The organism is Pseudomonas sp. Soil_N_39, assembly GCF_057655955.1.
The window spans coordinates 226,680-268,780 of the sequence record NZ_JBDGLI010000009.1 but is presented as its reverse complement, the minus strand read 5'-3'; the positions used below and the strand labels follow the sequence as shown (position 1 = coordinate 268,780).

37 protein-coding genes, 3 tRNA genes and 1 pseudogene (1 of these 41 only partly in view) are annotated in these 42,101 nt (G+C 59.8%); 12 read left to right on the top strand and 29 right to left on the bottom strand.

Annotated elements, in window-relative coordinates:
* Positions 1–110 precede the first annotated feature (110 nt).
* Positions 111–236 carry a hypothetical protein gene (locus AC3A5O_RS15870; protein ID WP_487753428.1) on the top strand — a complete coding sequence of 42 codons (126 nt, stop codon included), beginning with the start codon at positions 111–113 and terminating at the stop codon, positions 234–236.
* Positions 237–787: 551 nt separating this feature from the next.
* Here the strand turns inward: AC3A5O_RS15870 and AC3A5O_RS15865 are convergent.
* From AC3A5O_RS15865 to AC3A5O_RS15825, 9 genes are all read right to left on the bottom strand, one after another.
* Positions 788–2,659 carry a SurA N-terminal domain-containing protein gene (locus AC3A5O_RS15865; protein ID WP_305470404.1) on the bottom strand — a complete coding sequence of 624 codons (1,872 nt, stop codon included), beginning with the start codon at positions 2,657–2,659 and terminating at the stop codon, positions 788–790.
* 224 nt (positions 2,660–2,883) lie between these two features.
* The gene (locus tag AC3A5O_RS15860) at positions 2,884–3,156 is read right to left on the bottom strand and encodes an HU family DNA-binding protein (protein WP_002552737.1); all 273 of its coding nucleotides are present in this window, start codon (positions 3,154–3,156) and stop codon (positions 2,884–2,886) included.
* Between the two features lie 149 nt (positions 3,157–3,305).
* A complete protein-coding gene (lon, locus tag AC3A5O_RS15855; protein ID WP_122568034.1) occupies positions 3,306–5,702 on the bottom strand; it encodes an endopeptidase La in 2,397 nt (798 codons plus the stop codon).
* A gap of 161 nt (positions 5,703–5,863) precedes the next feature.
* On the bottom strand, positions 5,864–7,147 hold the full coding sequence (gene clpX, locus AC3A5O_RS15850; RefSeq protein ID WP_024778305.1) for an ATP-dependent Clp protease ATP-binding subunit ClpX: 1,284 nt from the start codon (positions 7,145–7,147) through the stop codon (positions 5,864–5,866).
* 107 nt (positions 7,148–7,254) lie between these two features.
* Positions 7,255–7,896, bottom strand: a complete 642-nt coding sequence (gene clpP, locus AC3A5O_RS15845) for an ATP-dependent Clp endopeptidase proteolytic subunit ClpP (RefSeq protein WP_003183177.1) — start codon at positions 7,894–7,896, stop codon at positions 7,255–7,257.
* A 93-nt stretch (positions 7,897–7,989) separates the two neighbouring features.
* Positions 7,990–9,300 carry a trigger factor gene (tig, locus tag AC3A5O_RS15840; protein WP_122568033.1) on the bottom strand — a complete coding sequence of 437 codons (1,311 nt, stop codon included), beginning with the start codon at positions 9,298–9,300 and terminating at the stop codon, positions 7,990–7,992.
* Between the two features lie 422 nt (positions 9,301–9,722).
* A tRNA-Leu gene (locus AC3A5O_RS15835) sits at positions 9,723–9,807 on the bottom strand.
* Between the two features lie 58 nt (positions 9,808–9,865).
* Positions 9,866–9,941 (bottom strand) — tRNA-His (locus AC3A5O_RS15830).
* A 41-nt stretch (positions 9,942–9,982) separates the two neighbouring features.
* Positions 9,983–10,059: transfer RNA gene (locus tag AC3A5O_RS15825), tRNA-Arg, on the bottom strand.
* A gap of 281 nt (positions 10,060–10,340) precedes the next feature.
* On the opposite strand from AC3A5O_RS15825, the gene folD reads away from it, so the two are divergent.
* Together folD and pbpG are read left to right on the top strand one after the other, a co-directional pair.
* Positions 10,341–11,195 (top strand): bifunctional methylenetetrahydrofolate dehydrogenase/methenyltetrahydrofolate cyclohydrolase FolD, encoded by an 855-nt coding sequence (folD, locus tag AC3A5O_RS15820; protein WP_053120836.1) that lies wholly within the window; start codon positions 10,341–10,343, stop codon positions 11,193–11,195.
* A 343-nt stretch (positions 11,196–11,538) separates the two neighbouring features.
* Positions 11,539–12,477, top strand: coding sequence for a D-alanyl-D-alanine endopeptidase (gene pbpG, locus AC3A5O_RS15815; protein WP_122568404.1), 939 nt, complete (start codon positions 11,539–11,541; stop codon positions 12,475–12,477).
* Between the two features lie 253 nt (positions 12,478–12,730).
* Here the strand turns inward: pbpG and AC3A5O_RS15810 are convergent, their stop codons facing one another.
* Both AC3A5O_RS15810 and AC3A5O_RS15805 read right to left on the bottom strand, forming a co-directional pair.
* Positions 12,731–12,928 carry a DUF6021 family protein gene (locus AC3A5O_RS15810; protein ID WP_122568032.1) on the bottom strand — a complete coding sequence of 66 codons (198 nt, stop codon included), beginning with the start codon at positions 12,926–12,928 and terminating at the stop codon, positions 12,731–12,733.
* Between the two features lie 101 nt (positions 12,929–13,029).
* Positions 13,030–13,707, bottom strand: coding sequence for a peptidase C39 family protein (locus AC3A5O_RS15805; RefSeq protein WP_487753426.1), 678 nt, complete (start codon positions 13,705–13,707; stop codon positions 13,030–13,032).
* A 222-nt stretch (positions 13,708–13,929) separates the two neighbouring features.
* On the opposite strand from AC3A5O_RS15805, the gene AC3A5O_RS15800 reads away from it, so the two are divergent.
* On the top strand, positions 13,930–14,094 hold the full coding sequence (locus tag AC3A5O_RS15800) for a hypothetical protein (RefSeq protein WP_163006831.1): 165 nt from the start codon (positions 13,930–13,932) through the stop codon (positions 14,092–14,094).
* Between the two features lie 83 nt (positions 14,095–14,177).
* Here AC3A5O_RS15800 and AC3A5O_RS15795 read toward each other — a convergent pair whose 3' ends face one another.
* Together AC3A5O_RS15795 and AC3A5O_RS15790 are read right to left on the bottom strand one after the other, a co-directional pair.
* A complete protein-coding gene (locus AC3A5O_RS15795) occupies positions 14,178–14,927 on the bottom strand; it encodes a TerC family protein (RefSeq protein ID WP_122568030.1) in 750 nt (249 codons plus the stop codon).
* Positions 14,928–14,953: 26 nt separating this feature from the next.
* Entirely contained in the window at positions 14,954–15,205 is a 252-nt protein-coding gene (locus AC3A5O_RS15790; RefSeq protein ID WP_305470400.1) for a hypothetical protein, read from the bottom strand.
* 138 nt (positions 15,206–15,343) lie between these two features.
* Here AC3A5O_RS15790 and nhaR point away from each other — a divergent pair, with 138 nt between their 5' ends.
* Positions 15,344–16,240, top strand: a complete 897-nt coding sequence (gene nhaR / locus AC3A5O_RS15785) for a transcriptional activator NhaR (RefSeq protein WP_063322135.1) — start codon at positions 15,344–15,346, stop codon at positions 16,238–16,240.
* On the opposite strand, the gene AC3A5O_RS15780 is transcribed toward nhaR, so the two are convergent.
* Positions 16,237–17,397, bottom strand: coding sequence for an MFS transporter (locus AC3A5O_RS15780; RefSeq protein ID WP_122568027.1), 1,161 nt, complete (start codon positions 17,395–17,397; stop codon positions 16,237–16,239). The genes nhaR and AC3A5O_RS15780 overlap by 4 nt on opposite strands.
* Before the next feature lie 282 nt (positions 17,398–17,679).
* On the opposite strand from AC3A5O_RS15780, the gene sstT reads away from it, so the two are divergent.
* Entirely contained in the window at positions 17,680–18,912 is a 1,233-nt protein-coding gene (sstT, locus tag AC3A5O_RS15775; RefSeq protein WP_122568026.1) for a serine/threonine transporter SstT, read from the top strand.
* A gap of 209 nt (positions 18,913–19,121) precedes the next feature.
* On the opposite strand, the gene AC3A5O_RS15770 is transcribed toward sstT, so the two are convergent.
* Positions 19,122–19,631, bottom strand: a complete 510-nt coding sequence (locus AC3A5O_RS15770; RefSeq protein ID WP_122568025.1) for a DUF1993 domain-containing protein — start codon at positions 19,629–19,631, stop codon at positions 19,122–19,124.
* A 130-nt stretch (positions 19,632–19,761) separates the two neighbouring features.
* On the opposite strand from AC3A5O_RS15770, the gene AC3A5O_RS15765 reads away from it, so the two are divergent.
* Positions 19,762–20,409, top strand: coding sequence for a YceH family protein (locus tag AC3A5O_RS15765; RefSeq protein ID WP_122568024.1), 648 nt, complete (start codon positions 19,762–19,764; stop codon positions 20,407–20,409).
* Positions 20,410–20,415: 6 nt separating this feature from the next.
* Here the strand turns inward: AC3A5O_RS15765 and AC3A5O_RS15760 are convergent, their stop codons facing one another.
* The gene (locus AC3A5O_RS15760) at positions 20,416–21,237 is read right to left on the bottom strand and encodes a shikimate 5-dehydrogenase (protein ID WP_122568023.1); all 822 of its coding nucleotides are present in this window, start codon (positions 21,235–21,237) and stop codon (positions 20,416–20,418) included.
* A 259-nt stretch (positions 21,238–21,496) separates the two neighbouring features.
* On the opposite strand from AC3A5O_RS15760, the gene AC3A5O_RS15755 reads away from it, so the two are divergent.
* On the top strand, positions 21,497–21,847 hold the full coding sequence (locus AC3A5O_RS15755; protein ID WP_063322141.1) for a hypothetical protein: 351 nt from the start codon (positions 21,497–21,499) through the stop codon (positions 21,845–21,847).
* A 79-nt stretch (positions 21,848–21,926) separates the two neighbouring features.
* Here the strand turns inward: AC3A5O_RS15755 and AC3A5O_RS15750 are convergent, their stop codons facing one another.
* The 5 genes and pseudogenes from AC3A5O_RS15750 to AC3A5O_RS15730 all read right to left on the bottom strand — a co-directional run bounded on the left by AC3A5O_RS15750 (position 21,927) and on the right by AC3A5O_RS15730 (position 29,722).
* The gene (locus AC3A5O_RS15750) at positions 21,927–23,447 is read right to left on the bottom strand and encodes a nucleobase:cation symporter-2 family protein (protein WP_122568022.1); all 1,521 of its coding nucleotides are present in this window, start codon (positions 23,445–23,447) and stop codon (positions 21,927–21,929) included.
* Positions 23,448–23,569: 122 nt separating this feature from the next.
* Positions 23,570–24,394, bottom strand: coding sequence for an arylamine N-acetyltransferase family protein (locus AC3A5O_RS15745; RefSeq protein ID WP_305483143.1), 825 nt, complete (start codon positions 24,392–24,394; stop codon positions 23,570–23,572).
* 112 nt (positions 24,395–24,506) lie between these two features.
* A complete protein-coding gene (gene xth / locus AC3A5O_RS15740) occupies positions 24,507–25,301 on the bottom strand; it encodes an exodeoxyribonuclease III (protein WP_460079285.1) in 795 nt (264 codons plus the stop codon).
* Positions 25,302–25,370: 69 nt separating this feature from the next.
* Positions 25,371–27,946, bottom strand: a pseudogene (locus AC3A5O_RS15735) (bifunctional diguanylate cyclase/phosphodiesterase).
* Positions 27,947–28,150: 204 nt separating this feature from the next.
* A complete protein-coding gene (locus AC3A5O_RS15730) occupies positions 28,151–29,722 on the bottom strand; it encodes a GGDEF domain-containing protein (RefSeq protein WP_122568018.1) in 1,572 nt (523 codons plus the stop codon).
* A gap of 324 nt (positions 29,723–30,046) precedes the next feature.
* On the opposite strand from AC3A5O_RS15730, the gene chrA reads away from it, so the two are divergent.
* The gene (chrA, locus tag AC3A5O_RS15725; protein ID WP_487753425.1) at positions 30,047–31,405 is read left to right on the top strand and encodes a chromate efflux transporter; all 1,359 of its coding nucleotides are present in this window, start codon (positions 30,047–30,049) and stop codon (positions 31,403–31,405) included.
* On the opposite strand, the gene arsN2 is transcribed toward chrA, so the two are convergent.
* Positions 31,402–31,833 (bottom strand): arsenic resistance N-acetyltransferase ArsN2, encoded by a 432-nt coding sequence (gene arsN2 / locus AC3A5O_RS15720; protein WP_487753424.1) that lies wholly within the window; start codon positions 31,831–31,833, stop codon positions 31,402–31,404. The two genes, chrA and arsN2, sit on opposite strands and share 4 nt — an antisense overlap.
* Positions 31,834–32,216: 383 nt before the next feature.
* On the opposite strand from arsN2, the gene AC3A5O_RS15715 reads away from it, so the two are divergent.
* Positions 32,217–32,705 carry a hypothetical protein gene (locus tag AC3A5O_RS15715; RefSeq protein WP_122568015.1) on the top strand — a complete coding sequence of 163 codons (489 nt, stop codon included), beginning with the start codon at positions 32,217–32,219 and terminating at the stop codon, positions 32,703–32,705.
* Between the two features lie 45 nt (positions 32,706–32,750).
* On the opposite strand, the gene AC3A5O_RS15710 is transcribed toward AC3A5O_RS15715, so the two are convergent.
* The 3 genes from AC3A5O_RS15710 to AC3A5O_RS15700 form a co-directional block, all read right to left on the bottom strand.
* A complete protein-coding gene (locus AC3A5O_RS15710) occupies positions 32,751–32,987 on the bottom strand; it encodes a hypothetical protein (protein ID WP_205929649.1) in 237 nt (78 codons plus the stop codon).
* Between the two features lie 145 nt (positions 32,988–33,132).
* Positions 33,133–34,350: an MFS transporter gene (locus AC3A5O_RS15705; protein ID WP_487753423.1), complete on the bottom strand. Its 1,218-nt coding sequence runs from the start codon at positions 34,348–34,350 to the stop codon at positions 33,133–33,135.
* A 259-nt stretch (positions 34,351–34,609) separates the two neighbouring features.
* Complete coding sequence (locus tag AC3A5O_RS15700; protein ID WP_487753422.1) at positions 34,610–35,659, bottom strand: NAD(P)-dependent alcohol dehydrogenase; 1,050 nt, start codon at positions 35,657–35,659, stop codon at positions 34,610–34,612.
* A gap of 185 nt (positions 35,660–35,844) precedes the next feature.
* On the opposite strand from AC3A5O_RS15700, the gene AC3A5O_RS15695 reads away from it, so the two are divergent.
* Positions 35,845–36,753, top strand: coding sequence for an AraC family transcriptional regulator (locus AC3A5O_RS15695; protein ID WP_305483135.1), 909 nt, complete (start codon positions 35,845–35,847; stop codon positions 36,751–36,753).
* A gap of 47 nt (positions 36,754–36,800) precedes the next feature.
* Here the strand turns inward: AC3A5O_RS15695 and cuyB are convergent, their stop codons facing one another.
* Together cuyB and AC3A5O_RS15685 are read right to left on the bottom strand one after the other, a co-directional pair.
* Positions 36,801–38,315 carry a cysteate racemase gene (gene cuyB / locus AC3A5O_RS15690; protein WP_122568011.1) on the bottom strand — a complete coding sequence of 505 codons (1,515 nt, stop codon included), beginning with the start codon at positions 38,313–38,315 and terminating at the stop codon, positions 36,801–36,803.
* 10 nt (positions 38,316–38,325) lie between these two features.
* Positions 38,326–39,621, bottom strand: a complete 1,296-nt coding sequence (locus tag AC3A5O_RS15685) for a dicarboxylate/amino acid:cation symporter (RefSeq protein ID WP_305483134.1) — start codon at positions 39,619–39,621, stop codon at positions 38,326–38,328.
* 183 nt (positions 39,622–39,804) lie between these two features.
* Between AC3A5O_RS15685 and AC3A5O_RS15680 the strand changes: the two genes are divergently transcribed.
* Entirely contained in the window at positions 39,805–40,752 is a 948-nt protein-coding gene (locus AC3A5O_RS15680) for a LysR substrate-binding domain-containing protein (protein ID WP_305483133.1), read from the top strand.
* A 457-nt stretch (positions 40,753–41,209) separates the two neighbouring features.
* Here the strand turns inward: AC3A5O_RS15680 and AC3A5O_RS15675 are convergent, their stop codons facing one another.
* Positions 41,210–41,485, bottom strand: coding sequence for a hypothetical protein (locus tag AC3A5O_RS15675; RefSeq protein WP_103308880.1), 276 nt, complete (start codon positions 41,483–41,485; stop codon positions 41,210–41,212).
* Positions 41,486–42,006: 521 nt separating this feature from the next.
* Positions 42,007–42,101 carry the 3' portion of a TIGR03915 family putative DNA repair protein gene (locus AC3A5O_RS15670; RefSeq protein WP_305470387.1) on the bottom strand. It continues 751 nt past the right edge of the window, so the window shows 95 of its 846 coding nt (coding positions 752–846); its start codon lies beyond the right edge, outside the window; the stop codon is at positions 42,007–42,009.

The window sequence follows — 42,101 nt, the reverse complement described above, 5'->3', positions numbered from 1 at the left end:
CTTCAGGTAAGTGAGAGCCCCGGTCAGTTTAGATTTACCGGGACTCCCACACGGGCTGACCATCTCATTAACGCTTTGCCCCACCACTCGGCACCTCGCCTAGGCTCGGTGTGCCCGAACGCAAGCATTGCTCCGTGGGCCGCCGCGAAGGGCCATCCATGGCCCAGCGCGGCTATCCCGGCATCCATGCCGGGATACCCACTGCGCAATGCCTGCGTTCGGCCAGCGTGGTTTAACGGGGCGTCGAGATCAAAAAGCCAAAGCAAGAGCAAGAGCGGGACACATGCCAGTCTATGTGGCTGAGCCACCGCAATCGCGAGCAAGCTCGCTCCCACATTGGATATTCAGCAGACACAAAATCCATGTGCATCCCGCCCCCCCTGTGGGAGCGAGCTTGCTCGCGATGAGGCCGGCCCATCCAACATCACCGCAAACTGACCCACCGCCTTCGCGAGCAAGCCCGCTCCCACAGGAGAAATACGGTCTCACCAAGAACCAGATCGGCTGTCAGGCCGCCTCGTGGTGGACGTTGATCTCGGCGCCCCGTTAACCACGCTGGCTGAACGAAGGTGTTGCGCAGTGGCAACCCGGCTTCGCTTACTTTTGCGCTCTTCAAAAGTGAGCCGCTGTAAGAGCGAAACCCTAAGTGACCGTTACCGAAGAAATGGATATACCACCATCTCCGAAAAAACGAAGCCCCAAAAAAACGGCGCTTCCCATTTCTGAAGAAGCGCCGTTTTTTCTAACTGAACAGCATCACAACCAAGTTTGAAAAAGCATCAAGCAATTAGAAACGCTTGATATCCGCCTGACTCTCCAACTGCTTGCGATAGGCCGCAAAGTCCTGCTGACCCACACGGGACGCAAGGTAGCGACGATATTCTGCTTTCTCTTCGTCAGTCGGTGCCGCTGCTTCGTTCACGCCATTCAGACGCACGACCACCAGGCTGCCGTCAGGCAAAGTCACACTACTGAACGTCGGCTTGTCCTTGGACTCAGGCTTGGGCATGCGGAACAGCGCTTGCAGCACCGCCGGGTCGATGCCTTCCTGGTTGCGGGTGGCCGCCTCGGTGGCTTTCCAGCCCTGGCCGTCGACCGGTTTGTCCAGTGCCGTCTTGCCGTCGCGCAGGCTGGCGATCAGCTCGTCGGCGCGAGTCTTGGCCGCTGCGCTGGCGTGTTCCTTGGCCAATTGAGCGCGAATGGGCCCGGACACCTTGTCCAGCGGCAGTTGCTCAGGCTTGCGGTGCTCCTTGGCACGCAGCACCACGACGGTTTCCGGGTCCAGCTCGATGGCAGTGCTGTTGGCACCTTCATCCAGCACTTCCGGACTGAACGCCGCTGTGACCACGGCACGATTGGCCGCAATTCCTTCGCCGCCTTCCCGACCGAACGGGGCCGATGTGTGGACGGTCAGCTTCAGGTCCTGAGCCGGTTGCGCCAGGTCGGACGCTTCGAACGAGGCATCCTCCAGTTGCTTGCTCGCCTCCACGAAACGCTGCTCCACCTGCTGAGTCTTCAGCTCGCGAGTCAGCTTGTCCTTGAGACTGGCAAAGGTCGGCACTTCAGGCGCTTCAACACCCAGCAGCTTGATCAGGTGCAGACCGAAGTCGGTGCGGACCGGTGCCGAGACCTGATCCTTGCTCAAGGCGTACAAGGCCTTTTCGAATTCCGGATCGTAGACGCCCGGGCCGGCATAACCGAGATCACCACCGTTGTTCGCCGAACCCGGATCCTGGGAAAACTCCTTCGCCAGGGCCTCAAACGACTCGCCTTTGGCCAGGCGAGCCTGGATCTCTTCAATCTTCGCCTTGGCCTGGGCTTCGGTCACCTTGTCGTTCACTTCGATCAAGATGTGCGCAGCGCGACGCTGTTCGGACAGGTTGGCGATTTCTTTCTGATAGGCCGCTTGCAGGTCTTCGTCCTTGACGCTGACCTGATCAAAGAAAGAGGCTTTCTTCAGCTCGAGGTAATCGATGACCACCTGGTCAGGCGTCATGAATTCCTTGGCGTGTTGGTCGTAGTAAGCCTTGACCTCGTCATCGGTCAGCTTCACCGACGCAGGATCGGCCTTGATGTTCAAGGTGGCGAAATCACGGGTCTGCTTTTCCAGGCGGGCGAATGCCAACACTTGGGCATCGGTGACAAAACCGCTGCCCGCCAGGCCTGCGCGCAACTGACCGATCAGCATTTCCTGAGCCAGCATCTGGCGGAATTGCATACGGCTGTAACCCAGCTGGCGGATCACTTGATCGAAACGCTCAGCGCTGAATTTGCCATCGACCTGGAACTCAGGCGTTTGCAGGATTACTTGATCGAGCGCAGCTTCGGAGAAAGCGAATTTCGCATCGTGTGCACCTTGCAGCAACAACTTGCGGTCGATCAGGCCCTTGAGCGCCGAATCGCGCAGCATTTTTTCGTCCAGCAGGGAGGCGTCGAAATCCTTGCCCAACTGTTGCATGAGCTGACGGCGTTGCATGTCGACCGCCTGGCTCAGCTCGTTCTGGCTGATTTTTTCGCCGTTGACCTTGGCCGCGTCATTGCTATTGGTGGTGGCTTGAAAAATGGCATCGAAACCGGTCAACGCCATCAATGCGACGATGACCCCGATGATGGTCTTGGCAATCCAGCCTTGTGAATTGTCCCTGATATTCTGCAGCATGCGTCCCCCAGAAACGGTTGAACTTCAAATTTAGGCAACCGTGGAGCGTGGGTAGAATCCGGATAGAAGAAAGGCGCATCCGAGGATGCGCCTTCTCGTAACTGGCGGAGCGGACCGGGCTCGAACCTGCAAGCCCTGGCGTGCCAGACCGGTTGCAACCGGCCGTATTACCGCTCCGCTGCCAAGCCAGGCATGACCCCGACCCGGATAAACTCAACGAAACCTTAGTTAACGGCTTCTTTCAGTGCTTTACCAGCTTTGAAGCCTGGCTTTTTGGCAGCAGCGATTTCCAGCGTCTTACCGGTCTGCGGGTTGCGACCGATACGAGCAGGACGATCGGTCACGGAGAAGGTGCCGAAACCAACCAGAACAACGGAGTCGCCAGCCTTGAGAGCGCCAGTGACGGATTCGATTACAGCGTCCAGCGCACGGCCAGCAGCAGCTTTCGGGATATCAGCGGATGCAGCGATAGCATCAATCAGTTCCGACTTGTTCACTCTAAGTCCCCTTATATCTATTTGAGATGATTCTAAGTTTTTTTGGTGAAAGCAAAAACGAGTGCTGAATGGCCTGCAGACACTTAAGAGCCGCTTTATAACAAGGGCTCTAAAAAACTGTCAAGGAAGGCCCCCCAGGCAAATGCGTATTAATGCGTGCTAATTCTTTCCTTAGAGTCAGACTCTCGCTTTTCTTCCTTCGCGACAATCTCCGGAGCCACATCCGGCAAGGGCTCCGGCGCGTATTGCAGCGCAATTTGCAGGACCTCGTCAATCCATTTAACCGGTTTGATCTGAAGATCTTGCTTGATGTTGTCAGGAATTTCCTTCAGATCGCGGACATTCTCTTCGGGAATGATCACGATCTTGATCCCGCCACGGTGTGCCGCCAGCAGTTTTTCCTTCAAGCCGCCGATCGCCAGGACCTGGCCGCGCAGCGTGATTTCACCCGTCATGGCGACGTCGGCGCGCACTGGGATACTGGTCAACGCCGAGACCAGGGCCGTGCACATGCCTACACCGGCGCTTGGGCCGTCCTTGGGCGTAGCCCCTTCGGGCATGTGGATATGCGTGTCACGCTTCTCATGGAAGTCCAGGGGAATGCCCAGGCTCCGGGCGCGGCTGCGCACCACCGTCAGCGCCGCGGTGATCGATTCGACCATCACGTCGCCCAGGGAACCGGTCTTGATCAGTTGACCCTTACCCGGTACCACGGCCGCTTCGATGGTGAGCAACTCACCACCGACCTGAGTCCACGCCAGGCCAGTCACCTGGCCGATCTGGTCCTGCTGCTCGGCCAGGCCGTAGCGGAACTTGCGCACGCCCAGAAAGTGCTCCAGCAGGTCCGCAGTGACCTTGACCGCGAAGCGTTTTTCCAGCGCATGTTCCTTGACCGCCTTGCGGCAGACCTTGGCAATCTGCCGCTCCAGGCCCCGCACACCAGCTTCGCGGGTGTAGTAGCGGATGATGTCGCGAATCGCTTCCTCGTCGAATTCCAGTTCGCCTTTTTTCAGGCCGTTGGCCTGGATCTGCTTGGGCGAAAGGTACTTCACGGCGATGTTGATCTTCTCGTCTTCGGTGTAGCCCGGCAGACGAATCACCTCCATCCGATCCAGCAATGCCGGCGGAATGTTCATGGAGTTGGAGGTGCAGAGGAACATCACGTCCGACAGGTCGTAGTCGACCTCCAGGTAGTGATCGTTGAAGTTGTGATTCTGCTCAGGATCGAGCACTTCGAGCAACGCAGAGGCGGGATCGCCGCGCATGTCGCTGCCCATCTTGTCGATTTCGTCCAAAAGGAACAGCGGATTGCGCACGCCGACTTTTGTCATCTTTTGAATCAATCTTCCCGGCATCGAACCGATATAGGTCCGGCGATGACCACGAATTTCCGCTTCGTCGCGCACACCACCCAAGGCCATGCGTACGAATTTGCGGTTGGTCGCGTGGGCAATCGACTCCGCAAGGGAGGTTTTACCAACCCCGGGAGGACCGACCAGGCAAAGGACCGGACCGCGAATCTTTTTCACACGCTTCTGCACGGCGAGGTACTCAAGGATGCGTTCCTTGACCTCTTCCAGACCGTAATGGTCGGCGTCGAGGATGTCTTCGGCGCGTGCCAGGTCCAGACGCACCTTGCTCTGGGCCTTCCACGGCACCTGGACCAGCCAGTCGATGTAGGAGCGCACAACGGTGGCTTCGGCAGACATCGGCGACATTTGCTTGAGCTTGTTCAACTCAGCCTGGGCCTTGGCCAAGGCGTCCTTGGGCAAGCCGGCGGCATCGATGCGCTTTTTCAGCTCCTCGATTTCGTTGTGGCCCTCGTCGCCATCGCCCAACTCTTTCTGAATGGCCTTCATCTGCTCATTCAGGTAGTACTCGCGCTGGCTGCGCTCCATCTGCTTCTTGACGCGACCGCGAATGCGTTTTTCGACCTGCAACAGGTCGATTTCGCCGTCGAGCAACGCCAGCACGTGCTCGACACGGGCCGACAGATCGATGATCTCGAGAATTTCCTGCTTCTGCTCGATCTTGAGGGCCATGTGGGCCGCCATCGTATCGACCAGCCGCCCAGGCTCGTCGATGCTGTTAAGCGACGACAGGACCTCTGCAGGCACCTTCTTGCCCAACTGCACGTATTGTTCGAACTGTGACAGCAGGCTGCGGACAAACACCTCTGATTCACGCTCGGGCGCATCGACTTCTTCGATCAGCGACACTTCGGCCCGGCAATGGCCGTCCACTTCGCTGAAACGTTCAACAGTACCGCGCTGCTCGCCTTCGACCAGGACCTTGACGGTACCGTCGGGCAACTTGAGCAATTGCAGAACCGTTGCAATCGTACCTACGCGATACAGTGCGTCTTCGCCGGGATCATCGTCGGCTGGATTTCTCTGAGCCAGCAGAAGAATCTGCTTGTCACCCGTCATCGCAGCCTCGAGGGCTTCGATGGACTTCTCGCGCCCCACGAACAGCGGGATAACCATGTGCGGATACACCACGACATCGCGCAATGGCAGGAGAGGCAATTCGATGGTTGTCTTCATGATTTCGCCTCTACGGCGGCCCTAGGGCCGGAAACAGATGGAAGTAAGCTTGAAACCAAGATGGGGGCAGCCTTGAAAAAAAACAAGCGCTAAGACACGTCTAAAACACGCTAAAAGCAAAGGGGCCCGAAGGCCCCTTCTTTGTTCCGGCAGCAGGACGCTTATGCGTCCGGAGCGGCCTTGGCAGCCGGCTCACTGTTTTCATAGATATACAGTGGCTTGGACTTGCCTTCTATAACGCTTTCATCGATCACGACTTTACTCACCTCGGACTGCGAGGGGATTTCATACATCGTGTCGAGCAATACGCCTTCGAGAATCGAGCGCAAACCACGGGCACCGGTCTTACGCTCCAGGGCACGTTTAGCGACAGATTTCAGCGCGTCGGAACGGAATTCCAGGTCTACACCTTCCATTTCGAACAGCTTGGCATACTGCTTGGTCAGGGCGTTTTTCGGCTCGGTCAGAATCTGCATCAACGCCGCTTCATCCAACTCGTCCAGCGTCGCCAGGACCGGCAGACGACCGACGAATTCCGGGATCAGACCGAACTTGACCAAATCGTCAGGTTCGACTTCACGCAGGGACTCACCGACCTTCTTGCCCTCTTCCTTGCTGCGCACTTCGGCGTTGAAACCAATGCCACCACGGGTGGAACGGTTTTGAATAACCTTTTCCAGGCCGGAAAACGCACCACCGCAGATGAACAGGATGTTACGGGTGTCGACCTGCAGGAATTCCTGCTGCGGATGCTTGCGACCACCTTGGGGTGGAACGGAAGCGACCGTGCCTTCGATCAACTTGAGCAAGGCCTGCTGCACGCCCTCACCGGAAACATCCCGGGTGATGGACGGGTTGTCGGACTTGCGGGAAATCTTGTCGATTTCGTCGATGTAGACAATGCCCATCTGGGCTTTTTCCACATCGTAGTCGCACTTCTGCAACAACTTCTGAATGATGTTCTCGACGTCTTCACCTACATAACCCGCCTCGGTGAGGGTGGTTGCGTCGGCGATGGTGAACGGAACGTTCAGCAAACGGGCCAGGGTTTCGGCAAGCAGGGTCTTACCCGAGCCTGTCGGGCCGATCAGCAGAATGTTGCTCTTGCCGAGTTCGACCTCGTCATTCTTTTTGTCACGCTGGTTCAGGCGCTTGTAGTGGTTGTATACCGCTACGGCCAGTACCTTTTTTGCACGTTCCTGACCAATCACATACTGATCAAGGATGCCGCTGATTTCTTTAGGCGAAGGCAATTTATGCGCGCTGCTCTCGGCCTGGGCTTCCTGCACCTCCTCGCGGATGATGTCATTGCACAGGTCGACGCACTCGTCGCAAATGAAGACCGAGGGGCCGGCAATCAATTTGCGCACTTCATGCTGGCTTTTGCCACAGAAGGAGCAATAAAGCAGTTTGCCGTTGTCCTCGCCGTTGCGGGTGTCAGTCATTCGATCGATCCAAATCCGATAGGCTTGCAACACAAGATGAAGGCAATTGCGGGCTTTTTCAAGCCCGCAGGCGGCCGGTCATCCCAACCACCTGCATTTTGAGCGGCTTAGGCAGGCATTTGACGCTTGTTGATCACCGAGTCGATCAGGCCATATTCGGCTGCACGCTCGGCGCTCATGAAGTTGTCACGCTCGGTGTCGCGCTCAATGGTTTCGAGGCTTTGGCCGGTGTGATGGGCCAACAACGAATTCAGGCGCGAACGAATGTGGAGGATTTCCTTGGCATGGATGTCAATGTCCGACGCCTGGCCCTGGAAGCCGCCCAATGGCTGGTGAATCATCATCCGCGAGTTAGGCAGGCAGTGGCGCTTGCCCGCTGCGCCGCCGGCGAGCAGGAAGGCACCCATGCTGCAGGCCTGGCCGATGCAGATGGTGGAAACGTCAGGCTTGATGAACTGCATGGTGTCGTAGATCGACATGCCCGCAGTCACCGAACCGCCAGGTGAGTTGATGTACAGATGGATATCCTTGTCCGGGTTTTCCGCTTCAAGGAACAACAGTTGCGCCGCGACCAGGTTGGCCATGTAGTCTTCGACGGGGCCGATCAGGAAGATGACGCGTTCCTTGAGCAGACGCGAGTAGATGTCATAGGCACGTTCGCCGCGGGCGGACTGCTCGATAACCATCGGGACCAGGCCGCCTGCGGCCTGGATGTCAGAGCTCTGCTGATAAAAAGAATTGCGGGACATGTCTCGCAGTCACTCCCAAATAGTTATGTCTTGAATACGCATAAGCCAGCACGAAGGCTGGCTTATGGGTGTTTATTTCTTACCGCAGAACCATCAATCGGCTTGTGGAGCTTCCACCGGCTTGACCGCTTCTTCGTAAGAGACCGCTTTATCGGTCACGCTAGCTTTCTGCAGAACAGTATCCACAACTTGTTCTTCCAGCACAACCGAACGGACTTCGTTCAGTTGCTGGTCGTTCTTGTAGTACCAGGACACGACTTGCTCAGGCTCTTGATAGGCCGAGGCCATTTCCTGGATCAGCTCGCGAACGCGGGCTTCGTCAGGCTTGAGCTCGAACTGCTTGACCACTTCGGCAACGATCAGGCCCAGCACGACGCGGCGCTTGGCTTGCTCTTCGAACAGCTCGGCAGGCAGCTGGTCCGGCTTGATGTTGCCGCCAAACTGTTGAACAGCCTGCACACGCAGACGGTTCACTTCGTTGTCCAGCAAAGCCTTTGGCACTTCGATCGGGTTGGAGGCCAGCAGACCGTCCATGACCTGGTTCTTGACCTTGGACTTGATGGCCTGGCGCAGCTCACGCTCCATGTTCTTGCGAACTTCGGCGCGGAAACCTTCCAGACCGGTTTCCTTGATGCCGAACTGGGCGAAGAACTCTTCGTTCAGCTCAGGCAGTTTCGGCTCGGAAACGCTGTTGACGGTTACGGTGAACTCGGCGGCTTTGCCAGCCAGGTCCAGGTTCTGGTAGTCCTCAGGGAAGGTCACGTTCAGAACGCGCTCTTCACCGGCCTTGGCGCCAACCAGGCCATCTTCGAAACCAGGAATCATGCGACCGGAGCCCAACACCAGCTGGGTGGCCTTGGCAGAACCGCCAGCGAACACTTCGCCGTCGACCTTGCCGACGAAATCGATGTTCAGCTGATCTTCGTTCTGGGCAGCACGCTCGGTCACTTCGAAACGGGTGTTCTGCTTGCGCAGGATGTCCAGCATCTTGTCCAGGTCGGCATCCGACACGTCAGCGCTAAGGCGCTCGACGGCGATGGATTCGAAACCGGCAACCGTGAACTCAGGGAACACTTCGAACGTGGCGACGAACTCCAGGTCCTTGCCTTTTTCCAGCACTTTAGGCTCGACGGACGGGGCGCCGGCCGGGTTCAGCTTCTGCTCGACGACCGCTTCGTAGAACGAAGACTGGATCACATCGCCCACGGCTTCCTGACGCGCATCAGCTTCGTAACGCTGACGGATCACGCTCATTGGCACTTTGCCTGGGCGGAAACCTGGGATTTTGGCCTTTTGGGCAGTCTGCTGCAGACGCTTGTTGACCTGAGTCTCGATACGCTCAGCCGGCACGGTGATGCTCATGCGGCGCTCAAGAGCAGAAGTATTTTCAACAGAAACTTGCATGGATATTCCTCGTTGCACAGACGTTGGCCGGGCGTTTCCGACCCCAGAATCAAGGGCATGCATTCTAGTAGGTCAAACTCAAGAAGTCACCCTACTGAAAACGCGCTGGAAACAGGCGCCGGATTTAGGACGGGGCAAACGGTCATGCCCCACCCGGATTGCAAATACAGTCGATTCAATCCAAGGCTCTGCGCCAACGCTTCTATATATAGAAGCGACTTGTCCGGTCGCGCAGCGCCCCGTCCCACAAGGAGACCGACGGGCATGCCGCGCATCATCACGAAACACATTCGCGACGAACCGACCGCAGCGCACAACCACAAAAACAGTGCCGACGCCAAACACAGAACCATTGAAAACAAAAACGGCGCAGCCCTTTTCAGGTACTGCGCCGTTTTCTGCTATTTAAATAGCGACTTGTATGGTGCGGACGGAGAGACTCGAACTCTCACACCTTGCGGCGCTGGAACCTAAATCCAGTGTGTCTACCAATTCCACCACATCCGCGTATCAAGCTTTTAAAGCAAAGGCGCCAGATTGTTAGATCTGGCGCCTCTCTAGAATATGGGGTGGACGATGGGGATCGAACCCACGACAACGGGAGTCACAATCCCGTGCTCTACCAACTGAGCTACGCCCACCATATTGCCTTGTTGCCTTACTTGTGCCAAAGCTGCCTAATTGGCGCACCCGGCAGGACTCGAACCTGCGACCATCCGCTTAGAAGGCGGATGCTCTATCCAGCTGAGCTACGGGCGCCTTTTTAATCTGTATTCTTGGACGATTACAAACTAAGTGCTTTCAGTTTTGCCGAGTTGAAACAACCAACTCCGCTCCACCTTCTTAACCAGTGCTAGGCTGTGCCCGACAAGTGCGACGAATGTTATAGACGGCCTGATAGGTCGTCAACTCTTTTTTAAAAAAAATTCATTTAATTAAAGGGGTTAGGGGAATTTGCAGACCAAGCGCCTTTGCCCTCACGCCCCGGCATGCGAGAATGCGTTCTCTTTTTTTCCCCTCTCGATGGTTAACCACGCGCAATGACTGCACAACTTATCGACGGCAAATCGATCGCCGCCAGCCTGCGCCAGCAGATCGCCCAACGAGTCACCGAGCGCCGCCAGCAAGGCCTGCGTACGCCCGGCCTTGCGGTGATCCTGGTCGGCAGCGATCCTGCCTCTCAGGTTTATGTCTCGCACAAGCGTAAAGACTGTGAAGAGGTCGGCTTCCTTTCCCAGGCCTACGACCTGCCTTCCGAAACCACCCAGCAAGCGTTGGCCGATCTGATCGATCGCCTGAACGACGATCCGAACATCGACGGTGTTCTGCTCCAGTTGCCGCTGCCTGAACACCTCGACGCCTCCAAGCTGCTGGAGCGCATCCGCCCGGACAAAGACGTCGACGGTTTCCATCCTTATAACGTCGGCCGCCTGGCCCAGCGTATCCCACTGCTTCGCCCCTGCACCCCCAAAGGCATCATGACCTTGCTGGAAAGCACTGGCGTGGACCTGTATGGCCTCGATGCCGTGGTGGTAGGGGCGTCCAACATTGTTGGCCGTCCGATGGCCATGGAACTGCTGCTGGCCGGCTGCACCGTGACCGTGACCCATCGTTTCACCAAGGACCTGGCCGGCCATGTCGGCCGTGCCGACCTGGTGGTGGTGGCCGCCGGCAAACCCGGCTTGGTCAGGGGCGAGTGGATCAAGGAAGGCGCCATCGTCATCGACGTGGGCATCAATCGCCAGGACGACGGCAAGCTGGTGGGTGACGTGGTCTACGAGACCGCCCTGCCCCGCGCCGGCTGGATCACCCCGGTCCCCGGCGGCGTCGGCCCGATGACCCGCGCCTGCCTGCTGGAAAACACGTTGTACGCGGCCGAGACGCTGCATAGCTGATAGACGCGCTAACAAAGACCCTGTGGGAGCGAGCGTGCTCGCGATAGCGGTGGACCGGCCAACATCCAGTTGACTGACACACCGCTATCGCGAGCAAGCTCGCTCCCACAGGTGTTTCTGGGGCCCGGACTTTAGCCGCCAGGGATCGAGCGCGTACGCGGAGCACGCAAATTACGAATTTTTCAGATTCGATTCGCCAGAATCCTCCTTCATTAAACTTTATTTATTCACAAGCCTTGGCGATACAGGCATATAGCGCTGCTGTCGCCCATACTCCTAGAATGCGACGTTTTTTTAAAAGTCGTTGCTCAACGGCACCTTCAACTCCATCGAGTCTACTCGCGTGAAAATCCGCCTTTCGATCATTAGCCTGTTCTTCGCTTTCACAGGCCCTTTTATCACGCAAAATGCCGTTGCCCAGGAAACCATCGCAGCGCCTCGGGATACGGCCAAGCTGCAAGTTGCCTCGGGCAGCGCGATGCTGTTGGACCTGCAGACGGATAAAGTCGTTTATTCGAGCAACCCGGACGTGGTGGTGCCCATCGCTTCGGTGACCAAGCTGATGACCGGCCTGATCGTGCTGGATGCCAAACAGAACCTGGATGAATACATTTCCATCACCATCGCCAACACCCCGGAGATGAAGGGGGTGTTTTCCCGGGTCAAGCTCAACAGCGAACTGTCGCGCCGGGACGTGCTGTTGATCGCCCTGATGTCTTCGGAAAACCGCGCCGCCGCTAGCCTTGCCCACCACTATCCGGGCGGCTACGCAGCGTTCATTGCCGCGATGAACGCGAAGGCCAAGGCGCTGGGCATGACCAGCACGCATTACGTCGAACCCACGGGCCTGTCGATCCACAACGTCTCCACCGCCCGGGACCTGACCAAACTGCTGATCGCCGCCCGCAAGTACCCACTGCTGAGCGAACTGAGTACGACCAAGGAAAAGACCGTTACCTTCCGCAAGCCCGTATATAGCCTGGGGTTCCGTAATACCGATCACCTGGTCCACAAGGCTAACTGGGACATCCAACTGACCAAGACCGGTTTCACCAACCAGGCCGGACACTGCCTGGTGCTGGTGACGAAGATGGGTAATCGCCCGATGGCGCTGGTGATCCTCGACGCCTTTGGCAAGTACACGCACTTCGCCGATGCCAGCCGGATTCGTAGCTGGGTGGAAACCGGAAAAAGCGCCGCCGTGCCGGCGGTGGCCCTGCAATACAAGGCTGCCAAGAATCTCAAGAGCCGCCAGAGTGGTGTGGTGGAGGCCTCCAAGTAAGCCGCGCGTTGTAATGCTGTTCACTTAGAAAAAGCGGCGCTTCTTTTTGGGAGCGCCGTTTTTTTTGCTTGGATTTTGAGTTTTGGGTGTATATCCGTTTCTTCGGTAACGGCTACTTAGGGTTCCGCCCTGACGGCGGGTCAATTTCGAAAAGCCCGGAAGCCGGCTCTTTCAAAAGTGACCCGCTGTAAGAGCGGAACCATAAGCCGCCGTTACGCAAAAAACGGATATACACACCAAACCACGCGTCTATCTACGGCTTCAGGTCACCCAGCGGATCATAAGACTTGGGCTTGCCCTCATCCTTCTTCTCGTCCAGAGGCGCCTTGGCCGGCCCTACCGGATCGACCTGGGGATCCTCAAGGTCCGGCGAATCCGGATCGAACCCCAGGTCATCACCGCTGGAATGCTCCGATGAATGTGGCCCCGTAGGTGTTTTCGACTGTGCCATGCGTGCCTCCTCCAATCACGGTCGGAAAATGCCCCAACCCTGACAATAAGAGCCCCAGGACTGCCGGGTCGTGCCCGCCAAGTGACGAACGGGCCGATCAATCAATGCGCAGCGCCCAGGGCCCTGGTGGCCCGCGCCGCAGCTTGCTCCTGCCCTGCCCCGCCCAGATCAGCCGCCGCTTTCAACCAACGCTGTGAATCGACATTGGCGGGAAGCTGCGTGGGTCGCTGCACAAGCACCGCCCAGCCGCCCGCACTCTGAAAGGCCGATTCGAAGGCACTGAAGCTCATCAACTGCCGCGGGTTCATGCCGGCACGCAGCAATACCGTCTGCTTCTGACGGTTGTAGCCGGCGAGAATCCCATACCGAGGCTCGGCCCAGAACGCCGAACCGTCGATATAGCGCACCAGCACCGGATAGCCCGCCGCGACCTGCTCCAACAGCGCAGGCAGCTTGGCGTCGAGGGGATACACCAGCAGTCCATACTCGCGCGCCAGGGTGGACATATTCTGCTGCAAACCGGCTTCGCCACCCGGTAGGTGCAACGGTTTTTCCAGCAACCCCGGAGTGATCACGGTGCCTTGCAACGTCAACAGAGCGGCCAGGGACTGCGGGGCTCCCTGGTGCATTTCACCACGGTAGAACGGGACGCTGTTGAGCTCCACCCGCTCGGGCAGGCGCTGGATCTGCGGCGATACGCTGCCCGCGCAACCCGCCAGGGCGACGAGGCAGGACGCCGCCAGTACCAGTGATCGAAACGATAAAATGACCGGCGACATAACGACTCTCTTGTTCAGGCACCCGGCATCCAGGCCAGGCTCGGGTCGACGATCATAAGGTGCGCCCAGCCCTGGGTATAGCCATAACCCTCGTTTTACGACGGCAATAGAACGAACCGATCCGAACCCAAGCGCCACAGATCGATTAGCTGCAACACTTGAGCGACTAGACTGTCCATTGTACTGAGTGCGATATCCCGGACCGGGATAGAAGGAGGCACAATGAGCCTGACGACGACAATCCTGATGCTGGTATTCGGCTGGCTGAGCGTAGCCACGGCCATGCTGTGGGGAGTGCTCCGAATCGCCCGGCGCCATCATCACGCGCCACCAGCGCCATCGGAAAAAGCCACCAAACCTGCCCGGCGCCACGCCGCCGCACACTGACTGCTCACTTTCACACCTATATTTCTCAAATCCAAAAAAAAGCCACCCGGGCCTGGACCCGGGTGGCTTCTGTCTGCCTGGAATCAGGCGTTGTCGGGCAGCGTCTTTTCCCTGGCTCGACGGGACAACATGTTCAACACCTCGATCGCCGCCGAGAACGCCATGGCCGCGTAGATATAGCCCTTGGGCACATGGGCGCCGAAGCCTTCGGCGATCAGCGTCATGCCGATCATGATCAGGAAGCCCAGGGCCAGCATGACCACCGTCGGGTTGTCATTGATGAACTTGGCCAGCGGTTCGGCCGCCAACAGCATCACCAGCACCGAAACGACGACTGCGATGATCATGATCGGCAGATGCTCGGTCATGCCCACGGCCGTGATGATGCTGTCGATGGAAAATACCAGGTCCAACATCAGGATCTGACCGATGGCCGCGGCGAAGCCCAGGGTCACGCCGGACGTGGCCGACTTGGGATCATTCGGCGCCGGGTCCATGCTGTGGTGGATTTCAGTGGTCGCTTTCCACAGCAAGAACAGGCCACCGGCGATCAGGATCATGTCCTTCCAGGAGAACGCCTGGCCGAGGATTTCGATGACCGGCTCGGTCAACTGCACAATGAAGGCAATGGTGCTCAACAAGCCCAGGCGCAGGATCAACGCCATGCCGATACCGATCCGCCGCGCCTTGGCACGATGTTGTACGGGCAGCTTGTTGGTCAAAATCGAAATGAAGATCAGGTTATCGATGCCAAGCACGATTTCCATCACGACCAGAGTCGCCAGGGCGATCCACGCGGTGGGGCTGGCGGCGAGCTGTAAAAGATAATCCATGGGTCAGTCCTGACTGATGTGACGCGTTAGATGGTTTTGGTAGGGGTTTGGGTTTCGTCAGCTTTGTCCGACGGTTCTTTCTTCGGGCTGATCAAGCCGCCAGTGGCTTCGCTGATCGCCTGTTCGGCGGCCTTGTGGGTATCGTCGATGGCCTGCTTGGCGGTTTCCGCAGCCTGCCCCATCAGTTGCTGGGCACTTTTTTCAGCCTGCTCACAGCCCGCCAGTGTCAGTGCAGACATGACCAACAGGGACGCAAGCCCGAAGGATTTGTATGTCATGAAATAAATGCCTCTTGAGAAATAGAAGGAGCACGAAAGTGGCCCACCAATGGCGAGGCATTCTAGAGAGGCGAATACTTCAGGAAAATTCGTATTTTCAGCGGTTATACTTCGGTTTTTACGAAGCCATGTGATGCCATGCTCAATTATCGACAACTGCATTACTTCTGGGTGGTGGCGAAAACCGGCAGCATCGTGCGCGCGTGCGAGCAGTTGAACCTGACCCCACAGACCATCAGCGGGCAGATTTCCCTGTTTGAGCAGACGTATAACATCAAGCTGTTTCGTCGAGTCGGGCGACAGTTGGAACTGACCGAAGCCGGCCGCCAGACGCTGCCCTACGCCGAACACATGTTCCAGTTGGGCGGAGAGCTGGAACTGATGCTGCGGGCACAACCCAACGAACAGCAAACCCTGTTCCGGGTCGGGGTGGCGGATGTGGTGCCCAAATCCATCGTCTATCGGCTGCTGGCGCCGACCATGGAGTTGAGTGAGCCGCTGCGCATCACCTGTCGCGAAGACAAGCTCGAACGGCTGCTGGCGGACCTGGCAATCCAGCGTCTGGACCTGGTGATTTCCGACAGCCCGATGCCGACTCACTTGGACATCAAGGGCTACAGCCAGAAACTGGGAGAATGCGGGATCAGCTTTTTCGCCACCGCCGCGCTGGCCGAACGCTATGGGCAGGATTTCCCCCATGGCCTGCATGACGCTCCGCTGCTGATTCCCGGGCCGGAAACCGTGGTGCGCAGCCGTTTGCAACGCTGGTTCGCCGAACAACAGATCCAGCCGCGCATCGTCGGCGAATTCGACGACAGCGCATTGATGCAGGCCTTCGGTCAATCCGGCAGCGGGATTTTCATCGGCCCGAGCGTGATCGCCGAAGAGGTCAAGCGCCAATATGGCGTAGAAGTGATCGGCCAGACCGATGCGGTGAGCGAATCCTTCTACGCCATTTCCGTGGAACGCAAGGTCAGCCACCCCGGCATCGTCGCGATTGCCGAAGGTGCGCGTCGCGAGTTGTTCAGCGCTTAGCTATCCATGCACGTCGCGCGGGGCTTGAAGGTCATCAGGAGCAACGCCAGCAGAATCGATACAAAGATGAACCCGGCCGCCGCGAACCCGACACTGCCCAGGCCCAGGTGATCGATGACCCGGCCACCGACCATCGCCCCCAGGCCAATCCCCAGGTTGGCCCCGGCAATGTTCAACGAGGCGGCAAACGCCGGTGCTTCGGGGGCCGCCTTCATCAGCCGCACGTGGCTGACCAGGAACAACGCCGCCTGGGTCACACCCCAGATGCCCATCGCCGCCGCCAGCGCGAGGGGCGAATGAATGCTCGGCACCAACGCCACCATGCCGCCGATCAGGAACAGGCAGAAGACCATCGACGCGATCAACGGATGCCGATCCACCGCACGGCCGCCCAGGGAATTGCCCAGCAACCCGACGGCACCGAAGCCCATCAGGCACCAGCCCACCAGGGTGCCATCGAACCCGGCGAGACGCTCGAGGATATCCGCCAGATAGGTGTAGGCGGTGAACATGCCGCTGAACACCAGGATCGACAACAGCACGTGCCCTTGCATCAACGGACTGCGCAGGATCTTCAACTGCGAACGGAAGCTCACCTGATGCTGGTGCAAGTTGGTTTTCGGCAAGTAGATAAACAGCAACAAGGCCTTGGCGAAGGCAATGACCGCCAGGATCGCAAACGCGCTGCGCCAGCCAAACGCATCGGCAATCAACGTGCCCACTGGAATGCCGAACACCGTGGCACAGACAATTCCGAAGCCGATCCGGGCAATGGCCCGCCCGGCCAACTGCGGTCCGACAATGTCCACCGCCGTTTCACTGGCCAGCGCCCAGAACACCGGCAGGCCCAGGGCCGGGATCAACCGGGCAATGGCCATCACCCAGATGTTGGGAGCGAAAGTGGCCAGCAGATTGGCCAGGCCAAACATCACCAGCACGCTGATAAACAGCTTGCGCCGCTCGAAGCGGGCGAACCAGGCCGTCAGGAATGGCCCGAACGCCGCCACCGTAAACGCGAACAACGTCACCAACAGCCCAGCCTGGGGAATGGTGACGTGCAGGTCGCGGGCAATGGACGGTAACAGGCCGACGATGACGAATTCCGTGGTCAGCACGGTAAAACCGGCGGCCGACAACAGGAAAATGGGTAACAACATGCAGAACTCCAGCAAAACGACGACACCAGCGTTAGCCGAGGGGCCCGCTGGCGGAAAGAAAGTGAGAACGACAAAGCCTAACAGAATGCGCGCGTCATACAAACGCTCGGCATGGCCCGGATGAGGGTGACGGACTGTCACAGGCCCGTCAGATTTTTTACCGGCTGTGATAAAGTCCGCGGCCTGCAAACGCCATACTTTCTCTCGGTCCGCTCATGTGGCCTGCCCGCTTGTTGCCCTGATTCGTCGACCGTCGTACACAATAAAATCAGAGATGCCGCTATGACAGCTTCGTCCGTTACCCCTTTGCAACGCCTCAAACGCACCAGCCTGGTGACACAAATCATCATTGGCCTGATCGCCGGTATTGTCCTGGCATGGCTGGCGCCCGACGTGGCGAAGTCCACCGCATTCATCGGCAAGGTCTTCGTGTCCGCGCTCAAGGCCGTGGCGCCGATTTTGGTGTTCGTGCTGGTCATGGCGTCGATCGCCAATCACAAGCACGGCCAGGAAACTCATATCCGGCCGATCCTGTTCCTCTACCTGCTGGGCACGTTCGCCGCAGCGGTGGTCGCGGTGGTTGCCAGTACGCTGTTCCCCTCCAGCCTGGTGCTGTCGACCCACGATGTCGCGGTCTCGGCGCCCGGTGGCATCAGCGAGGTGCTGCAAAGCCTGCTGCTGAGCGTGGTGGATAACCCGGTTCGGGCGCTGATGGACGGTAACTTCATCGGCATCCTGGCCTGGGCCATCGGCATGGGCATCGCCATTCGGCATGCTGGCCAGACCACGCGCACCGTGCTCGAAGACCTGTCCAACGGCGTGACCGTGATCGTGCGCCTGGTGATCCGCTTCGCCCCGCTGGGGATCTTCGGGCTGGTGGCCTCGACCCTGGCCACGTCCGGCTTCGGCGCCCTGCTCGGCTACCTGCACCTGCTGACCGTATTGATCGGTTGCATGCTGTTCGTGGCGTTGGTGGTCAACCCACTCATCGTGTTCTGGAAACTGCGTCGCAACCCATACCCGCTGGTGTTTACGTGCCTGCGCGAGAGTGGCATCACGGCGTTTTTCACCCGCAGCTCGGCGGCGAATATACCGGTGAACCTGGAACTGAGCAAACGCCTGGGCCTGCACGAAGACACCTATTCGGTGTCGATCCCGCTGGGCGCGACCATCAACATGGCCGGCGCCGCCATTACCATCACGGTATTGGCCCTGGCGGCCGTGCACACCCTGGGTATTGCGGTGGACGTGCCAACGGCCGTGCTGCTGAGCGTTGTCGCCGCCATTTGCGCCTGCGGTGCATCCGGGGTGGCCGGCGGTTCGCTGTTGCTGATTCCCCTGGCGTGCAGCCTGTTTGGCATTCCCAGTGAGATCGCCATGCAGGTGGTCGCGGTGGGCTTCATCATCGGTGTCCTGCAGGACTCGGCGGAAACGGCGTTGAACTCGTCGACGGATGTGCTGTTCACGGCGGCGGCATGCCTGGGTGAGGAAGAGAAGCTCGCGCGTACGGCGTAACAACTGCGGTGGCTGTTCGGTCGCTATCGCGAGCAAGCTCGCTCCCACAGGAGATTTGTTGTGTAGCGGCTATTGTGCGAGCACCGTTGCCCCTGTGGGAGCGAGCTTGCTCGCGATAGCGGTGGTACATCCGCCGAGGATGTAACAGGCAGCCACAAAAAAGCCCGGGAACGGCCCACACCGTCCCGGGCTTTTTCATGCCTGCGGGGTTAGAACGCGCCCATGTAGTCGCGCTTGCCCACTTCCACGCCATTGTGGCGCAGCAATGCATAGGTGGTGGTGACGTGGAAGAAGAACTGCGGCAAGCCGTAGGTCAGCAGGTAGTTCTGGCCGCTGAAGCGCTTCTCCTTCGGCGTCCCTGGACGGGTAACGATTTCGATACCTTCCTTGCCGTCGATCTGCGAAGGAGCGATGCCATCGATAAAGGCCAATACCTTGGCGATCAGGGCTTGCAGCTCGGCGAACGTGGTCTCGCTGTCGTCATACTTCGGCACTTCGACCTCGGCCAAGCGGGCGGACACACCCTTGGCGAAGTCCACCGCGATCTGCACTTGGCGCACCAGCGGGAACATGTCCGGGTACAGGCGGGCTTGCAGGAAAGCGTTCGGATCGATGTTCTTCGCGGTGGCGTGGGCTTCGGCCTTGTTCAGAACGTCGCTCAACGCGTTGAGCATCTGCTTGAAAACCGGGACGGAAGCGGCGTACAGGGAAATAGTCATGGCAATCTCATGCAGGTGGCAGGAAAGAATGAATCAAACGGCTGCGATTATAGCCACGGCTTGTTGCACGGCTTGTCTTTTATTGCGCAAGGATTAGGCTAGGCGGCTTCCACAGCATAGGGAACGCGCGATGAGCATCGAAGAACAACAGCAGGCTGAAGAACCACGGCTCAATAGCACGGAAATCCGCATCCTCGGCGCGCTGGTCGAGAAACAGGCCACCAACCCTGAGACCTACCCGCTGACCCTCAACGCCCTGGTATTGGCTTGCAACCAGAAAACCAGCCGCGAACCGGTGATGAACCTCAACCCGGGCCAGGTCGGCCAGAGCCTGCGGGCGCTGGAAGGTCGCGGCTTTACCAAGCTGGTGATGGGCAGCCGCGCCGACCGCTGGGAGCATCGGGTCGACAAAGCCCTGGAGCTGGTGCCGGCCCAGGTGATCCTGATGGGCCTGCTGTTCCTGCGTGGCCCGCAAACGGTCAATGAGCTGTTGACCCGCAGCGGACGTATGCACGACTTCGAAGACGCCGAACAAGTGGTGCACCAGCTCGAACGCCTGATCGCCCGCGGTCTGGCGCTGTTGGTGCCACGCCAGGCCGGCCAGCGCGAAGACCGCTATGTCCACGCCATGGGCGACCCGGCGGACATCGAAGCGATTCTCGCCGCCCGCCAGCATCCGGTGGAGCGTGGCGCCAGCGGCGGTGTCTCGCTGGAGCGCATCGAAGAACTCGAAGCACGGATCGCGGCACTGGAAGAACGCCTGGCGCGCCTGGAATAGCAGCGCCTACGCCGACCGGGCGAAGGCGACGGCCTTTTCAAATTGCTCCAGGTTGGGCCGCACACCGGTGTACAGCACAAACTGCTCCAGGGCCTGGATCGCAATGACTTCCAACCCGGTGATGACCCGTTTGCCGTCGGCCCGGGCGCGTACGATCAGTGGCGTTTCCGACGGGATCGCCACCACATCGAACACGGTCTGGGCCGCGGCGATGGTCTCGGGTTCGAACGCCAACTGATCGGCTTCCGGGCCGCCGGTCATGCCGATCGGCGTGACGTTGATCAGCATCTGCGGCCGCCGGGCGCCCAATTCCGCTTGCCATTCATAGCCCAAGGACTCGGCCAGGGCGCGCCCGGTGGCTTCATTGCGGGCTACGATCAGCCCGTGCTTGTAGCCGCCATCGCGCAAGGCACTGGCCACAGCCTTGGCCATGCCGCCGCTGCCGCGCAGGGCAAAAGTCGAATCCTTGGGCACGGCGTGGCTTTGCAGCAATTGGGCGATGGCGATGTAGTCCGTGTTGTAGGCCTTCAGATGGCCGTTGGTATTGACGATGGTGTTGATCGACTGGATCGCGGCAGCGGAAGGATCCAGTTCGTCCACCAGGGCGATGCAGGCTTCCTTGAACGGCATCGACACGCCGCAGCCGCGAATGCCCAGGGCGCGGATACCCCCCACCGCGCCAGGCAGGTCCCGGCTGCTGAACGCCTTGTAATAGAAGTTCAGGCCCAATTGCTCATACAAATGATTATGAAAACGCAGGCCGAAGTTTCCGGGACGCCCCGAAAGCGACATGCACAGTTGGGTGTCTTTGTTGGGGTTGATCTGCATGCGTGTCTCCTTGCATTCACTTTCGGACAGACGGAACACCGTCGCGAAAGGTTTATTCGATGATGATACTGCCTGGCCCGGCCCGATCTCAGGCCGCTGGATGACGCGGCGCGGTAAAGAAAAGCGCTACAGACCTTACACAATATTTACCCAACGGCGGCGCAAATCCTGAGAAAATCGCTGTCATAGCAAGTATCCCCGCAACCCTCATCGGGTCTGTTGCAGACCACAAGCGTCGGGGCCGAAACGAGGAACAGCCATGAATCGTAGACTTCCCATCATCGCCCTGCTCATGGGGGCACTCGCGGTCACCGGCCAGGCATCCGCCCACGGTCGCGGTGGTTGGGAGGGGCCCGCCGTGTTTGGTGCCATCGTCGGTTCGGCCATCGTTGGCTCAGCCATCATCAACCGTGATCGTCCGGTGTATGTGCAACAACCGGTCTACGTCCAGCCACAGCCGGTCTACTACCAGGCACCACCACCGGTCTACTACCAGCCGCAGCCAGTGTATGTAGAGCGGCCGATCTACTATCGCCCGGCACCGGTGTATTACGGGCCACCACGGGGCTATTACTACGGCCCACCCCGGGGTCATTACGGCCGCTGGTAATCGGTCTTCCGGTCGGTACAAAAAGGCCTGTGATCATTGATCACAGGCTTTTTCATGTCCGCTAGGTCACGGGTATCTATCAGACATGCTCGCTGCTTTTCAGTCGGATCGGCCCATGCTCCGCTGGCGCGAGAACAGGCTCCGCCACCACGGGGATCTCGTTGCCATCGCAGTCGTGCAGCTTGCCGTCGCTGAAATAGTCGCCTTCGCGCAGCGCCGCCAGGTCCTGGTAACGCAACACCCGCTCGGTGCCGGCGGCGAAGACTGACTGCTGGTCGGAATTGCCCGTGGTGAAGTGGTTGAACGCCAGGTTCAGCATGATCGCCATGATTGCCGAAGAACTGATGCCCGAATGGAAGATGGTCGCGAACCAGCTGGGGAAATGGTCATAGAAGTTCGGTGCGGCGATGGGGATCATGCCGAAACCGATGGAGGTGGCGACGATGATCAGGTTGACGTTGTTGCGGTAATCGACTTTTGACAGCGTGCGGATGCCACTGGCGGCCACCGTGCCGAACAGCACGATACCGGCACCGCCCAGCACCGAGGTCGGCACGGCGGCGATCACCCGCCCCATGAACGGCAGCAGGCCGAGCACCACCAGGAACACCCCGCCGGTCGCCACCACGAAACGGCTCTTGATCCCGGTCACCGCCACCAGCCCGACGTTCTGGGCAAAGGCACTCTGGGTGAAGGAACCGAAGATCGGCGCGATCATGCTCGACAGCATGTCAGCCCGCAAGCCGTTGCCCAGGCGCCGGGAGTCGACTTTGGTGTCGATGATCTCGCCCACCGCCAGGATGTCGGCAGAGGTTTCCACCAGGGTCACCATGATCACAATGCACATCGACAGGATCGCGGCGATATGGAACGTCGGCATGCCGAAATGGAACGGTGTCGGGAAGCCGAACATCGGGCCTTGGCTGACCGCTGAAAAGTCCGCCATGCCGAGGAATACCGCGATGACCGTACCGATGACCATCGCCAACAGAATCGATAACCGCGAGATGGTTGCGCTGCCCATTTTGCTCAGCAACAGCACCAGCACCAGGGTCACTGCGGCCAGGCCAATGTTCGCCATGCTGCCGAAATCGGCGGCGTGGCTGTTGCCACCCATCGCCCAACGCGCCGCCACCGGCATCAAAGTGAGACCAATGGTGGTGATCACAATGCCAGTGACCAGTGGCGGAAAGAACCGGGTGATGCGAGAAAACACCGGGGTGATCAGCAAACCTATCAGGGACGCGGCGATCACCGCTCCTAGGATGGCTTGAAAGCCCCCTTCCCCCCCGCTGCCGACAATCGCCACCATGGTCGCGACACCCGAAAACGATACGCCCTGCACCAAAGGCAGTTGGCAGCCGAAAAACGGCAGGCCGAGGGTTTGCAGCAACGTTGCCAGGCCACCCGCGAACAATGACGCGGCGATCAACAGGCCGATGTCCGCCGGCGAAAGCCCGGCCGCCTGGCCGATGATCAACGGCACGGCGACAATGCCACCGTACATGGTCAACACATGTTGCAGGCCGTAAGCCATATTCGCGCCGACGCCGAGGTTTTCGTCCTCGGGCCGTGGGAGTGAAACATGGGGCGTTTTCATGGTTCGGGGATTCCCTGTTTTTTGTTATGGGCACACTGTATTCAAAACTCAGGACAAATGTCCATAGAGTTGTATACAACTTATTGTGTGCACATTTGGAACAGATCCCTGGCCAAACCCTTTTAGGCCTGGAGCAACCCCACCAGCGCGGGCCGCAACAGCTCGCGTGGCGGCACGCGCAGGCTGAATTCCTGCTCCAATAAATCGATCAACTCATCGGCATCGATGATCACGCGCCGCTCACTCTCCTGCCCTATGCGGTGCACGGCATAGCTGTTGCCGTTCAGGGTCTTGCGCAGCCCGTCACCGGTACGAGCCACCATCAAGCGGCCCATGAACGGCGACTCCGGATGGTTGCAGACGTACCAATTGCCGACGGTGTAGTCGATGTCTTCCTGGCGTTGCAGATCGAACAGGTACATCGGCCGCCATTCGCCGGCAACGTTGGCGCGCAACAGGTAACCGTCCGCATGGGTGTCGATGCGATACGGCTCATGGGGCGTGACTTGGGCCTCACGGCTGTCCAGCAGCAGCGGCGCGGTGGGCACCATGCCGCCAAAACCGACGTCGGTGATATAGCGCACACCGTCGATCGTCACCAGGCTCAGCCGATGGGTCCGGGCAGGCCACGCGCCGTCAGGCGCATTCATCACCACGCGTCCAGTGATGCCCCGGGCGTCGAAACCCACTGCTTGCAACAGCGCCAGGAACAACTGGTTGAGTTCATAGCAATAGCCGCCGCGCCCCTCTTCGAAAACCTTGCGCTCGACCGACTCAAGGTCGATGGGCACGGGTTGACGCAGCAGCGTTGACAGGGTTTCAAAAGGGAATTCGGCGGTATGGCGCCATTGCATCTGGCGCAAGGTGTCGAGGGTCGGCGCCGGTGGTGCGTCGAAACCCAGACGCCGCAGATAACGGGCCGTATCGCTCAGTTGGGGATGACTCATGAGGGTGTCCTTTTCCGGGGTCGGCCAGCGCTCACAACAAGCGCATGGCTAATGGCGCCAGGTATAAGGCATTCCCCTTACAGAGACAACAACCGACCGCCCCCCTGCCCCGTCAGCGCCGTTTGCGCGAAGCCAGCCGGATCCAGGTGGGGGCATGGTCGCTGGGGTGGGGCTGGTTCCTGACCCAGGCGTCCACGCCGGCCTCGCTCAGGTAGGCGCTGGCGACCGGGTTGAGCAACAGGTGATCGATGCGCAGTCCAGAGTTCTTTTGCCAATGCTGACGGAAATAGTCCCAGAAGGTGTAGATCCGCTCGTCCGGATACAAGTGGCGCAGCGAATCGGTCCAGCCCTGATCCAATAAGCGCTGGTAGCACGCGCGGCTTTCGGGTTGTAGCAGCGCATCCTTGAGCCAGGAGCGCGGGTTGTAGATATCCATGTCGGTGGGCACCACATTGTAGTCACCGGCCAGCACCACGGGATGATCACTGGCCTGCAACCCTTGAGCGTATTCGATCAGCCGTTCGAACCAGGCCAGCTTGTAGTCAAACTTGGGACCCGGTTGCGGATTGCCGTTGGGCAGGTAAAGGCACCCCACCAGCACGCCGTGCACCGCCGCCTCCAGATAGCGACTGTGGCTGTCATCGTCCCCGCCGGGCAGGCCTCGTCGGCTCTCCAATGGCTGCGCGTCACGGGCCAGGATCGCGACACCGTTCCAGGACGCCTGCCCGTGCCAGATCGCCCCATACCCCACCGACTCCAGCTCCGCCGCCGGGAAATCCTTGTCCGCCGCCTTGAGCTCCTGCAAACAGGCAATGTCGGGTTTCTCCCGCTCCAGCCATTCCAGCAGGTTGGGCAGCCGCGCCCGGATGCCGTTGATGTTGAAGGTCGCAATTCGCAGGTTTTTCATAGAGCCAGCACTCGAAATGTCACGTTACTGGCTGTGACCGACAACCGGGCGCGGTGGTTGCATCCGTCTTCAGCAGCCCATTTTCGGCAAGGGCCGGCCGTTCTCCAGCAACTGCGCAAAGGCCTGTTTATCGATCGGCCGGCTGAGGAAATAACCCTGCACTTCGTGGCATTGGTCCGAGCCCAATGAGCCGAGCTGAGCCAGGGTTTCCACACCTTCGGCGGTGACCGTCAGCCCCATGGCCTTGCCCAGGTTGATGATCGCCTGCACCACGGCGCGGTCGTTGCTGCTGTTGCTCATGGAGGCGATGAAGCGCTTGTCGATCTTGATGCCGTCGAATGGATAGGTGCGCAGGTAACCGAGGGACGAATAACCGGTACCAAAATCGTCCATGTTCAAGCGTACGCCTAGCTCCTTCAGGGCATTCATGACCTGCAGGGCGCCATCGACATCATTGAGCATCACGTTTTCGGTGAGTTCGAGTTCCAGGCGACTCGCCGGGAAACGGGTTTCGATCAACACCTGCCGCACATCTTCCACCACGTCGCTGCGCTCGAACTGCACCGGCGACAGGTTGACCGAAACCATCAGTGCCACCGGCCAGGTCAGCGCGGTTTCGCAGGCCTCGCGCAACACCCAACGGGAAAGCGGGACAATCAGGTCGGTTTGCTCGGCCAACGGGATAAAGGTATCGGGGCCCAATAGGCCTTGGGTTGGATGCTGCCAGCGAACCAACGCCTCGACCGCCACGATCTCCCGACCATCGACGGCATAGCGCGGCTGGAAATGCAGGACAAATTCGTTGTTCTTCACGGCCTGGCGCAGATCGCTTTCCAACTGGCGACGATACTGGATCTGATCGTTCATTTGCGAGGCAAAATAACACCAGGTTTTCTTGCCCTCGGACTTGGCCTGGTACATCGCAATGTCGGCGCAACGGATCAGTTCACCGGGCACGTAACCCTGACGGTGGCTCAGGGCGATACCAATGCTGGCGCCGATGTGCAACGAATGGGTTTCGTAGAGAATCGGTTGCTGCAGGCTGTCGATCAGCCGCTCACAGAATCGATCGATCTCAGCGGTGTTATCCATTCCACTGAGCACCACCACGAATTCGTCGCCCCCCAGGCGCGCCACCAGGTCTTGCTCGCGGGTGCTGTCGCGCAGCCGCCGGGCCACTTCCAGCAACACCGCATCGCCGGCCGGATGGCCGAGGGAGTCGTTGATCGGCTTGAAGTTATCCAGGTCCACCATCAGCAATGTCAGGGGGGCGGAATGCTCCTTGGCCAGCAGCGCATCATCCAGGTGTCGCGCCAGCTTGTTGCGGTTCGGCAGGCCGGTCAGCGCATCGTGCATCGACAGGTGCTGGACCTGGGCATGGGCGGCCACCTCGTCGGTGATGTCGCTGGCCGTGCCGCGATAACCCATCACCTCGGCCTTGTTGTAGATCGGGCGGGCCGACACTCGACAGAAGCGCAGTTGCCCGGAATGATCGCGGTAGGAGCAGCGCAAGTTGCTGGCGTTCTGTTCCTCTGTCAACTTGGCCAACCAGAGGGCAATCGGCGTAGTGTCGCAATACAGCAGTTGCTCAAGCAGTTGCCCCAGCCATTGCTGGTCGGAAAACCCGGTGACCGTATTGAAACGCCCCGACAGATAAGTGATGTGTTGCTGCCCGTCGATTTCCCAGATCCAGTCGGAAGCCGCTTCGGCCACGGCCCGAAAGCGCTCCTCGCTGGCCTCCAGGGCATGCGCTGATCTTTCCAGGCTGTCGTAGCTGGCGTCCACGTGCCGTGCCGTGCGCAATGCATAGCGAAAAAAGTAAGCGGTCAGCAGGGCCAGGATCAGCAGCGCGCCACCCAGCGGCGGCACCAGGGACCAGAGCAATTGCTGGCCAGGGCGCACCAGTCGGGACACCAGGCTGTAGCCGGTGCTGTCCAGCGACACGGCCGGCTGGCCGGGCTTGAGCTCGGTGTCTTTCTTGAGCTTCAAATCGGTGAGGCCATAACTCTTGCCCAGTTTGCGCAACTTGACGGGCGTCAGCTGGTCGACGAACAGCAGGACCGAGGTGCTTTGGGCCTCGACCAGGGGCCGTTCGTCGTTGGGCGTAATCACCGACGCGGTGACGATGGCCGGCCAGCCCTCGAACAATGTGTAGCGGACCACGGGTATCGTCAGGTCAGGCTGCGCCTGGAGTTGGTCCATCAGCTCCGCCAGCGGCGCGTCCATATAAACTGCGGTATCCGCTTGGACGTTACGCCCACGCACCACGGCATATTTGGTGCGTTGCCGATCGATGACAAACACACCCTCGTATTCATCATTGGTGAACAGGGTCTTGCCCATGTTCTGCTCGGTGTAGGCCCATTGCACATCGACTTCACCGTTGAGGTGGTCATAGGCCGTGGTCCAATACGCATAGCTGGCGATGTAGTTTTTCGAGGCGGTGACGCGATTCTCGAGGGCGCGCTCGGTATAGAAATGCGTCTTGCGCAAATCATCCGCGTCGAGCTTTTGCGCAATGTTGAACAGCGCGGCAATCGCCACCAGGACGCCCAGGACGAACAGCCCCCGACCGCCACGACCAGGCGACGGGTAATCGGGGTGTGGCGCGCGGTGCGTGAAGGGCTATCGGCAGTGGAATCCATTGACCTACTCCTGTCCTTTCAACGCTGGCTTCGATATCGAGAACGGCGAGGACCGAGCCAGTCGTCTCCCCAACCTTAGCACCCACTGCCTGATCAGCTGGCGAGCCCACGGTTTTTTGCGAAAGAGCCTACACACCGCTTGAAGTTCGCCAGCACAATGCTTGAGTAATGGGCCGGGCAAGCTGCCGGTGATTCCAACCGATCTCAACGATCCGAGCGCGCCAACGTATCGAGCCCGCCCTCCGTGGATAACACCGCCACCCGGTTGCGGCCGCTGTGCTTGGCCTGGTAAAGCGCCGCATCGGCGCGCTGGATAAAGACTTCGATGCTGTCCAGGCTGCTGGGCACAAAGGCATAGCAGCCCAGGCTCACCGTGAGGTAGCCGGTCGGGGAGCCGGAATGAGTGATGTGCTTGTCGATGACGCTGCGGCGGATCTGCTCGGCCAGCGCCATGGCCCCCGAAAGGTTGGTGTCGGGCAGCAGTACCGCAAATTCTTCGCCGCCATACCGTACCGCCAGATCGGCCTTGCGGTGACAGCAACTCTTGAGCACTTTGGCCACTTCCGCCAGGCAGTGATCCCCGGCCACGTGCCCATAGGCGTCGTTGTAGCGTTTGAAAAAATCGATGTCGAGCATGATCAGGCTCAAAGGGCTGCGCTGACGAGCGCCCCGCCCGAACTCGATGTCCAGGGCCCGTTCGAACAGACGCCGATTCGCCAGCCCGGTGAGGCTGTCATGGGTGGCAATCAGTTCCAACGCTTCCTGCGCCTTGCGCAAGTCCGCTTCGATCTTTTCGCTGTTGCGTACCTGGCGCACGAATACCCAGCCGAACATGCAAATGCCCAGGACCACCAGGCCGACGATGAGGCTGGATTGGAAAGCCCGGTCATGCCAGCCCACCAGGATCGACTCTTCGGACATAGCGGCGGTGACCACCAGCGGATAAGCCTGTAAATGTTGATGCCCATACAGCCTGACGACACCATCGATGGCCGAACGGATGATCCCATCGCCAGACATCCCGCCGTCCAGGGCATGGTTGTAGATATGTTCCTCGGCCAACGGGCGACCGATCCGCGCCTCATCGAAGGGGCGTCGGGCCAACAGCGTCCCGTCAGACAAAGCCAGGGCCATCTCACCTTGCTCATCGAGGCTGAAGCTTTTGAAGAACCGGTCGAAGTAGGACATTTTGATGCCGGCCATCAACACGCCCTGGAAGTTGCCGTCGCGATCATTCAAGCGCCGGGAAACCGGGATGATCCACTCGCCGTTTTGCCGACTGCGGATCGCCGGGCCGATATGGGCGATCAGGGAGGCGTTCTGCTGGTGGAAAAGGAAATAATCTCGATCCGCTACCCCTGCCCCCCGGTGCAGGTCGTCAAAGGAGGTAATGACCCAATGACCTTGCTTGTCGAACAGAAACAGGCCATGCAACTGCTCGAGCGACTGCACGCGGCGAGCAAAGGTTTGCTGTAAACGTTGCTGCACCGCAGGGCCGAATCCATCGATCTGGATCCAATCCGCCAGGCTGGCCAAGACCAGATCGGCCTGCAGGAAGGTGTCCTGGGCCTGTTGGGCCATGGCCCGGGTAAGGGTAGCCGAGGCAATGCGGGCCGACTCCAAATCGTGTCGGCGGGACTGCTCCACCTGCAGGTAAAGCAAACCACACAGGCACAGGCACACCGCTGCGATAAACGTAACCGCGGCTTTGAGCAACGGCAGGCGTTTCAAGGCACCGGCGGGGAGATGAAAAGGATCGTAGGTGGGGATTGGCAAGCGAATTCCTGAAGAGGGCAAAGCATGAGCGAATTCGCTCATAACCCCCAATATTCGTGAGCTTAGCCTACCGCTTGTGAGGCGGCAATTTGCCTGTGCAGCGGAGCCGATGGGTGGCCGCAGTGGATCCAAAAAGGCACCCCTGAGCCAGCAAAAATACCCGCTTCAAAACGAAGAAATTCCCCGTGGCGAGGGCGCTTGCTCCCGCTGGTCGTAATCGTTGAAGGGCTATTTTTTTACAAGCAAACCTTTCTGGGGGCTATCTAAATGGCGTAACGCCCCATAACGTATGGTCGCCTTTGACTTCCAAGTGCCCCGTCGACCATGAGCAAACCGATCCGAATCGATGATGAACAGGCCCTGACCCAACCCGGCGCCGTCAGCCTGTGCGAGGCGTTCTGGTTCTGGCTCAAACTGGGCTTCATCAGTTTCGGCGGCCCAGCGGGGCAGATCTCGATCATGCACCAGGAGTTGGTGGAACGTCGGCGCTGGATTTCCGAGCGGCGTTTCCTGCACGCCCTTAATTACTGCATGTTGCTGCCGGGGCCCGAGGCCCAGCAACTGGCAACGTACCTGGGCTGGTTGATGCACCGAAGCTGGGGTGGCGTGATCGCCGGGGCGTTGTTCGTATTGCCTTCACTGTTCATTCTCATCGCGTTGTCGTGGCTGTACATCGCCTTTGGCGAAGTGCCGGTGGTGGCGGGTATATTCTATGGGATCAAGCCGGCCGTGACCGCCATCGTGGTGCATGCCGCCCACCGGATCGGCTCTCGCGCACTCAAGAACAATTGGCTGTGGGCCATCGCGGCGGCATCGTTCACCGCGATCTTTGCCTTTGACCTCCCCTTCCCGCTGATCGTACTGGGGGCCGCTGCCATCGGTTATTTCGGTGGCCGCAGGGCACCGGAAAAATTCAGCCTGGGCGGTCACGCGACCCAGCACCAGTCCTTCGGCCCCGCCTTGATCGACGACGACACGCCAACCCCGGACCACGCCCGGTTCAGCGCCGCCAGGTTGGCCCGATTGGCAGTCGTCGGTGCCCTGTTGTGGATCGTGCCAATGGGCCTGCTGACCCTCGTGTTCGGCTGGAGCGGCACGTTGACGCAAATGGCCTGGTTCTTTACCAAGGCCGCACTGCTGACCTTCGGCGGCGCCTATGCCGTTTTGCCCTACGTGTACCAAGGCGCCGTCGGACACTTCGGCTGGCTGACGCCGACACAAATGATCGACGGCCTGGCCCTGGGCGAAACCACGCCCGGGCCGCTGATCATGGTCGTGGCCTTCGTCGGTTTCGTCGGAGGCTACGTGATGCAGGTGTTCGGGCCCGAGCAAGCCTTTCTCGCCGGAGCCGTCGCGGCCACGCTGGTGACCTGGTTCACGTTCCTGCCCTCGTTCCTGTTCATCCTGGCCGGCGGCCCGCTGGTGGAATCGACCCACAACGCGTTGAAATTCACCGCACCGCTGACCGCGATTACCGCGGCGGTGGTCGGGGTGATCCTCAACCTGGCCTGCTTCTTCGGTTACCACGTGCTCTGGCCCAACGGTTTTGCAGGTGCCCTGGACTGGCCGTCGGCGATCATCGCCCTCTTGGCGGCCGTTGCGCTGTTTCGCTACAAGCGCGGAGTAATCCAGGTGTTGCTGGCGTGCGGGCTGGCCGGGTTGACGGTGCATTTGCTGCGCTAGACGAGGCGTTTGCTCAGGTACGTCGCCGAGGCCGGGCACAAGGTCTTGAACTGGGCCGTCGCGCTGATCGAAGCGGGTGCCAGCGAACGGTCCTCCGGCTGATAGCCCTGGCCGATAAAAAACGCGGCGGCGCTGTCGGTCAACAGGTGAAGCCGCTGTGTGCCCTCGCGTTTCGCAAACGCCTCGATAGCGGCCAGCACCGCCGCGCCAGCACCCTTGCCCCGCTGCCCCTCAAGGACAACCAGCGAGCGCAGCAACCGCTCGGCGCCCTCCCCCTCGATACCGCCAAACGCCACATCAACACCTTGATGGCTGAAGCTGAAAAACTGTCGACCGGGATACGTCAGGTCGTCCACGGGTAGCCCGGCCAGGGTGAGCGCAGCGCGCAGTGGTCCCAGGTCGTTATTGCTCAGTGCTCTCATGCGCATGGTGGGTGCTCGGTCCTGTGTCTTGTCCTGATCATCGAGCGTTCCCGAATTTAGTTACAACTCACCGGGCGCTTCGGGGGGCGGAGTTCAATAGGCTTGCTCGAAAGTAAGCCACTGGCGCACATTAGCAATGACTCTTTATTGAAACTCCAATTTTTACCCGTCGGGTCAAAGAACTGATGGGTGACGATGATTTCGCCTGTCCTACAGAAAATACTGGTCTGCAATCCTTCCGCTGGTGATGTTATGGAAATGACCAGAACCTCTCAGGCACTGCTTCCATGGGGCGAAGGCGCTTGCTCCTAACACCCCCATGACCCAGCGCAAACGAACACCCCAGCCCATCAGCTAAGCTCAACCTATCATCACGACAGGGAATCGACATGAGCAAGGCAGACGAGCTAGCGGCCAAACTGAGGAAAACCCAGCAGACCCGCGCGGACACCGACAACTGCGCCGACCTGGCGATCGAGCACTGGCCCGCCCAGGTCTACGAGCTGTATCGCCAGATCGAAATCTGGCTGGCTCCCGTGTGCGAGGCGGGCCTGGACATTCGGCGCAACCCCACCCACGTCTTTGAAAGTCATTCCAGCGGGTCGACGTACAACTACGCCATCGATCAACTGGTGATCGAAGGTAATCATCGCCGCATTTCATTCGACCCGATTGCACGTTTCTCGCTCAAGGGCGAGGGCTGCATTGAAGTCCATATGAAGGGGAGCGAACACTGCATCGTGCGCACACTCGGTGAGCATGGCGAATCGCTTTGGCATGTCCAGGCCCTGCAATCGGCCGGACAACCGCGCCCTGAACCTGCCATTCTGGATGAGGACACCTTGCTCTCGCTGATAGAAGAAGGCCTTGGCCTTTAACGCAAATGGGCGACCCGAGGTCGCCCATTTTTATTGGAGAACACACTAGATCTGTGGCGCTGATTCGAGTGTTGGGTCGGTCCCGGGCACCGGTAGCGCCAGTTCCATCGCCGGCCTTCCCACAAGGGCATTCAAGGCATTGTCGATTTCGTCAGCCGCGCCTTGCGCGTATCGGGCATCCGCCCAGCTCCAGTACGGATCGGATATCAGCCCACCCACGGCCTGCGCGCACAATTCATCGCGGCTGATGCCCATCTTCCCGGCAGCGGCGATCACAGCCATCAGGGCTTGCTCTAATTGGGAAATTCGCTCGGTAGTCACAATCAACCAACATGATGGGTAACAGACCCAGAGTATAACAAGCCATCAATGTGCCATTAACCTCAGGCGCCCAACGGTCGCCCTCTCTTGGCTTACATCACTCGCCTCAAACCGCCGCGCCATAGTGCGTTGCTTGCGTGGTCGATAAAGATTGCCGGAGCGCTGAGCGAGCAGCCAGCACCGTCAGCACAGCCGCCATAGCCAACACGGCTGCACTGGTTTCGAAGGTCGCGCGATAGCCACTCAGATCAAACATCAACCCACCCACTGTCGCGCCTCCGGCGATGGCGAGCTGGACGATCGCCACCATCAGGCCGCCACCGGCTTCGGCATCTTCCGGCAGCGTTCGCGAAAGCCAGGTCCACCAACCTACGGGCGCAGCGGTGGCCACCAGGCCCCAAAGGCCGAGCAAGAGGGTCGTGAACACCACCGACTCGCCGAACCCCACCAGGGCAATGGCAATCGCGGCCATCAACAGGGGGATGACGATGAGCGTCCGATAGAGGTGGTTTTTCAAGCAGGCCCCGATCAGGAAGGTACCCAGCAGCCCCGCCACACCGATCACCAGCAACATGAAGGACAGCATTGAAACGCTCACCTGCGTCACCGTTTCAAGGAATGGTCGCAGATAGGTGAACAACATGAACTGGCCCATGAAAAACGTGCTGACCGCCAGCATGCCCAACGCGACCGGTGCCCGGGTCATCAACTTGAAGACGCTGGTACTGCCCTGCTTCGCCTGCGCAGGCATGGAAGGCAGGCGTAGCAGCAGCCAGACCAGGGCGATGGCGGCGACGGGCACGATGCAGAAAAACGCGCCACGCCAACCGATGATCGCCCCCAGGAAACTGCCCAGCGGCGCAGCAATCACTGTCGCCAAGGCATTGCCGCCGTTGACGATGGCCAGTGCCTGCGGAACCTGAGCGTCCGGCACGAGCCGCATGGCCGTGGCCGCCGACAGCGACCAGAAGCCGCCAATCGCCACGCCGATCAACGCGCGACCGACCATGAATACCGGGTAGTTCGGCGCGAACGCCACCACGGTGCCTGAGACGATCATCAGCAAGGTCAGCCCCAGCAGGAGCCATTTGCGGTCGACCCGGGCGGCAATCGAAGCGATGAACAGACTGGTGATCAAGGCAAAGGCGCCAGAAACGGCAATGCCTTGACCGGCCTGCCCTTCGCTGACATGAAGATCGGCCGCTACCGGCGTCAGCAAGCTGACGGGCATGAACTCCGAGGCAACCAGCACGAACGCGGCAAGCGCCATGGCAAGTACCGCGCCCCAGGCGGGCCGGTCTTGTGGCAATGAGTTATCGGTCATTGGATGACAATCCTGTGTTGCTTGACGGATCTGTGAGCGCAAGCCTGCTCGCGATGACGGTGGCACATCCAACATCACCGCTTCAGGCAGACCGCTATCGCGAGCAAGCTCGCTCCCACAGTTTTGAATGGGGGTGTTCACCTATTTCGTGCCTGCCACACCTCCCCTGTGGGAGCGAGCTTGCTCGCGAAGGCGTCGGCACAGCCAACATCACGGCCCCAGGCAGCCCCCTTTCGCGAGCAACCCATTGGCACGCCTATCAGCCGGCCAAGGACGCGTTATCGATCACGAAGCGATACTTGACGTCGCCCTTGAGCATGCGTTCATAGGACGCGTTGATCTGCTCGGCCCGAACCAGTTCGATGTCAGCGACGATGCCGTGCTCCGCGCAGAAGTCGAGCATCTCCTGGGTCTCAGGAATGCCGCCGATCATCGACCCGGCTAGGGTGCGCCGCTTCATGATCAGGTTGAAGACATTCGGCGAAGGATGCGCGGTTGCCGGGGCGCCCACCAGGGCCATCGTGCCGTCGCGCTTGAGCAGCACCAGCAACGCGTCGAGGTCATGGGGCGCCGCTACGGTGTTGAGGATGAAATCAAAGCTCTTGGTATGCCCGGCCATGTCTTCGGCATTGCGCGACACGACGACCTCGTCAGCCCCCAATTGCCTGGCATCCTCGCGCTTGGACTCGGACGTGGTGAACGCCACGACATGAGCCCCCATTGCATGGGCGAGCTTGATACCCATGTGACCCAAGCCACCGATGCCGACCACACCGACTTTCTTGCCCGGCCCGACGTTCCAGTGGCGCAACGGCGAATAGGTGGTGATGCCGGCGCAGAGCAGTGGCGCGACGGCGGCCAGTTGGTCCTCGGCGTGACGAATGCGCAACACATAGCGCTCATGCACCACGATGTTTTGCGAATAACCGCCCAGCGTCCAACCGGGTTCATCCGGGGTTGGGAAGTTGTAGGTCCCGATCATCCCGTCGCAATAGTTTTCCAGGCCACTGTCGCAGTCGTCGCAGTGCTTGCAGCTGTCGACGATGCAGCCGACGCCGACCAGGTCGCCCGTCTTGAAGACGGACACATGGGCACCGACCGCCGCTACCCGACCGACGATTTCGTGGCCCGGCACGCAGGGGAACTGGGTACCCGCCCACTCGGCGCGCACCTGGTGCAGGTCCGAATGGCAGATACCACAAAAAGCGATGTCGATCTGGACGTCGTGGGCGCCCGGCGTCCGACGAGTGATCTGCAGGGGTTCAAGGGGCTTGTCGCCCGCGCGGGCGCCATAGGCTTGTACACGCATCAGAAGACTCCTTGCTGGATAGAGTGAGGGGGTATTTTCAGGGCTCAACCCGGCCGACCGGTAACGCATTACGCTGAGATGCTTGCCTGATCCTATGAGTTCTTCCATCGCGTATAGGCAGCGCTTCATTTAGCGCGTTAATGTTCTGCCTATAGCGCTTGAGCCCAGATGACACCGGAGCCGACATGGCCGTCCAACGCAGATCCGTACAAGAGACATTGAGCGCCATCATTGGCGCCTGGGCCCCACACCCGGGCGACTTCGAAACGCCCATTCCCGGCCTCGTCTTCTTCCGGCGTGAAACCCCGGCGCCGCCGGTGATTTGCATGATCGAACCAAGCATCGTGCTGGTGGCCCAAGGCGAGAAGCAGGTATGGATCGGCGGCGAAGCCTATGGTTACGACACCAGTCGGTTCCTCATGACCTCTCTGGACATCCCGGCCAATTCCGAGGTGTTGCAGGCGAGCCCGGAACAACCCTGCCTGGGCCTGATCCTGAGGCTCGACTTGCGCATGGTGGCCGACCTGATCGCCCAAGGCAGCCTGGTGCCGTCGCGTGATCGAGCGGTCGGGATTGGCGCAGGAATTGGCACCGCGACACCAGACCTGCTGGCGCCGTTCGCACGCCTGCTGGCGTTGCTCGATGAGCCGGAAGCGATTCCCATACTGGCACCATTGATCCAGCGCGAGATCCACTATCGGCTGCTGCTCAGCGACCAAGCCGCCCGGCTGCGGCAGATCGCCTCGGTCGATAGCCAGGGCTACCGGATCGCCAAGGCCATCGACTGGTTGAAATTGAACTACACCGAGCCCGTGCGCGTGGACGACCTCGCAGCGCGAGTGCAAATGAGCGCGCCGACGTTTCACCACCACTTCCGCCAGCTCACGGCGATGAGCCCGCTGCAATACCAGAAGTGGCTGCGGTTGAACGAAGCCAAACGCTTGATGCTCAACGAGCACGTGGACGTGGCGAGTGCGGCCTTCAAGGTGGGCTATGAAAGCCCGTCCCAGTTCAGCCGCGAATATGCCCGCTTGTTTGGCGTGCCGCCCAAGCGGGACATTGCGGCGTTGCGCGGGCCAGCCAAGGCTGGTTGATTCATCTGTGGGAGCAAAGCTTGCTCGCGATGCAGGCACCTTGACCTTCAGGAGACCGCGTTAGCTTCATCGCGGGCAAGCCTTGCTCCCACAGGACCGTGCCTTTGCGCCAACGCCACACACTTCAACGCCAGGATCATCGTCGGATCAACCAGCGCCACCGTGTGCCCATTGATATCGAACGCCTCGCAATGCGCCAGCACCAGCGGCAACTCGGTACACCCCAAGATCAACACCCCCGCCCCCAACTCGCACAGGTGCTCCGCCGCCAGCAACAATTGCTCCTTGCAGAGCCCTTGCGTGAAGCCAGCCTTGATCCCCCGCGGTCCGTAGATGGCGTCCATGACCATCGCCTGGTAATCGACACCTGGCGTAAGCACCTGGAGCCCGGCATGACACGCCGCCTGGTGATAAACCTGGCTCTGCACCGTACCGGACGTCGCCAGCAGGCCAATCACCTTGCCCGAACCATAGGTGCGCGCGATCCACGCCACCGTCTCGCCCAGCATGTTCACGATGGGCACCCTCAGGTGAGCCTGGATCCGTTCGACGAACGCATGGGCGGTGTTGCAGGGAATGGCGATGGCGTTGGCGCCGGCACTTTCGAGACGTTTGCACGTGGCGTACATCGCCATCGTCGGATCGGTTTCATCGCGCAGCAGGTTGGCCGTTCGATCCGGTATCTGCGGGTTTTGCTCGACCACCATCTTGATGTGGTCCTGGTCCTTCCCCGCTGGTGTATTGGCCACCACCTTGGCCATGAAATCCACCGTGGCGGCAGGCCCAACGCCGCCCACGATGCCCAACTTGAACGGCGGTCGCCTGGGCTGCTGGTCCAGTGTCGCGAAGTCGGCGTAAATCTCATTGATGTCCAGCACGGTGATTCCACGACGCTGCAAATCGGCGCAGACCAGGGAAAGCTCGGTCATGCCCGGCAGGATCACCGTCGCCCCCCGGGCCTGCAATGAGAGACACGCCCGATAGACCGCTTCAAGCGGCACGCCCTCCAGGTGACCGTCCTTGATGCCGTTGAGGCCGTACATCGCCTCCATCAACCCCGCTTGAGCGTCTGCGTCGGGGTAAACAATCTGGAAGTCTTTGCCAAAATGTCGCTCGAACAAGCCGCAATGGCGCACGAAGTCGGAGGCGATCACCCCCAACATCGCCTGGGGCGGCACCGTGTGGCTGACGTGCCGGGTCAAGGCAGCCATCATGTCCAGTACGGGAATGCCCAGTTCCTCCTCGATTTCAGCGCGAAAGGTATGGCTGGCGAAGCATGGGAGCATCACCGCATCGAAACCACCGTCCTCGAACGACTTGCACACCTGATACACATAAAACTTGCGTGACGTCATGCTCGCGCCCTGGTCCAGCGGCAGTAGCACGTCCTTGAAGGGGTGCTGCTCGAAGAGGAAATGGTAGCGCCCCTGATCCTCTAGCACCGCCCGGGACTTGACCAACTTGTAGAACAGATCGCCGCCGGCCAGTGATCCAAGCCCACCGACAATGCCCAACTTGCGAACCACGGAAGCCTTGCGGCTCGACTTCGCTTTAGCCTTCATGACCGTCTCCTCAAGCCACCGGCACCGGTTCGGATCGCGACCGAGCAGGCGCATGTACGCCTTCGGCCTCGTCGGCCTCTTCATGGGGTTCGGACTTGGCGACCACCGCCGTGGCAATGCTGTTGCCCACCACGTTGGTGGCGGTGCGGGCCATGTCGAGGAACTGGTCGATACCGATGATCAACAGCAGCCCCGCCTCGGGCAGATTGAACATCGGCAACGTCGCTGCGACCACGACCACCGAAGCCCGGGCGACACCGGCCATGCCCTTGCTGGTAATCATCAGCGTCAGAAGAATCAGCATCTGCTGAGTGAAACTCAAATCAATGTTGTAGGCCTGGGCGATGAACAGGATGGCGAACGCCTGGTACATCATCGAACCGTCGAGATTGAACGAATAGCCCAGGGGCAACACGAAGCTGGACACACGTTTTGGCGCGCCAAACTTCTCCAGCGCCTCGATAGTTTTCGGGTAGGCGGATTCGCTGCTGGCGGTGGAAAAGGCCAGGAGAATCGGTTCGCGAATGAGCTTGCCGAGGTAGAAAACCGAGCGACCGAGGAACAGGTAGCCGGCTCCGAACAGCAGCGCCCAGAGGATCAGGATCCCCAGGTAGAACTCGGCGATCAGCTTGCCGTAATCCACCAGCAAGCCAAGCCCCTGGGTAGTAATCGCCGAGGCGATGGCGGCAAACACCCCAATCGGCGCGAAGGCCATCACGTAGTCGGTGATCTTGAACATCACCTTCGCCAGCTCTTCGATGGAGTCGGTGATCCGGGTGTAGCCCGCCCGCTTCACCCCCGCCAGTGCAAAGCCGAAGAACAGCGAAAACACTACGATCTGCAGGATCTCGTTATTGGCCATCGCTTCGGCGATGCTGCGGGGAAACACGTGGCCGATAAACGCCTTGAGACTGAAGTCACCGGTATTGACCGGCACAGCCGCCGTTGCGTGCTGGGCCACATCCATGTTCAGCCCGGCACCGGGTTGAAACAGGTTGACCAACCCCATTCCGATCAGCAGCGAGACGACCGAAGCGGTGACAAACCAGGCCATCGCCCGGGCTCCGATCCTGCCGACGGAACGGGAATTGCCCATGCTGGCGATACCGCCCACCAACGTCGCGAAGACCAGGGGCGCGATGATCATCTTGATCATGCGCAGGAAAATATCAGTGACCATCGAGAAGTAACTGGCAATCTCTTTGGCACTTTGCTCGCTCCCTGCGAAATGGTGACATGCCCAACCGACCAGCACGCCCAAGGCAATGCCCATTGCAATTCGACGGGGGAGCTTATTCTTCTTCACGGTGCTGTCCTCAAGTAGTTCTTGGAGTTTTTTTACTTGGCAGGATCGATTCTAAAGAGCGGATTCGGAGGGATGATGAGTAATCCAGCTAGCCCTATGCGGTTTTGGAATAGTTATCGAAAGGCCGCGCTATGCCGGGGAGTTGCGCAGTAAGATCCTGCTCTCACAGCGGGAGTTCTCGATATGCAACTCAAATGGCTGGATGATCTTCTGGCGATTGGCGAATGGAAAAATTTCTCCCGCGCGGCCGAGGTGCGTTGCGTGACGCAATCGGCCTTGTCCCGGCGTATCCGCTCACTTGAGGAATGGGTGGGGGTCAAGTTGGTGGACCGGGGCACCTACCCCGTCCAGCTCACCCCGGCGGGGGTCACTTTCTGCGATGAAAGCCGAGAGGCCCTCGCCGGATTGCTGAGGTTGCGCTCGACGCTGCGCGACGTGGAACGAATGCCCGGGCGCTCGATCCAGATCACCGCCGGCCACAGCCTGTCGATGACCTTCCTGCCCAAGTGGCTCTCGCAGTTCCAGCCACACAACGAGCAATTCAACGCCCGGGTGGTGGCCGCCAACATCCATGACGCCGTCATTGCCTTGGAGGAAGGCAGTTGCGACTTGATGATGGTCTACCATCACCCGCTTGCCCCCATCCTGCTGGACGCCGAGCGTTTTGGCAGCCTGGTACTCGGCCACGACGCGTTCATCCCCCTGTGTGCACCCAACCGCAAGGGCGAACCGCTGTTCCGCCTGCCCGGCCGCGCCGGCAAGCCGGTGCCCTACCTGGCCTATACGGCAACCACGTTTCTGGGGCGCGTCGCCGACATCGTCATCAACAACGGCCCAGAACCGATCGCGCTGGAACGCTGTTATGAAGCGGACATGGCCATGCTGCTGATGCGCATGGCCATCGAGGGCTACGGCGTGGCCTGGTTGCCGCAGAGCGCGGTGGCCGACGAACTGGAGCGTGGGCTGTTGGTACGGGCCGGTGGAGAGCAATGGAGCACGCAATTGGAGATTCGCTCGTACTGTGCGATTGCCAATCGCAATCCGACGATGCGCAAGTTGTGGAAGACGTTGGAGGGGGCTTCGTTGCATCGGCTGGGCAGCGCATCCTCTACACCTACAGATGCGGACTGATCAACGCCACTCAAGCGCTGTTCGCCAATGGTGGGTGCACACCAATTGACTGTGGGAGCGAGCTTGCTCGCGATGACGGCAGCACATCCATCATCGCCATCAACTGACCCACCGCTATCGCGAGCAAGCTCGCTCCCACAGTGGACTGAGGGTGTACGCAAAATTTGCGTACCCACCAAACCCTGTGGGAGCGGGCTTGCTCGCGAAGGCGTCGGCACGACCAGCAACCTGCAAACTGACACACCGCTTTCGCGAGCAAGCCCGCTCCCACAGAGGGTTTGCAACGAACGCACTACCTGTGAACTCCCCGAAAAAAACTGTGGGAGCGAGCTTGCTCGCGATGACAACAGCACATCCAACATCGCCATCAACTGACCCACCGCTATTGCGAGCAAGCTCACTCCCACAGGGTTACAAGCTGACAGTGCAGGCGACCTTATGAGGTCGCCCACTTCCATTACAACGCCAACACCTGCGCCTGCAATCGCCGCCCGATCACATCCAGCAGATCACACCCATCGCGCAGGGGGATCGCCAGCACTTGGGCGAAATCATGGAGTACCACCGCGTCCGTACTGATGTCGGAACGCATGGCGAGGTTTTCCAGCAACTGCGTAACAGCGGCGATGCGGTAAGCGGCGGTGTCGTGCAGCACGTCCAGCGGCGCTTCCGTGTCGATCAGGAGCGCGTGGAAATTGTTTTCGATACCGGTGATGGGCATGTAGCGGGACATGAGGGGTTACTCCTGCGGGGATGGGAGGTCAGTGGCGGATTGGGATGCCGCTGGCAAAGGGACCGAATCCGGGATCGAGATTCGGATATTTGGCAGGAGATATTCTTGGGTGACGCTAGACGAAAGCCACCTTGGATTAGCTGTGGTTTTCTGAGAGTTGGGGGTGAGCTTTTTCATTGGCTTGTACCTAGGTTATGTAAAGGAACTGCCTTCACCACTTCCACCTGGTGGGTGGCAGCTGTACGCGGGTGTGGAAGACCGAGAACCTAGGACCCGGCGCACCCGAAGGCGCCCCGCGTACAGCCGCCGTAATTTAACAGCAGACCTAGGAAAAGCGTCTGCTTTTTAATTTAGCGGTGCAACGCGCTAGGTTTTCGTGAGGGCTTCCACACCCTCTCGCTGAATTTGCAGCGACGGAGAAAACTTAGCGCACGGGGTGATGGGGTGGATAGTCAGCGGGGAACGACACAGCTTGAGGGAGACTTCCGATGGGAATGTCCGGCGATGGATTCAGAACTTGTTTAATCCTCAACAACAGTACCAACAACAATCCGCTTGCCCATTTTCTCCCCCACCTCCAACGCCTGCCCATCCCGCTGCTTCCCCCGCCGCGCCA

Coding starts and splice junctions, on each gene's coding strand:
- AC3A5O_RS15800 (WP_163006831.1), top strand. CDS start 13,930: ATGAGCCTGACGACGACAATCCTGATGCTGGTATTCGGCTGGCTGAGC.
- nhaR (WP_063322135.1), top strand. CDS start 15,344: ATGCTCAATTATCGACAACTGCATTACTTCTGGGTGGTGGCGAAAACC.
- AC3A5O_RS15705 (WP_487753423.1), bottom strand. CDS start 34,350: ATGACCGATAACTCATTGCCACAAGACCGGCCCGCCTGGGGCGCGGTA.
- clpP (WP_003183177.1), bottom strand. CDS start 7,896: ATGTCCCGCAATTCTTTTTATCAGCAGAGCTCTGACATCCAGGCCGCA.
- AC3A5O_RS15675 (WP_103308880.1), bottom strand. CDS start 41,485: ATGTCCCGCTACATGCCCATCACCGGTATCGAAAACAATTTCCACGCG.
- folD (WP_053120836.1), top strand. CDS start 10,341: ATGACTGCACAACTTATCGACGGCAAATCGATCGCCGCCAGCCTGCGC.
- AC3A5O_RS15680 (WP_305483133.1), top strand. CDS start 39,805: ATGCAACTCAAATGGCTGGATGATCTTCTGGCGATTGGCGAATGGAAA.
- arsN2 (WP_487753424.1), bottom strand. CDS start 31,833: ATGCGCATGAGAGCACTGAGCAATAACGACCTGGGACCACTGCGCGCT.
- cuyB (WP_122568011.1), bottom strand. CDS start 38,315: ATGAAGGCTAAAGCGAAGTCGAGCCGCAAGGCTTCCGTGGTTCGCAAG.
- AC3A5O_RS15755 (WP_063322141.1), top strand. CDS start 21,497: ATGAATCGTAGACTTCCCATCATCGCCCTGCTCATGGGGGCACTCGCG.
- AC3A5O_RS15700 (WP_487753422.1), bottom strand. CDS start 35,659: ATGCGTGTACAAGCCTATGGCGCCCGCGCGGGCGACAAGCCCCTTGAA.
- clpX (WP_024778305.1), bottom strand. CDS start 7,147: ATGACTGACACCCGCAACGGCGAGGACAACGGCAAACTGCTTTATTGC.
- AC3A5O_RS15760 (WP_122568023.1), bottom strand. CDS start 21,237: ATGCAGATCAACCCCAACAAAGACACCCAACTGTGCATGTCGCTTTCG.
- AC3A5O_RS15710 (WP_205929649.1), bottom strand. CDS start 32,987: ATGGCTGTGATCGCCGCTGCCGGGAAGATGGGCATCAGCCGCGATGAA.
- AC3A5O_RS15795 (WP_122568030.1), bottom strand. CDS start 14,927: ATGGATTATCTTTTACAGCTCGCCGCCAGCCCCACCGCGTGGATCGCC.
- lon (WP_122568034.1), bottom strand. CDS start 5,702: ATGAAGACAACCATCGAATTGCCTCTCCTGCCATTGCGCGATGTCGTG.
- AC3A5O_RS15780 (WP_122568027.1), bottom strand. CDS start 17,397: ATGTTGTTACCCATTTTCCTGTTGTCGGCCGCCGGTTTTACCGTGCTG.
- tig (WP_122568033.1), bottom strand. CDS start 9,300: ATGCAAGTTTCTGTTGAAAATACTTCTGCTCTTGAGCGCCGCATGAGC.
- AC3A5O_RS15765 (WP_122568024.1), top strand. CDS start 19,762: ATGAGCATCGAAGAACAACAGCAGGCTGAAGAACCACGGCTCAATAGC.
- AC3A5O_RS15750 (WP_122568022.1), bottom strand. CDS start 23,447: ATGAAAACGCCCCATGTTTCACTCCCACGGCCCGAGGACGAAAACCTC.
- AC3A5O_RS15695 (WP_305483135.1), top strand. CDS start 35,845: ATGGCCGTCCAACGCAGATCCGTACAAGAGACATTGAGCGCCATCATT.
- AC3A5O_RS15715 (WP_122568015.1), top strand. CDS start 32,217: ATGAGCAAGGCAGACGAGCTAGCGGCCAAACTGAGGAAAACCCAGCAG.
- AC3A5O_RS15805 (WP_487753426.1), bottom strand. CDS start 13,707: ATGTCGCCGGTCATTTTATCGTTTCGATCACTGGTACTGGCGGCGTCC.
- xth (WP_460079285.1), bottom strand. CDS start 25,301: ATGAAAAACCTGCGAATTGCGACCTTCAACATCAACGGCATCCGGGCG.
- AC3A5O_RS15790 (WP_305470400.1), bottom strand. CDS start 15,205: ATGACATACAAATCCTTCGGGCTTGCGTCCCTGTTGGTCATGTCTGCA.
- AC3A5O_RS15745 (WP_305483143.1), bottom strand. CDS start 24,394: ATGAGTCATCCCCAACTGAGCGATACGGCCCGTTATCTGCGGCGTCTG.
- AC3A5O_RS15865 (WP_305470404.1), bottom strand. CDS start 2,659: ATGCTGCAGAATATCAGGGACAATTCACAAGGCTGGATTGCCAAGACC.
- AC3A5O_RS15770 (WP_122568025.1), bottom strand. CDS start 19,631: ATGACTATTTCCCTGTACGCCGCTTCCGTCCCGGTTTTCAAGCAGATG.
- chrA (WP_487753425.1), top strand. CDS start 30,047: ATGAGCAAACCGATCCGAATCGATGATGAACAGGCCCTGACCCAACCC.
- AC3A5O_RS15810 (WP_122568032.1), bottom strand. CDS start 12,928: ATGGCACAGTCGAAAACACCTACGGGGCCACATTCATCGGAGCATTCC.
- sstT (WP_122568026.1), top strand. CDS start 17,680: ATGACAGCTTCGTCCGTTACCCCTTTGCAACGCCTCAAACGCACCAGC.